The sequence below is a fragment of the Kosakonia sp. H02 genome, assembly GCA_030704225.1.
Taxonomy (GTDB): domain Bacteria; phylum Pseudomonadota; class Gammaproteobacteria; order Enterobacterales; family Enterobacteriaceae; genus Kosakonia.
In genome coordinates, this window is record CP131915.1 from 1,264,366 (window position 1) to 1,322,036 (window position 57,671).

At 52.8% G+C, this 57,671-nt stretch carries 50 protein-coding genes (2 of these 50 only partly in view); 26 read left to right on the forward strand and 24 right to left on the reverse strand.

Annotation, left to right across the window (positions count from 1 at the left end; translation table 11 throughout):
• Nucleotides 1-731, reverse strand: the 5' portion of a protein-coding gene (gene glyQ, locus Q5705_05980) for a glycine--tRNA ligase subunit alpha (protein WLI78096.1). It extends 181 nt beyond the left edge of the window; only the first 731 of its 912 coding nucleotides appear in the window; the start codon lies at nucleotides 729-731; the stop codon falls past the left edge of the window.
• 135 nt (nucleotides 732-866) lie between these two features.
• Nucleotides 867-1,163: a YsaB family lipoprotein gene (locus tag Q5705_05985; GenBank protein WLI78097.1), complete on the reverse strand. Its 297-nt coding sequence runs from the start codon at nucleotides 1,161-1,163 to the stop codon at nucleotides 867-869.
• A gap of 174 nt (nucleotides 1,164-1,337) precedes the next feature.
• Between Q5705_05985 and Q5705_05990 the strand changes: the two genes are divergently transcribed.
• Nucleotides 1,338-2,333 carry an acyltransferase gene (locus tag Q5705_05990; protein ID WLI78098.1) on the forward strand — a complete coding sequence of 332 codons (996 nt, stop codon included), beginning with the start codon at nucleotides 1,338-1,340 and terminating at the stop codon, nucleotides 2,331-2,333.
• A 36-nt stretch (nucleotides 2,334-2,369) separates the two neighbouring features.
• Here Q5705_05990 and xylB read toward each other — a convergent pair whose 3' ends face one another.
• A complete protein-coding gene (gene xylB / locus Q5705_05995; GenBank protein WLI78099.1) occupies nucleotides 2,370-3,824 on the reverse strand; it encodes a xylulokinase in 1,455 nt (484 codons plus the stop codon).
• Between the two features lie 30 nt (nucleotides 3,825-3,854).
• Nucleotides 3,855-5,177: a xylose isomerase gene (gene xylA, locus Q5705_06000; protein ID WLI78100.1), complete on the reverse strand. Its 1,323-nt coding sequence runs from the start codon at nucleotides 5,175-5,177 to the stop codon at nucleotides 3,855-3,857.
• 349 nt (nucleotides 5,178-5,526) lie between these two features.
• Here xylA and xylF point away from each other — a divergent pair, with 349 nt between their 5' ends.
• The 4 genes from xylF (at nucleotide 5,527) to xylR (ending at nucleotide 10,588) form a co-directional block, all read left to right on the forward strand.
• On the forward strand, nucleotides 5,527-6,519 hold the full coding sequence (gene xylF, locus Q5705_06005) for a D-xylose ABC transporter substrate-binding protein (GenBank protein ID WLI78101.1): 993 nt from the start codon (nucleotides 5,527-5,529) through the stop codon (nucleotides 6,517-6,519).
• An 87-nt stretch (nucleotides 6,520-6,606) separates the two neighbouring features.
• Nucleotides 6,607-8,148 (forward strand): xylose ABC transporter ATP-binding protein, encoded by a 1,542-nt coding sequence (locus tag Q5705_06010; GenBank protein ID WLI78102.1) that lies wholly within the window; start codon nucleotides 6,607-6,609, stop codon nucleotides 8,146-8,148.
• Nucleotides 8,126-9,307 carry a sugar ABC transporter permease gene (gene gguB / locus Q5705_06015; protein ID WLI78103.1) on the forward strand — a complete coding sequence of 394 codons (1,182 nt, stop codon included), beginning with the start codon at nucleotides 8,126-8,128 and terminating at the stop codon, nucleotides 9,305-9,307. The genes Q5705_06010 and gguB overlap by 23 nt, the downstream gene beginning before the upstream one ends.
• A 102-nt stretch (nucleotides 9,308-9,409) precedes the next feature.
• Complete coding sequence (xylR, locus tag Q5705_06020; GenBank protein WLI78104.1) at nucleotides 9,410-10,588, forward strand: D-xylose utilization transcriptional activator XylR; 1,179 nt, start codon at nucleotides 9,410-9,412, stop codon at nucleotides 10,586-10,588.
• 48 nt (nucleotides 10,589-10,636) lie between these two features.
• On the opposite strand, the gene Q5705_06025 is transcribed toward xylR, so the two are convergent.
• Nucleotides 10,637-11,464 carry a protein bax gene (locus Q5705_06025; GenBank protein ID WLI78105.1) on the reverse strand — a complete coding sequence of 276 codons (828 nt, stop codon included), beginning with the start codon at nucleotides 11,462-11,464 and terminating at the stop codon, nucleotides 10,637-10,639.
• 315 nt (nucleotides 11,465-11,779) lie between these two features.
• On the opposite strand from Q5705_06025, the gene Q5705_06030 reads away from it, so the two are divergent.
• The 4 genes from Q5705_06030 (at nucleotide 11,780) to Q5705_06045 (ending at nucleotide 18,585) form a co-directional block, all read left to right on the forward strand.
• Nucleotides 11,780-13,810 carry an alpha-amylase gene (locus tag Q5705_06030; GenBank protein WLI78106.1) on the forward strand — a complete coding sequence of 677 codons (2,031 nt, stop codon included), beginning with the start codon at nucleotides 11,780-11,782 and terminating at the stop codon, nucleotides 13,808-13,810.
• A gap of 100 nt (nucleotides 13,811-13,910) precedes the next feature.
• Nucleotides 13,911-15,209, forward strand: coding sequence for a valine--pyruvate transaminase (gene avtA, locus Q5705_06035; GenBank protein WLI78107.1), 1,299 nt, complete (start codon nucleotides 13,911-13,913; stop codon nucleotides 15,207-15,209).
• A gap of 385 nt (nucleotides 15,210-15,594) precedes the next feature.
• Nucleotides 15,595-16,791, forward strand: coding sequence for a collagen-like triple helix repeat-containing protein (locus tag Q5705_06040; GenBank protein ID WLI78108.1), 1,197 nt, complete (start codon nucleotides 15,595-15,597; stop codon nucleotides 16,789-16,791).
• A 75-nt stretch (nucleotides 16,792-16,866) separates the two neighbouring features.
• Entirely contained in the window at nucleotides 16,867-18,585 is a 1,719-nt protein-coding gene (locus Q5705_06045) for a POTRA domain-containing protein (GenBank protein ID WLI78109.1), read from the forward strand.
• On the opposite strand, the gene Q5705_06050 is transcribed toward Q5705_06045, so the two are convergent.
• The 4 genes from Q5705_06050 to Q5705_06065 all read right to left on the reverse strand — a co-directional run bounded on the left by Q5705_06050 (nucleotide 18,577) and on the right by Q5705_06065 (nucleotide 23,097).
• Nucleotides 18,577-19,050 carry a 4Fe-4S dicluster domain-containing protein gene (locus Q5705_06050; GenBank protein WLI78110.1) on the reverse strand — a complete coding sequence of 158 codons (474 nt, stop codon included), beginning with the start codon at nucleotides 19,048-19,050 and terminating at the stop codon, nucleotides 18,577-18,579. The two genes, Q5705_06045 and Q5705_06050, sit on opposite strands and share 9 nt — an antisense overlap.
• 121 nt (nucleotides 19,051-19,171) lie before the next feature.
• Nucleotides 19,172-21,022: a selenocysteine-specific translation elongation factor gene (selB, locus tag Q5705_06055; protein ID WLI78111.1), complete on the reverse strand. Its 1,851-nt coding sequence runs from the start codon at nucleotides 21,020-21,022 to the stop codon at nucleotides 19,172-19,174.
• Entirely contained in the window at nucleotides 21,019-22,395 is a 1,377-nt protein-coding gene (gene selA / locus Q5705_06060; GenBank protein WLI78112.1) for an L-seryl-tRNA(Sec) selenium transferase, read from the reverse strand. Before selA ends, selB begins: the two co-directional genes overlap by 4 nt.
• A 93-nt stretch (nucleotides 22,396-22,488) precedes the next feature.
• Nucleotides 22,489-23,097: a glutathione S-transferase gene (locus Q5705_06065; GenBank protein WLI78113.1), complete on the reverse strand. Its 609-nt coding sequence runs from the start codon at nucleotides 23,095-23,097 to the stop codon at nucleotides 22,489-22,491.
• A 286-nt stretch (nucleotides 23,098-23,383) separates the two neighbouring features.
• Between Q5705_06065 and Q5705_06070 the strand changes: the two genes are divergently transcribed.
• Together Q5705_06070 and Q5705_06075 are read left to right on the forward strand one after the other, a co-directional pair.
• Entirely contained in the window at nucleotides 23,384-24,658 is a 1,275-nt protein-coding gene (locus Q5705_06070) for an HlyD family secretion protein (protein WLI78114.1), read from the forward strand.
• The gene (locus Q5705_06075; GenBank protein ID WLI78115.1) at nucleotides 24,651-26,750 is read left to right on the forward strand and encodes a peptidase domain-containing ABC transporter; all 2,100 of its coding nucleotides are present in this window, start codon (nucleotides 24,651-24,653) and stop codon (nucleotides 26,748-26,750) included. The genes Q5705_06070 and Q5705_06075 overlap by 8 nt, the downstream gene beginning before the upstream one ends.
• A gap of 50 nt (nucleotides 26,751-26,800) precedes the next feature.
• Here Q5705_06075 and Q5705_06080 read toward each other — a convergent pair whose 3' ends face one another.
• Complete coding sequence (locus Q5705_06080; protein WLI78116.1) at nucleotides 26,801-27,118, reverse strand: class IIb bacteriocin, lactobin A/cerein 7B family; 318 nt, start codon at nucleotides 27,116-27,118, stop codon at nucleotides 26,801-26,803.
• A 750-nt stretch (nucleotides 27,119-27,868) separates the two neighbouring features.
• Here Q5705_06080 and Q5705_06085 point away from each other — a divergent pair.
• The 8 genes from Q5705_06085 (at nucleotide 27,869) to trmL (ending at nucleotide 36,451) form a co-directional block, all read left to right on the forward strand.
• A complete protein-coding gene (locus Q5705_06085; GenBank protein ID WLI78117.1) occupies nucleotides 27,869-29,779 on the forward strand; it encodes a PTS mannitol transporter subunit IICBA in 1,911 nt (636 codons plus the stop codon).
• 91 nt (nucleotides 29,780-29,870) lie between these two features.
• Nucleotides 29,871-31,034, forward strand: coding sequence for a mannitol-1-phosphate 5-dehydrogenase (gene mtlD, locus Q5705_06090; GenBank protein ID WLI78118.1), 1,164 nt, complete (start codon nucleotides 29,871-29,873; stop codon nucleotides 31,032-31,034).
• The gene (gene mtlR, locus Q5705_06095) at nucleotides 31,034-31,621 is read left to right on the forward strand and encodes a mannitol operon repressor MtlR (GenBank protein ID WLI78984.1); all 588 of its coding nucleotides are present in this window, start codon (nucleotides 31,034-31,036) and stop codon (nucleotides 31,619-31,621) included. The genes mtlD and mtlR overlap by 1 nt, the downstream gene beginning before the upstream one ends.
• A 54-nt stretch (nucleotides 31,622-31,675) precedes the next feature.
• Entirely contained in the window at nucleotides 31,676-32,038 is a 363-nt protein-coding gene (locus Q5705_06100; GenBank protein ID WLI78119.1) for a YibL family ribosome-associated protein, read from the forward strand.
• A 263-nt stretch (nucleotides 32,039-32,301) separates the two neighbouring features.
• Nucleotides 32,302-33,957, forward strand: coding sequence for an L-lactate permease (gene lldP, locus Q5705_06105; protein WLI78120.1), 1,656 nt, complete (start codon nucleotides 32,302-32,304; stop codon nucleotides 33,955-33,957).
• Nucleotides 33,954-34,730 carry a transcriptional regulator LldR gene (gene lldR / locus Q5705_06110; protein ID WLI78121.1) on the forward strand — a complete coding sequence of 259 codons (777 nt, stop codon included), beginning with the start codon at nucleotides 33,954-33,956 and terminating at the stop codon, nucleotides 34,728-34,730. The genes lldP and lldR overlap by 4 nt, the downstream gene beginning before the upstream one ends.
• A complete protein-coding gene (lldD, locus tag Q5705_06115; GenBank protein ID WLI78122.1) occupies nucleotides 34,727-35,914 on the forward strand; it encodes an FMN-dependent L-lactate dehydrogenase LldD in 1,188 nt (395 codons plus the stop codon). Before lldR ends, lldD begins: the two co-directional genes overlap by 4 nt.
• Before the next feature lie 63 nt (nucleotides 35,915-35,977).
• A complete protein-coding gene (trmL, locus tag Q5705_06120; protein WLI78123.1) occupies nucleotides 35,978-36,451 on the forward strand; it encodes a tRNA (uridine(34)/cytosine(34)/5-carboxymethylaminomethyluridine(34)-2'-O)-methyltransferase TrmL in 474 nt (157 codons plus the stop codon).
• Between the two features lie 110 nt (nucleotides 36,452-36,561).
• On the opposite strand, the gene cysE is transcribed toward trmL, so the two are convergent.
• From cysE to Q5705_06145, 5 genes are all read right to left on the reverse strand, one after another.
• Nucleotides 36,562-37,383 carry a serine O-acetyltransferase gene (gene cysE, locus Q5705_06125; GenBank protein ID WLI78124.1) on the reverse strand — a complete coding sequence of 274 codons (822 nt, stop codon included), beginning with the start codon at nucleotides 37,381-37,383 and terminating at the stop codon, nucleotides 36,562-36,564.
• Nucleotides 37,384-37,466: 83 nt separating this feature from the next.
• Complete coding sequence (gene gpsA, locus Q5705_06130; protein WLI78125.1) at nucleotides 37,467-38,477, reverse strand: NAD(P)H-dependent glycerol-3-phosphate dehydrogenase; 1,011 nt, start codon at nucleotides 38,475-38,477, stop codon at nucleotides 37,467-37,469.
• On the reverse strand, nucleotides 38,477-38,944 hold the full coding sequence (gene secB, locus Q5705_06135) for a protein-export chaperone SecB (protein WLI78126.1): 468 nt from the start codon (nucleotides 38,942-38,944) through the stop codon (nucleotides 38,477-38,479). The genes gpsA and secB overlap by 1 nt, the downstream gene beginning before the upstream one ends.
• Nucleotides 38,945-38,983: 39 nt before the next feature.
• Nucleotides 38,984-39,235 (reverse strand): glutaredoxin 3, encoded by a 252-nt coding sequence (gene grxC, locus Q5705_06140; protein WLI78127.1) that lies wholly within the window; start codon nucleotides 39,233-39,235, stop codon nucleotides 38,984-38,986.
• Nucleotides 39,236-39,281: 46 nt separating this feature from the next.
• Nucleotides 39,282-39,713 carry a rhodanese-like domain-containing protein gene (locus Q5705_06145; GenBank protein ID WLI78128.1) on the reverse strand — a complete coding sequence of 144 codons (432 nt, stop codon included), beginning with the start codon at nucleotides 39,711-39,713 and terminating at the stop codon, nucleotides 39,282-39,284.
• 246 nt (nucleotides 39,714-39,959) lie between these two features.
• Here Q5705_06145 and gpmM point away from each other — a divergent pair, with 246 nt between their 5' ends.
• The 3 genes from gpmM to Q5705_06160 are packed head-to-tail and all read left to right on the forward strand — an operon-like array spanning nucleotide 39,960 to nucleotide 43,708.
• Nucleotides 39,960-41,504 (forward strand): 2,3-bisphosphoglycerate-independent phosphoglycerate mutase, encoded by a 1,545-nt coding sequence (gene gpmM / locus Q5705_06150; protein WLI78129.1) that lies wholly within the window; start codon nucleotides 39,960-39,962, stop codon nucleotides 41,502-41,504.
• 9 nt (nucleotides 41,505-41,513) lie between these two features.
• Nucleotides 41,514-42,779, forward strand: a complete 1,266-nt coding sequence (gene envC, locus Q5705_06155; GenBank protein WLI78130.1) for a murein hydrolase activator EnvC — start codon at nucleotides 41,514-41,516, stop codon at nucleotides 42,777-42,779.
• 2 nt (nucleotides 42,780-42,781) lie between these two features.
• Nucleotides 42,782-43,708: a divergent polysaccharide deacetylase family protein gene (locus tag Q5705_06160; protein ID WLI78131.1), complete on the forward strand. Its 927-nt coding sequence runs from the start codon at nucleotides 42,782-42,784 to the stop codon at nucleotides 43,706-43,708.
• Between the two features lie 8 nt (nucleotides 43,709-43,716).
• On the opposite strand, the gene Q5705_06165 is transcribed toward Q5705_06160, so the two are convergent.
• The 3 genes from Q5705_06165 to kbl all read right to left on the reverse strand — a co-directional run bounded on the left by Q5705_06165 (nucleotide 43,717) and on the right by kbl (nucleotide 47,275).
• Nucleotides 43,717-44,751 (reverse strand): glycosyltransferase, encoded by a 1,035-nt coding sequence (locus tag Q5705_06165; GenBank protein ID WLI78132.1) that lies wholly within the window; start codon nucleotides 44,749-44,751, stop codon nucleotides 43,717-43,719.
• A 292-nt stretch (nucleotides 44,752-45,043) separates the two neighbouring features.
• The gene (gene tdh / locus Q5705_06170) at nucleotides 45,044-46,069 is read right to left on the reverse strand and encodes an L-threonine 3-dehydrogenase (protein ID WLI78133.1); all 1,026 of its coding nucleotides are present in this window, start codon (nucleotides 46,067-46,069) and stop codon (nucleotides 45,044-45,046) included.
• A 9-nt stretch (nucleotides 46,070-46,078) separates the two neighbouring features.
• Nucleotides 46,079-47,275 carry a glycine C-acetyltransferase gene (gene kbl / locus Q5705_06175; GenBank protein WLI78134.1) on the reverse strand — a complete coding sequence of 399 codons (1,197 nt, stop codon included), beginning with the start codon at nucleotides 47,273-47,275 and terminating at the stop codon, nucleotides 46,079-46,081.
• 214 nt (nucleotides 47,276-47,489) lie between these two features.
• Between kbl and rfaD the strand changes: the two genes are divergently transcribed.
• Genes rfaD through Q5705_06195 form a run of 4 tightly spaced genes read left to right on the forward strand, consistent with a single transcriptional unit; the run spans nucleotide 47,490 to nucleotide 51,698 of the window.
• Nucleotides 47,490-48,422, forward strand: a complete 933-nt coding sequence (gene rfaD, locus Q5705_06180) for an ADP-glyceromanno-heptose 6-epimerase (protein ID WLI78135.1) — start codon at nucleotides 47,490-47,492, stop codon at nucleotides 48,420-48,422.
• 2 nt (nucleotides 48,423-48,424) lie between these two features.
• Nucleotides 48,425-49,471, forward strand: a complete 1,047-nt coding sequence (gene rfaF / locus Q5705_06185) for an ADP-heptose--LPS heptosyltransferase RfaF (protein ID WLI78136.1) — start codon at nucleotides 48,425-48,427, stop codon at nucleotides 49,469-49,471.
• Nucleotides 49,472-49,474: 3 nt separating this feature from the next.
• The gene (gene rfaC, locus Q5705_06190; protein ID WLI78137.1) at nucleotides 49,475-50,434 is read left to right on the forward strand and encodes a lipopolysaccharide heptosyltransferase RfaC; all 960 of its coding nucleotides are present in this window, start codon (nucleotides 49,475-49,477) and stop codon (nucleotides 50,432-50,434) included.
• Between the two features lie 10 nt (nucleotides 50,435-50,444).
• Nucleotides 50,445-51,698 (forward strand): O-antigen ligase family protein, encoded by a 1,254-nt coding sequence (locus Q5705_06195; GenBank protein ID WLI78138.1) that lies wholly within the window; start codon nucleotides 50,445-50,447, stop codon nucleotides 51,696-51,698.
• 34 nt (nucleotides 51,699-51,732) lie between these two features.
• On the opposite strand, the gene Q5705_06200 is transcribed toward Q5705_06195, so the two are convergent.
• From Q5705_06200 to waaB, 6 genes are all read right to left on the reverse strand, one after another.
• Nucleotides 51,733-52,800 carry a glycosyltransferase family 9 protein gene (locus tag Q5705_06200; protein ID WLI78139.1) on the reverse strand — a complete coding sequence of 356 codons (1,068 nt, stop codon included), beginning with the start codon at nucleotides 52,798-52,800 and terminating at the stop codon, nucleotides 51,733-51,735.
• A gap of 38 nt (nucleotides 52,801-52,838) precedes the next feature.
• Nucleotides 52,839-53,696, reverse strand: coding sequence for a 3-deoxy-D-manno-oct-2-ulosonate III transferase WaaZ (gene waaZ / locus Q5705_06205; protein WLI78140.1), 858 nt, complete (start codon nucleotides 53,694-53,696; stop codon nucleotides 52,839-52,841).
• Between the two features lie 139 nt (nucleotides 53,697-53,835).
• Nucleotides 53,836-54,537, reverse strand: coding sequence for a lipopolysaccharide core heptose(II) kinase RfaY (gene rfaY, locus Q5705_06210; GenBank protein ID WLI78141.1), 702 nt, complete (start codon nucleotides 54,535-54,537; stop codon nucleotides 53,836-53,838).
• A 20-nt stretch (nucleotides 54,538-54,557) separates the two neighbouring features.
• The gene (locus Q5705_06215; protein WLI78142.1) at nucleotides 54,558-55,580 is read right to left on the reverse strand and encodes a glycosyltransferase; all 1,023 of its coding nucleotides are present in this window, start codon (nucleotides 55,578-55,580) and stop codon (nucleotides 54,558-54,560) included.
• 20 nt (nucleotides 55,581-55,600) lie between these two features.
• Nucleotides 55,601-56,617: a lipopolysaccharide 3-alpha-galactosyltransferase gene (waaO, locus tag Q5705_06220; protein WLI78143.1), complete on the reverse strand. Its 1,017-nt coding sequence runs from the start codon at nucleotides 56,615-56,617 to the stop codon at nucleotides 55,601-55,603.
• Nucleotides 56,614-57,671 carry the 3' portion of a lipopolysaccharide 1,6-galactosyltransferase gene (gene waaB / locus Q5705_06225; protein ID WLI78144.1) on the reverse strand. 31 nt of this gene lie beyond the right edge of the window, so the window shows 1,058 of its 1,089 coding nt (coding positions 32-1,089); the start codon falls outside the window, past its right edge; the stop codon is at nucleotides 56,614-56,616. Before waaB ends, waaO begins: the two co-directional genes overlap by 4 nt.

A 57,671-nucleotide genomic window follows, 5' to 3' on the forward strand; every position in this document is an offset into this window, starting at 1 on the left:
GCAGGCAGCGGCAGCGGGTTTTCCAGCGCCAGAAGCTGCTGTGCCTCTTTTTCATACTGCTCGAAGCAGGTGAAGAGGAAGTCGACATCCGCGTATTCGAAGTTGTAAGTGGACTGCTCCACTTCGTTTTGATGGAACACATCGCCGTAGGTGGTTTTACCCAGCGGGCCGTCGCTCCAGACCAGGTCGTAAACGCTGTCTACGCCCTGAATGTACATAGCCAGACGTTCCAGACCGTAAGTGATTTCACCGGTAATCGGTTTGCACTCCAGGCCGCCAACCTGCTGGAAGTAGGTGAACTGCGTCACTTCCATGCCGTTGAGCCACACTTCCCAGCCCAGACCCCAGGCACCCAGCGTCGGGTTTTCCCAGTTATCTTCCACGAAACGAATATCGTGAATGGTCGGATCCATACCCAGCTCTTTCAGTGACCCGAGATACAGTTCCTGAATGTTATCCGGAGAGGGTTTAATGACCACCTGGAACTGATAATAGTGCTGTAAGCGGTTCGGGTTTTCGCCGTAGCGACCGTCGGTCGGGCGGCGGGACGGCTGCACATACGCGGTTGCCATTGGTTCTGGCCCCAGCGCGCGCAGGCTGGTCATCGGGTGCGAGGTGCCAGCGCCCACTTCCATGTCCAGAGGTTGAACAATGGTGCAGCCCTGACGAGCCCAATAATCCTGTAAGGTCAGGATCAGACCCTGAAAGGTCCTGGTATCAAACTTTTGCATATTATTTCGTGCTGGATACGTGTGGATTTAAAGGAAGCGCTCAGTATACCCGCTGACTGCAAGATATACAGTACGAAACGGGTTTGTTTACGGAAAATTGGAAAATGCGACCGACTTTGGGCCGTAATCGGCGGGTTAACGCATCGAAAGGTGTAAAAACTCGCCTTCAGCGTCAAAAGCACAAACAAACGCTTCGCGACGCGGCGTCACACCGCGCATTTCGTAACTGCTCTGGTATTGTTCAAAGCCGGTCACAGCGATTTGCTGTACGCCGGTGTTATAGCGATGCGCTGCATTTTGTCGGCATGTTTGCTCCATATCGAGGGAGTGCGCCGGGCCAACGCGCGCGGTTTGCGCTTTCTGCGCGGGCATATTGTGGGCGGCGCTACAGCCCGCTAATAGCAGCATCAGCGCCGGAAAGATACACTTCATCAATTTTCACTCTGGCCCGGTCGCAGGCTGTCATTTTTGTGGCGGAAATAGCAATTGTGCAAATCAGTGGAAAAGTAACAAGCAATAGCGGGAAAACTCAGAATTATCCAAAGAGATACGCGGATACATTACCAGTCTGAGAATATTTGTCGGCAACGTGACACAGAGGAACTGATGCAGTCGAAAATTCACTGGATAGATAACCTGCGAGGAATAGCCTGTTTAATGGTGGTGATGATCCACACCACCACCTGGTACCTTACCAACCCGGCGAGCGTCACCACGTACGACTGGGATGTTGCCAACCTGCTTAATTCCGCCTCCCGCGTGAGCGTCCCGCTTTTTTTTATGATTTCTGGTTACCTCTTTTTCGGCGAACGCAGCGCCCAGCCGCGCCACTTTTTACGTATCGCGCTGTGTCTGGCGTTTTATAGCCTGGTCGCACTGCTCTATATCGTGCTGTTTACCTCAATTAACAGTGAGTTATCACTGAAAAATCTGCTGCAAAAACCGGTGTTCTATCACCTGTGGTTTTTCTTCGCGATTATCGTTATCTACCTGGTGTCGCCGTTAATTCAGGTCAAGGCTCTGAGCGGCAAAATGCTGCTGGCGCTGGTGGTGGTCATAGGCGTTATCGCCAACCCCAATACGGTGTCGCAAAAAGTGGGCGGTTTCGAATGGCTGCCGGTCAATCTCTATATCAGCGGTGACACGGTTTACTACATTCTGTACGCCATGCTCGGGCGCGCTATTGGCATGATGGAAACGCAGAAACGGGCGCTCACCTGGCTGAGTGTCGCCGTGTTTGTCCTGGCGGTGCTGGCGATTTCGCGTGGCACGCTGCATGAACTGAAATGGCGGGGCAATTTTGCCGATACCTGGTATCTCTATTGCGGCCCGCTGGTTTTCCTCTGCGCTATCGCTTTGTTTACGCTGGTGAAAAACACGCTAAATAGTCGCACCCTGCCGGGATTAGCGCTGATTTCGCGCCATTCGCTGGGTATTTACGGTTTTCACGCGCTCATTATTCACGCCCTGCGTACACGCGGCGTTGAGCTACAAGCCTGGCCGTTGCTCGATGTGCTGTGGATTTTCACCGCCACGCTGGCGGCCAGTCTCGCGCTGTCAATGCTGGTACAGCGCATCGATAAACGACGTTTTGTCAGTTAAGCGTTCTGGCCCACCGTGATGGGCGGGCCGAAAAGGTTATGACATCAGCGGTAATAGCTGCTGGTAAATCTGGCGGAAGGTCTCGCGCCGCGACGCATAGTGCGCATGGCGCTGCGCATCCGGCAGATGCTGCTGCTCAATCGGCAGTTGCGGCAGCAGTGTTGCCAGCGGCGTTTGCGGGTTGACGGCAATTTGCGCCAGACGCGCCGCGCCGAGCGCCGGGCCAACATCGCCACCGGTGCGGTAGTCCAGTTGCAGGCCACTGATATCCGCCAGCATCTGACGCCACCAGGCACTGCGCGCCCCGCCGCCGATAAGGGTAATACTTTGCGGCGTCACGCCACAGGCGTGCACCACGTCCATGCCGTCCGCCAGCGCGTAACCGACACCTTCCAGCACCGCGCGGGCCAGTTCCCCTTGCCCGTGCTGATGGGTCAGACCAAAGAAGACGCCTTTCGCCTGCGGGTTGTTATGCGGCGTGCGCTCACCAGAAAGATAAGGCAAAAACCACACATCCCCGGCGTTATCGTCCGCCTGCTGCGCGGCGCTAATCAGCGCCTGCACCGAGCCTAAACCGGTCAGTTTTGCTGCCCAGTCCAGGCAGGATGCCGCGCTGAGCATCACTGACATCAAATGCCAGCGCCCCGGCAGCGCGTGGCAAAAGCTGTGTACCGCGCTTTCCGGCTTGCTGAGAAACCCTTCACTGACAGCGAAATAAACACCTGAAGTACCAAGCGATAGCATCGCCTGGCCTGCATCCGCCATGCCGACACCCACCGCGCCCGCGGCGTTATCGCCACCGCCCGCCACCACCGGAACCACCGGCATCGACCAGCGCCGGGCAATCTCTGGCAGTAGCTCACCCGTGATTTCACTGCCTTCAAACAGCGCGGGCATATGGCTGCGCGAGAGCGAGCAAGCGGAGAGCATCTCGTCGCTCCAGTCGCGTTTTGCCACATCCAGCCACATGGTGCCCGCTGCATCTGACATATCGCTGGCAAATACCCCGGACATTTTCAGGCGCAGGAAGTCTTTCGGCAGCAGCACTTTCGCCACTTTCGCGAAAACCTCAGGTTCGTGGCGCTGCACCCACAGCAGCTTGGGCGCGGTAAAGCCGGGCATCATCAGGTTACCGGTGATGGCGCGGGAATTTTTGACTTGTGCTTCCAGTAGCTGGCACTCTTCGCCGCAGCGTCCGTCATTCCATAAGATGGCCGGGCGCAACACGCGATTTTCACTATCGAGCAAGGTTGCGCCGTGCATCTGCCCGGCAAGGCCAATCGCTTTCACCTGCGAAAGTGAATGCGCCGCGCCGAGCGCCTGAATGGCGCGATCCGTTGCCTGCCACCAGCTTTCGGGATCTTGCTCCGACCACAGCGGGTGCGGGCGGGATACGCTGAGTTTTTCCGTATGGGAGGCCAACACATCGCCCTGCTCACCGAGCAGGATTGCCTTCACGCCAGAGGTGCCGAGATCGATCCCGATATACATAGTGACCACTCCTTTTGTGGCTTTGGCCGGTTACTTATCGAAGAGATAAGCGTTAACCAGGTTTTCCAGTTGCTCCTGGTGGCCGCTCTGATGACGCGGGGCCAGGTTCTGCTGCTCAGCGTACTTCGCCAACTCCGCCAGGCTAAGCTGTCCCTGCAAAATTTGCTGGCCCAGCTCACCATTCCAGCCTGCATAACGCTTCGCCACACGTTTATCCAGCTCACCCTCTTCCACCATGCGGGCCGCAATTTTCAGCGCCAGCGCCATAGTATCCATCGCGCCAATGTGGCCGTAGAAAAGGTCGTATTTATCGGTACTCTGGCGACGCACTTTGGCATCGAAGTTCAGGCCGCCGGTGGTGAAACCGCCTGCTTTGAGAATTTCATACATCACCAGCGCATTCTCTTCGACGCTGTTCGGGAACTGGTCGGTATCCCAGCCGAGCTGCGGATCGCCACGGTTGGCATCTACGGATCCGAACAGCCCCAGCGCGATAGCGGTGGCGATTTCATGGTGGAACGAGTGACCCGCGAGCGTGGCGTGGTTCGCTTCGATATTCAGTTTGATCTCTTTTTCCAGACCGAACTGTTTCAGGAAGCCATACACGGTAGCCGCGTCGTAATCGTACTGGTGCTTGGTCGGCTCCTGCGGTTTTGGCTCGATAAGCAACGTGCCGCGAAAACCAATTTTGTGTTTGTGCTCAACCACCATATGCATAAAGCGGCCAATCTGCTCGCGCTCCTGGCGCAGGTCGGTATTCAGTAGGGTTTCATACCCTTCGCGACCGCCCCACAGCACATAGTTTTCACCGCCGAGTTTATGGGTGGCGTTCATGGCGCTCACCACCTGGGTGGCCGCCCAGCTAAACACTTCCGGATCCGGGTTGGTGGCTGCGCCTGCGCCGTAGCGCGGGTTAGTAAAGCAGTTTGCCGTGCCCCATAGCAGCTTCACGCCGCTCTGCTGCTGTTTTTCTCCTAATACATCAACCATCTGCGCAAAGTTGTTGAGATACTCTTTCAGCGACGCGCCTTCCGGGGAGACGTCCACATCATGGAAGCAGTAAAACGGCACATTCAGTTTATGGAAAAACTCGAAGGCGACATCGGCTTTACGTTTCGCCAGCGCCATCGCCTCGCCGGGCTGCTGCCACGGGCGATCAAAAGCGCCAACACCGAACATATCCGCGCCATTCCAGCAGAACGTATGCCAGTAGCAGGCGGCAAAACGCAGGTGATCTTCCATGCGTTTACCGAGCACCAGCTCATCCGGATTGTAATGACGAAACGCTAAAGGATTCGTGGTTTTCGGGCCTTCAAAACGAACCCTTTCCAGCTGGTCGAAATAAGCTTGCATAATGAGCTCCATTGGCGAGTGTACATATCTGAGCTAATACTGGATTCTCCGCAGGCCTTGCTCAATTACGTTATTTCACACTGCCATTAAGAGAATACGCAAACGTGCGCTGGCTCGCAAAATAACAGCAACATTTGCTGCGACGTGCTTTCCTGCTTTTTATGCAACGCTGGTTTAGTTTTTTTTAAAATAAGATCGAGGTCATAAATCAGCAAATAAACCAAAAAACGTAACGCCCGGATTAAAATCTGTAATTGCCAGCGCTTGATTCTGCGTTAAGAATTTGCTCGTCCAAAGCAGTGCATGTTTCTTTTATCTCGCTCACCACCCTACGAAAGGTATTACTATTATGAAGATAAAGAACCTTTGCCTTACACTCTGCGCTTCCCTGCTGCTTGCCAGCGTGGCCAGTCATGCCAAAGAGGTGAAAATCGGCATGGCGATTGACGACCTGCGCCTTGAACGCTGGCAAAAAGACCGCGACATTTTTGTTAAAAAAGCCGAATCGCTCGGTGCCAATGTGTTTGTTCAGTCCGCTAACGGGAATGAAGAGACACAGATGTCGCAGATTGAAAATATGATTAACCGCGGCGTCGATGTGCTGGTTATTATTCCCTACAACGGCCAGGTATTAAGTAATGTTGTAAAAGAAGCTAAGCAAGAAGGAATTAAAGTGCTGGCTTATGATCGCATGATTAATAATGCAGATATTGATTTCTATATTTCGTTCGACAATGAAAAAGTCGGGGAATTACAGGCGCAAAGCCTCGTCAACAAAGTCCCTCAGGGTAATTATTTCTTAATGGGTGGCTCGCCGGTGGATAATAACGCCAAGCTGTTCCGCGCCGGGCAAATGAAAGTGTTAAAACCCTATGTTGATAGCGGAAAAATAAAAATCGTCGGCGATCAGTGGGTCGATGGTTGGCTGCCGGAAAATGCGCTGAAAATAATGGAGAACGCGCTGACCGCTAACAATAACAAAATCGACGCCGTCGTGGCCTCAAACGACGCGACGGCCGGGGGCGCAATTCAGGCATTAAGCGCGCAGGGGCTAGCCGGGAAAGTGGCTATCTCCGGGCAGGATGCGGATCTCGCGGGGGTCAAACGGCTGATTAACGGCAGCCAGACGATGACCGTCTACAAACCAATCACTCAACTTGCCAACACGGCGGCGGAAATTGCCGTTGAACTCGGTAACGGGCAGCAGCCAAAAGCGGATGCTTCGCTGAACAACGGCTTAAAAGATGTTCCAGCCCGTTTGCTGACGCCGATTGAGGTCACGAAAGACAACATTGACGCAACGGTGATTAAAGACGGCTTCCACCAGAAGAACCAGCTCTGAAACCAGCGACGCGTCTGGGGTTAACCCGGGCGCGTCGCTGTCCTCTCTTTCAGGCGCTGTAATACCTGCGAACCACGTGGAGCGGCCATGCCTTATTTACTCGAAATGAAGAACATCACCAAAGCCTTTGGTGTCGTCAAGGCGGTGGATAATGTCAGCCTGCGCCTTAACGCGGGCGAAGTGTTATCGCTGTGCGGCGAGAATGGCTCTGGTAAATCCACACTCATGAAGGTGCTGTGTGGGATCTATCCGGCGGGCAGCTATGAAGGTGAAATTGTCTTCGCCGGGGAAACCTTGCAGGCCAGCCATATCCGCGACACCGAGCGCAAAGGTATCGCCATCATTCATCAGGAGCTGGCGCTGGTGAAGCACCTTACGGTGCTGGAAAACATCTTTCTCGGCACGGAAATTACCCGCCACGGCGTAATGGATTACGACCTGATGACTCTGCGCTGTGAAAAGCTGCTAGAGCAGGTAAGCCTGAATATTTCACCGGATACCCGCGTCGGTGATTTAGGGCTGGGCCAGCAGCAACTGGTAGAGATTGCCAAAGCGCTGAACAAACAGGTGCGGTTATTGATTCTTGATGAACCCACCGCTTCGCTGACCGAGCAGGAAACTGCCGTTCTGCTGGATATCATCCGCGATCTGCGTAACCACGATATTGCCTGCATCTACATCTCCCACAAGCTTAATGAAGTCAAAGCGATATCCGATGTGATTAGCGTTATCCGCGACGGCAAGCATATTGGCACCCGCGACGCCGCCGGGATGAGCGAAGACGACATTATTACCATGATGGTGGGGCGCGAGCTGACCGCACTTTACCCCAGTGAACCCCATACCACAGGCGCGGAGATCCTGCGCGTCGAGCATCTGACCGCCTGGCATCCGGTCAATCGCCATATCAAACGTGTCAACGACATCTCCTTTAGCCTGAAACGCGGCGAGATCCTCGGCATTGCCGGGCTGGTCGGCGCCGGGCGTACCGAAGCCGTACAGTGCCTGTTTGGCGTGTGGCCGGGGCGCTGGGAAGGGCAAATTTTTCTGGATGGCAAACCGGTGCAGATCCGCCACTGCCAGCAGGCCATCGAACACGGCATTGCGATGGTGCCGGAAGACCGCAAAAAAGACGGCATTGTGCCGGTGATGGCGGTGGGCAAAAACATTACGCTGGCGGCGCTGAATCAGTTTACCGGCGCGCTCAGCAGCCTGGATGACGCCGCCGAACAGGCGTGTATTTTACAGTCGCTTCAGCGCCTTAAGGTCAAAACCTCCTCCCCGGAGCTGGCGATTGGTCGGCTGAGCGGCGGCAATCAGCAAAAAGCGATTCTCGCCCGCTGCCTGTTACTCAACCCGCGCATCCTGATCCTGGATGAGCCGACGCGCGGCATTGATATCGGCGCGAAATATGAAATCTACAAACTGATTAACCAACTGGTGCAGCAGGGGATTGCCGTCATTGTTATCTCATCTGAGCTGCCCGAAGTGCTGGGCTTAAGCGATCGGGTGCTGGTAATGCATGAAGGCAAGCTAAAAGCCGACCTAATCAATCGTAATCTGACCCAGGAGCAGGTCATGGAAGCGGCGCTGAGGAGCGAACATCATGTCGAAAAGCAACCCGTCTGAAATTAAGTTATCCACCGCGTCGCCGGGGGCCTTCTCCGGTCTGAAATCCCTGAACCTGCAAGTATTCGTGATGCTTGCCGCCATTGTGGTGATCATGCTGTTTTTCACCGGTATGACCGATGGCGCTTACCTGAGCGCGCGTAATATCTCTAACCTGCTGCGCCAGACGGCCATTACCGGCATCCTGGCGGTGGGGATGGTGTTTGTGATTATCTCCGCCGAAATCGACCTCTCTGTCGGTTCAATGATGGGCCTGCTGGGCGGCGCGGCGGCAATTTTTGATGTCTGGTTCGGCTGGCCGCTGCCGCTTACCGTGGCGGTGACGCTGGTACTCGGCCTGCTGCTCGGCGCGTGGAACGGCTGGTGGGTGGCGTATCGCAAAGTGCCGTCATTTATTGTCACCCTCGCCGGGATGCTGGCCTTTCGCGGCGTGTTGATCGGCATCACCAACGGCACCACGGTTTCTCCCACCAGTGCGGCGATGTCGCAAATCGGGCAGAGCTATTTGCCGGACGGCGTTGGTTTTGGCGTCGGCGCGCTGGGGCTGGTTGCCTTTGTGCTCTGGCAGTGGCGCGGGCGGATGCGCCGCCAGTCGCTCGGCTTAGCCACGTCATCTTCCGGCAATGCAGTTGGTCGCCAGGCGATTATCGCGGTGATCGTGCTCGGCGCAATCTGGCTGCTCAATGATTACCGTGGTGTGCCAACGCCGGTGCTGCTGCTTGCTTTCCTGCTGCTGGCCGGGTTGTTTATGGCAACGCGTACCGCGTTTGGCCGCCGAATCTACGCGATTGGCGGCAATCTGGATGCCGCGCGGCTGTCCGGGATTAACGTCGAGCGCACCAAACTGGCGGTGTTTGCCATCAACGGATTAATGGTGGCGATTGCCGGGCTTATCCTCAGTTCACGTCTCGGCGCAGGTTCGCCGTCGGCAGGGAACATTGCCGAACTGGATGCCATTGCCGCCTGCGTCATTGGCGGCACCAGTCTGGCGGGCGGTATCGGTAGTGTCGCCGGTGCGGTGATGGGCGCATTTATTATGGCCTCGCTGGATAACGGCATGAGCATGATGGATGTGCCCACATTCTGGCAGTACATCGTTAAAGGGGCGATTTTGCTGCTGGCGGTCTGGATGGATTCGGCAACGAAACGTCGTGCCTGATGGGAGCGAATACGGGTGCTGTCACACTGCCGGATCTTTTTTATCCGGCAGTGTGTTGAATATGGTAATCAGAACTGATGGAAAGTCAGGAAGCGAACCAACATGTTTGAAAAGCGCCATCGCATCACGTTGTTATTTAACGCAAACAAAGCCTACGACCGCCAGGTCGTCGAAGGAGTAGGAGAATATTTGCAGGCGTCGCAATCCGAATGGGACATCTTCATTGAGGAGGATTTTCGCGCCCGCATAGAAAACATCAAAGAGTGGCTTGGCGACGGCGTAATTGCCGATTACGACGACCGGGAAATTGAGCGGCTGCTGGCCGATGTTGATGTGCCGATTGTCGGCGTCGGCGGCTCTTACCACACACCGGAACACTACCCGCCGGTGCACTACATTGCGACCGATAACTACGCGCTGGTGGAAAGCGCGTTTTTGCATCTGAAAGAGAAAGGGGTGCACCGCTTCGCCTTTTACGGCCTGCCGGCCTCCAGCGGGAAACGCTGGGCTGCCGAGCGCGAATACGCGTTTTGCCAGTTGGTCGCGCAGGAGAAATACCGCGGCGTGGTCTACCAGGGGCTGACCACCGCGCCTGAAAACTGGCAGCATGCGCAAAATCGCCTTGCGGACTGGCTACAAACCCTGCCGCCGCAAACCGGGATTATCGCCGTCACCGACGCCCGCGCCCGCCATGTTCTGCAAGTCTGCGACCATCTGCATATTCCGGTGCCAGAAAAACTGTGCGTGATTGGCATTGATAACGAAGAACTCACGCGCTATCTCTCGCGCGTTGCACTCTCTTCAGTGGCGCAGGGCACGCGGCAAATGGGCTACCAGGCGGCAAAACTGCTGCATCGCCTGCTGGATAACGAAGCTATGCCGCTACAACGTTTACTGGTGCCACCGGTGCGGGTGGTGGCGCGGCGCTCAACAGATTACCGTTCGCTTAACGATCCGGCGGTGATTCAGGCGATGCACTACATTCGCAATCACGCCTGTAAAGGTATCAAAGTCGATCAGGTGCTGGATGCGGTGGGAATTTCCCGTTCGAACCTGGAAAAACGCTTTAAAGAAGAGGTGGGGGAAACCATTCACGCCGTTATCCATGCGGAGAAGCTGGAAAAAGCGCGCAGCCTGCTGATCTCGACCTCGCTCTCTATCAACGAAATTTCGCAAATGTGCGGCTATCCCTCGCTGCAATATTTCTACTCGGTGTTTCGCAAGGAGTACGACAGTACGCCAAAAGATTATCGCGACCGCTATAGCGAAGTGCTTATTTAAGGCAAATAAAAACGCCTTCCGGATGGAAGGCGTTTCAGCTAAAGAAGCTTACATATGGGCAGCAATTAACTGCTGGTTGTCCTGATACATGGCAAACAGGTAGTTGTTGTAGCTCTTGCCACGGGTCGAATAACCCTTCAGCTTATGAATCATGTTGGTCGCCGTCACTTCCTGATCCGCTTTGCGCAACTGAGCGCGGGACTTACGGAACGAGTTATAAGCCCCGTGCGTATTCAGGTTGGTCACGTAAGCGTCTACAGATTCCTGAACGGAACCGAAGTGGGAGTAACCTTTCACTTTGCCAGGCCCGTTCTTACATGCCCCTTTCGCGCATTTCATGCCGAAAAGGTTGTTATTGCTACGCGCCAGTTTCGACGTTCCCCAGCCGCTTTCCGCTGCCGCCATCGTGGCGACCATGCTGTCCGGAATAATGTCTACGCGCTCCAGCAGCGTGTTCCACGGAATACGGCGCGTATTCCCGGACCAGCTCACTTTGTAGCGTTTGGCAATATCCTTCATGCGCGTACGCTCGGCTGGCGACCACTGACTGTCATACTGCTTTCTGAGCAGCCAGTTACGCTCGGCGGTGATCGCAGAGTTTTTGCTGGTGATATAAGGCATTACTGTCCGGAGAAACGCTTTTTTTCTTGGTGTTCCGGAAGGGTATTTTCGCAAGTCAGGAAGTGAACTGCTATTTACACTATTGCGAGAATACTCTTGTTTACTGCTTGCCTGTTTCTTTACGCTTGCCTTTGTGACGTGGGCTTTGTGACTCGCTGTTTCTGTGTGCGTCTTTGCCAGCACTCCACCCGAAAATATGAGGGTGAAAAACATGAGTATCGTCGCCCCAGGTCGTCGCATGGGTATCGATATCATTAGGTCTCCTGGTCGGATATGAACATTCCAACACCTTCTCTTATGTATGATTTGCAGACTGAACCGCAAATCATACCAAAAGTACCCCGTAAGAGCACGTACAGAAATAATCCAATTCTGAAACCATGTCACGGGTAAACTGCGCATTAATTATACAATCTCTTATAAATGTGGTGGTTATCACAACGCCAAAACCGCACTTTATGCGCGTACACTCACCCTTTCCTCTCCTCCCTGGCGATAACACAAAGAGGAGGAGTTACCCGTTTCGCCGGGTGGGCAAAATAAGGAAAATCGCAATCACAGGGCTCTCCGATGAAACACGCCGCGTTTTTACTTCTGTTGCTGCCCGGCATTGCCAGTGCCGACTGGTCTGCCACCGGCTTTCCTCCTTTGACCGACGACGGCAGCGGCGTCTGGCGCAGCCAGGCGGCACTCAAAAAAGGTGCGCGGCCTGTAACTCTGCAACAGGATGAACAGTGCTGGCAGCCCGCCAGCAGTATTAAGCTCAATCAAATGCTTTCGCTGACACCCTGCACAGGCAGCGCACCGCAGTGGCGAGTTTTCCGCGATGGCGATTACCAGGTGCAGGTCGACACCCGCTCCGGCACACCAACGTTATTACTCAGCGTGAAAGCACCGGTAGAGCGCGCAGCCGCCGTTGCGCGCCAGTGTCCGGTGCGTGACGGGAAATCATTGACCATTCCAGTCGGAAAAACCTTCACGGAAGGCAGCTTCGTACGGGACTTTTACAGCCAGCAAACCGCGACGGTGCGCGACGGGAAAATCACCCTGCAACCGGCGGCAGAAAGCAATGGGCTTTTACTGCTGGAACAGGCACAAACCCACGGCACAGCACCCTTTCAGTGGCATAACGCCACGGTCTATTTTGTGCTTACCGACCGTTATGTGAATGGCGACCCGTCGAACGACAACAGTTACGGGCGGCACAAAGACGGTATGCAGGAGGTAGGCACCTTTCACGGCGGCGACCTGCAAGGCCTGACCAGCAAGCTCGATTATTTGCAGCAGTTGGGCGTCAATGCGTTGTGGATAAGCTCGCCGCTGGAGCAGATCCACGGCTGGGTCGGCGGCGGCACCAAAGGCGATTTCCCCCATTACGCCTATCACGGCTATTACACCCAGGACTGGACGCGCCTCGACGCCAATATGGGTAACGAAAACGACTTGCGCACGCTGGTCGATGAAGCGCACCGGCGCGGCATCCGCGTGCTGTTTGATGTGGTGATGAATCACGCGGGCTACGCGACGCTGGCCGATATGCAAACCTACCAGTTTGGCGCGCTCTATTTACAGGGTGAGGAACGCACAAAAATCCTCGGCGAGCACTGGACAGACTGGAAACCCGCGCCTGGACAGAGCTGGCACAGCTTTAATGATTACATCAACTTCAGCGATAAAACCGCCTGGCAAAACTGGTGGGGCAAAGCGTGGATCCGCACCGATATCGGCGATTACGACAACCCCGGTTTTGACGATCTGACGATGTCGCTGGCCTTTTTACCGGATCTGAAAACCGAATCCGCGACGCCATCCGGCTTGCCAGTCTTTTATCGCCATAAACCCGATACTGCCGCGCGGGAAATTGCCGGGTATACGCCGCGCGATTACCTGACCCATTGGCTGAGCCAGTGGGTGCGCGAATACGGCATTGACGGTTTTCGCGTGGATACCGCCAAACATGTTGAACTGGACGCCTGGCAACAGCTCAAAACGCAGGCGTCACAGGCGCTGGCAGAGTGGAAACAGGCCAATCCGCAGAAAAAAATCGATGATGCGCCGTTCTGGATGGCCGGAGAATCCTGGGGCCACGGCGTGATGCAAAGCACTTACTACCAGCACGGTTTCGACGCGATGATCAACTTTGATTATCAGGAGCAGGCCGCCAGTGCCGCGGCTTGCCTGGCAAATATGGACAGCGTCTGGCAGCAAATGGCGGAAAAACTGCAACGCTTTAACGTCCTGAGCTATCTGTCATCCCACGATACTCGCCTGTTCCGTGAAGGTGGCCAGCAGTCGGCTGAACTGCTGTTACTGGCTCCCGGTGCCGTGCAGATCTTTTATGGTGATGAATCCGCGCGCCCGTTTGGCCCCACGGGATCGGATCCGCTCCAGGGTACGCGATCGGATATGAACTGGCAGGATCTTAATGGCAAGGCGGCGGCGAGCCTGCACCACTGGCAGCGGCTTGGGCAATTTCGCGCCCGCCATCCGGCGTTGGGCGGCGGAAAGCAAACCACGCTGACGCTGCCACACGGTTACGGCTTTGTGCGTGAGCAGGCTGATGACAAAGTGATGGTAGTCTGGGCCGGGCTGGCGCAATAAGGCAAATCTTAGGTGATTATGCTGACAATCAACCGACATTAAGCATTAACGTCGATAAACGCCGTCGGAAGGCGATTTGCACCGCGCCGTTGGGAGCGCTATGGTTAGCCACTTTGACCAGAAGCCCGACAGAGCAGTAGCGATGACATTTTCACTTTTCGGCGACAAATTTACCCGCCACTCAGGCATTACGCGCCTGATGGAGGATCTTAACGACGGTTTACGCACACCTGGCGCAATCATGCTTGGCGGTGGAAACCCGGCGCAAATTCCGGCGATGACCGACTACTTCCACAATCTGCTCGCAGAGATGCTGGAAAGCGGCAAAGCGACTGATGCGCTGTGCAATTATGACGGTCCGCAGGGCAAAACCGAGCTATTAACCGCGCTGGCCGCGATGCTGCGCGAAGAATTAGGTTGGGATATTGAGCCGCAGAATATTGCACTGACAAATGGCAGCCAGAGCGCGTTTTTCTACTTGTTCAATCTGTTTGCCGGCCGTCGCGCCGATGGAAGCACCCGAAAAGTGTTGTTCCCGCTGGCCCCGGAATACATAGGCTACGCGGATTCCGGGCTGGAAGAGGATCTGTTCGTCTCCGCGCGCCCGAACATTGAGCTGTTACCCGACGGTCAGTTTAAGTATCACGTCGATTTTGAACATCTGCATATTGGCGAAGAGACGGGGATGATTTGCGTCTCGCGCCCGACCAACCCGACCGGCAATGTCATCACCGATGAAGAGTTGATGAAGCTGGACGTGCTGGCAAATCAACACGCTATTCCGTTGGTTATCGACAATGCCTACGGCGTGCCTTTCCCCGGCATTATCTTTAGCGAAGCGCGCCCGCTGTGGAACCCGAATATCATTTTGTGCATGAGCCTGTCGAAGCTGGGCCTGCCGGGCAGCCGCTGCGGCATCATCATTGCCAATGATAAAGTTATCTCCGCCATCCGTAATATGAATGGCATTATCAGCCTGGCGCCGGGCGGTATCGGCCCGGCGATGATGTGCGAGATGATCCAGCGTAAAGATCTGCTGCGCCTGTCTGAAGAGGTGATTAAGCCGTTTTATTACCAGCGGGTGCAGGAAACCATCGCCACTCTGCGCCGCTATTTACCGCCTGAGCGATGCCTGATCCACAAACCGGAAGGGGCGATTTTTCTCTGGCTGTGGTTTAAAGACCTGCCGATCAGCACCGAGCTGCTCTATCAGCGCCTGAAAAAGCGCGGCGTGCTGATGGTGCCGGGCGATTACTTCTTCCCTGGGCTGGATAAACCCTGGCCGCACACCCACCAGTGCATGCGCATGAACTATGTGCCGGAACCGGCGATGATCGAAGCCGGGGTTAAAATCCTGGCCGAAGAGATAGAAAAAGCCTGGCAAGAACACAGCGCCTGAAAATAACCCCAGGCCATCTTCAGGATGGCTTTTTTATTGCCCCCAAATTAACTTCACAAATTTTGTGGTTAATAGAATAGCCCGCTGTTTTTTCATGGATATATTGAAAAAGACAAAGATAAAACAGGTATTTTTATTAATGGCGTGGGTGAAAATATATTTCATTTGTTAACAAAAACAGACCAAATATCCACAACACACAAAAACACAAATACATATCACACTGAAAATAAAGAAATATATTATTTCATCGCGTTTCACCTTTAGGAATAATCATAATTTTGCAAGTTTTTGCCAAATATTAACAGGTCAATATTGCCGGTCTGGAAATACGATTTACACTGTTTATTACGCCGTCCGGCGTTTTATTCTGTGGAGTATCAGTATGGCTACTAATAAAAAAAACCACCTCAGCGTAATTGCGGTGGCGGTACTTCTTGCATGCTCATTATCAGCCTGTAGCGGAAGTGGCGGTGGGTCACATTCGTCGGCCAAAAATAACCCCACAACCGGCACGGACTCCTCCGGCTCTACCGGAAGCGGTTCTGATGGTAATACTGCCGGGAATGGCAGCACCGGCAACAATAGCGGCACGGACGGCACAGGTGGAACCGGCGGAACAGGCGGGACCGGTGGGACGGATGGAAATGGCGGGACAGACGGCGGAAATGGCGGTTCAACCACCGCGTCCACAACCGCCGTGCGCACCCTGCTCAGCGACACCGGTTCTACCGTCACCACCGTCGGGGGCACGCTTTCCAGCCTTGGCAGCCAGCTTCCGAACGACAACCCGGTTACCTCAACGGTTTCCACTACCGTCAGCGGCCTGGGTGGCGCAGTTGAAACGGCCGGCGACGGCGTAGCAACCGGCATTGGCGACCCGAATAACCCGAACGGCGTCGGCACCACTCTGCAAGGCACCACCAACACCCTCGCCGTGGTCGGGGATACCGTTTCCGGGGTGGGTACTCATTTAGCCAGCACCACGGCGAATTCTCGCCTCAGCCCGGTTACCGCCGCAGCGGGTGCGATCGTCGATAGCACCGGCCAGGTAGTGAGCACCACCGGCAACTCCCTCACCAGTGTGATCGCCAGCCCCGATGTGGCGCGCGTCACCACCGGAACAACCACGCTGGTAAATAACACCGTGGGCGGCGTAGAGCGCGTGACGCAAGGCGTTGGCACAAAAACCGGGCTTGGCACGCCAGTCAATAACCTGCTGACCACGGTAGGCAATGGCGTCAGCGGCGTTGGCACCAATATCAGCGGCAGTAATACCGCCCTGAATGGCGTTGGGCAGGTGGTGAAAAATGTCGGTCAAACGGTGACCGATGTTGGCGGGCTGGTGAAACCAGCAACCACCTCGTCGGGCACCACCAGCGGCGGTATCTCGGCTGATGCATCGGTAGGCGCGAATAAAACCGGTCTTCTGGCCAATGTGAACACCACCGTGAATAGCCTGACGGCGGGATTAACCGCAGGCGTCACCACCAATAACACCACCAGCACCAGTGGAACCACCACCAGCCCGACGGGCGGATTAACCGGCCTGGTTGGCGGCATTCTAAAACCGGCTCAGTAGTCAGCGCTTTTGTGCCCCCGTTTGGGGGCACGTTTTTACCGCAACACTTTTGCGTGATCTCTAAGGGACGACGTGATGAAACGCCCACTTTGCGCCGCAGTGCTGTGCACTGCCCTGCTGGCTATTGCCCGCGCCGATACGCTGCCATCGATTGTCGATACAGCCAACCCAGCAAAACCCTCGAGGAATATTCCTGAACCGAACACGAACCCTGCGCCCGCCCCGGCCGTGACGGTCGCTAAACCTGAAAGCCAATTGACCCCGGAGACGCCGGTATTGGTGAAACATATTCAGTTTATCGGCGGCACGGTTTACCCGCTGGAGTCGCTGCTGACTCCCTTTGCGCCCTATGCCAACAAAACCGTACCGCTGAAAACCATTATCGATCTTGCCAATGACATCACCGCGCGCTACCGCCAGGACGGTTACCCGCTCTCTTACGCCTGGTTACCGGATAACAATTTTCACGACGGCACGATAAAAATCGTGCTGGTGGAAGGCTATATCGCGCGCAGTAATATCCAAAGCGACAACGCCAACAGCGCAGAACGCCTGAAAAGGCTGGCGAAAAAGGTGATGGCGGAAAAGCCGCTCGCACAGGACAGCTTTGACCGTTACAGCCAGTTGATGACGCGCACGCCCGGCAGCAAAGTCGATGTCAGCGCGCAGTTACCGAAAAATATTTACGGCGCGGCCGTGATGCAAGCCACCGCCACGCAGCCGCATCTCTGGGATCTCTCGTCGACGCTGGATGCGCGCAAAGGGCAGAACCTGGCGCTGGTAAACGGCTCGTTAAGCAATCTTACGAGCTATGGCGATCAGCTTGGCGTCGCCACTTTTCTGCCGCTAGATAACAGCAACGAGAAGCGCTATCTCGGCCTCAACTACCAACAGTTTCTTAACGACGAAGGGCTGACCATGCAGGTGAAAGGCAGCTTTTATCGCGATGATCCGCACGATTACGATCCCCTGCTCGTTTTACCTGGCGGCATTGCGGTCGATGCCCGGCAAAAAGCCACGCAATACACCGGCGGTGTGACTTTTGGCTACCCGTTGCTGCTGACCCGGCAGAAGCAGATCAACCTGTCAGGCGGCGTGGATTACACCGACCGGCGTAATGACTACCGCCTGCGTGCGCGCGGCTTCGGGCAAACCCTCAGCCTGGGCGAGCAGAATCAGCACACCCGCTATCCGGCGGTTGAACTGGGGGTAAATGGCTTTCGCGGTTTTGAGAATGCAAGCGTGGCGGGCAGCCTGACGCTGCGCAAAGGCATTGAGGGAGCCGGAGCCGATACCACGGCCGGCAGCGGCACCGATGTCAATTTTACCCGCTGGAAAGGCACCGTTGACGCCGCATGGTTGCCCGCAGAAACATGGCGTTTATCGACGTCTCTGGAAGGCAACTGGTCTGCCAGCAATTTGCCGGAAGCAGAACGCGCCAGCTTTGGCGCGCAGCGTTTCGGGCGCGGTTACCAGGATGGCGAAGCCAGTGGAGATTATGGCTACGGCGGCCAGGTGGAACTGCGCTATCTGCACCAACGCAAAGAGAGCCAATGGCTGGCAACGGTGCAGCCTTACCTGCTGGCTGACAGCGCCCGCACCCGGTACAACCAGCCGGGTTACCGGCAACAACGGTTAAGCTCTGTCGCCGCCGGGGTGATGTTTGGTGATGATCGCCACTATTCGTTGACGCTCGAGGCCGCGCGGCCCACCGGCGATAAGCCGTTCGACAGCGACAAACGTAGCTGGCGTTACAGCCTGACGGTGACATGGAATTTTAACGATTTACACTAACTGGCTGCGCAGGCGTGTCTCGCGCAGTTGCCCCGGGTTTACGCAGCGAAGGGCACTGGTCGGGCAAGCTTCCACACAGGCCGGGCCGCTGTCGCGGTGCTGGCACAGATCGCACTTCAGCGCCTGCGCCCGGTCATTCACCACCGTGACATCCATTGCGCCGAACGGGCAGACAATCATGCAGCTTTTACAGCCAATACAGCGGGATTGTTCAACGATCACCGCGCCTTGCGCCCGGTGAATGGCCCCGACCGGGCAGACATTGGCACAGGGCGCGTCTTCACAGTGATGGCAGGTGACCGCCGTGGAGAATGCGCCGGTTTTCACCACGCGAATACGGGCAGAAAAGGTAGCGGGTTTTATGCCTGAGCAGTCCTGATTCGCTTCGTGCGATACCACGCAGGCCACTTCGCAGGTACGACAGCCTATGCACTTTGCCGGATCGGCAATGATAAATCGGTTCATTCTCTGCTCCGCCTGACGACCAAAAAAGCGAGAGTGCCAGAAAAAACCGTTATCGCGCTTTGATCACGGCAGGGGAAATCGCCAGATTGGTCATTCGCCTGACCCTTTCTGGCGAAATGCCTTATCCCTTTTCGTTAATGAATAGGGCTTTGTCGCGCAGGATATGGTCGTTGCCACGGCGGCGGGTAAAACCAATGCGATCAAAATATTCGAGGATCTGGATTGCCAGTTTACGCCCGACATTTAACGTATCGCGGAAATCTGCCGCGCTGGTGGAGCCGCGCGCCTGATCCAGATCGCGGATCATGCTGGCAAAAGTAATAATGCGATCGTTACGGTAATAGCGGTCTTTGACGATCGCCGTGATCAGCCCCTGCTGCGCCGCCTGGCGCAATACACCGCGCATGACCTGCTCATCGACACCGGTTTCCCGCGCCAGATCGCGCACCCACCAGGGTTCATCACCGAATAACGCAGCCACTTTTTGCCACAACTGCACCTGCTCATCACTAAAGCCCGCTTTATGTTCCGGCAGATGCAGCCAGCCGTGGTGGCTGTGGATATCGCCGTTTTCACGCATGCGCTCAATCAGCGTTAACACCAGCGCGTCGTCTTCCATCGGCAAGGCCATACGCCGTAAGCGCTCGCGCCCCGGCCCCGGCTCATCGCGATGCTGCTCATGATACGTTGCCAGAGTTTCCAGCAATTTGCGCTGCCAGCGTGCCGCGACGGGCGCATCCAGCAGGTTGTTACCGGCGCGAATAAAGTGCGGGTTCGCCAGCAACGCCTCCAGCCCGATGGCGCCCAACTGGCGCGCCCAGCCAAACTCCGTGAGAGAGACCGCGCCGCGCGATAAATGCACCGACAGCGCCTGCGCATCGTCTGCGGCCTGCGCCAGGTCCGCAATCCACTGCAAATAATCGACTTTGCGTTTGCCGCGACGCGGTGAGTTCAGCGTTACCACGCGCGCGCCGGCAAGCGTTATGCGCGCAGAGATATCGCGCAGCACCAGCCGGTCGTTATCGGCCAACCACAGCGGCGTATCCAGCACCAGCTCCGCCAGATTGTTTTCCAGCAGCGACACGCGCCCGGTCACATGGCTGGCGGCATGGTGAATATGCAAAGGCTGCCACTGGGTCAGCGGTGTATGGCTTTGCACCGCGACAATCACGCGCTCGCTCGGCTCCGGCGGCTGTTGTGCTAACAGCCAGTCGCCACGGTTGAGCTGTTCTTTCTCGGCATCCCCGGCAATATTCAGCGCAATACGCTGCCCGGCATGAGCATGGTCCACGGGCTGGTTTTGCGCGTGCAAACCACGCACGCGCATCGGCTTGTTCACGCCGGTGAGCCACAACGTATCACCCACACGCACATCACCGGAAAGCGCGGTGCCAGTAACCACCAGCCCCGCGCCTTTCACCGTAAACGCGCGATCCAGCGCCAGGCGAAAACGCTGATGCTCCGGGTGCGCGCGCTCCGGCAGGTGCAACAGATGCTCACGCAGTTCGTCGATACCGCGCATTTCGCTGGCGGCCGTGACAAACAGCGTCGCCTGCGGGTAACCAAAGGTCTGCAAGGTGCTTTGCACCTCTTCACGCACCTGCGCGATGCGCGCCTCATCCACGCGATCGGCTTTGGTCAGCGCTACGGTCAGCGCCGGGTTACCGGTTAACTGCAAAATCGCCAGATGCTCGCGGGTCTGCGCCATTACGCCATCGTCACAGGCCACCACCAGCAGCGCGTGATCGATGCCGCCAACACCCGCCAGCATATTGGAAAGGAATTTTTCGTGCCCCGGCACATCAATAAAGCCCGGCACGCGGCCGTCCGGCTGCGGCCAATAGGCATAGCCGAGATCGATGGTCATGCCGCGGCGTTTCTCTTCCGGCAAACGATCGGCATTTACGCCAGTTATGGCTTCAATCAGGGTCGTTTTGCCGTGGTCCACATGCCCGGCAGTGGCGATAATCATTTCAGCAACATCTCCAGCAAGCGGGATTCATCATCAAGACAGCGGCAGTCCAGCCACAGGCGACCATCATAAATACGGCCAATAACCGGCTGCGACAGCGCCCGCCACTGTGTCGCCAGCGCCTCCAGCCGACGGCCACTGCCGTCATGGGGGGTGAAGGTTAACGCAGCGCCAGGCAGACGTTCAACCGGCAACGAACCGCTACCGATTTGCGATAAGCACGGCTCCACACGCAGCGCAAATTCGGGATAACGCGCCGCCAGTGCGCTGCATAAGCGCTGCGCCTGCGTGTGGATCTCCGCTTCTGGTCGCGTGAGATAACGCAGCGTCGGCAGGTTTTCAGCCAGTTTTTCCGGGTGCAGATAGAGTCGCAAGGTGGCTTCCAGCGCCGCCAGCGTCATTTTATCTGCCCGCAACGCGCGTTTTAGCGGGTGCTGCTGCAACTGTGCAATCAGCGCTTTGTTGCCGACAATAATCCCGGCCTGCGGGCCACCGAGCAGCTTATCGCCGGAGAAGCTTACCAGGCTGACACCGGCGGCAATCAGCGCCTGCGGCATCGGCTCTTTCGGCAACCCGTAGAGGCTTAAATCCACCAGCGAACCGCTGCCGAGATCGACAATCACTGGCAGGTCCGCTTCCTGCGCCAGCGCCACCAGCTCCGCTTCATCCACCGCTTTGGTGAAACCGTCAATATGGTAATTGCTGGTGTGGACTTTCATCAGCAGCGCGGTGTTGTCGTTGATAGCCTGACGGTAATCTTTGGCGTGCGTGCGGTTGGTTGTGCCAACTTCGTGCAGCACACAACCGGCCTGACGCATGACATCCGGGATGCGAAACGCACCACCAATTTCCACCAGCTCGCCGCGAGAAACCACCACTTCGCGCCCCGCCGCCGTTGCCGCCAGCATCAATAACACCGCCGCCGCGTTGTTGTTGACGATGCAAGCATCTTCCGCGCCGGTTAACTGGCAGAGTAAATCCGCCAGCGCGCGATCGCGATGCCCGCGCCCGGCACCGTCGAGATCGTATTCGAGCGTTACTGCCGAGCCCATCACCTGCGTGACCGCCTCGATAGCCGCCTGCGACTGTACCGCCCGACCTAAATTAGTGTGCAGCACCGTGCCACTGAGGTTAAATACCGGGCGCAGCGCGCGGCTGTTGTCCTGCTCCAGACGCGCGAGTACCGCCTGCGCCCAGTTTTCGCACCAGTCGGGCAAGGTCTGGGCGTGGCGAATCTGCTCACGCGCCTCGTCCTGCAACTGGCGCAGGGTTTGCGTTACGCGGCTGTGGCCGTAAGTGGTTAATAACGTGGCGAACGCCTCGTCACGTAACAGGCGATCGGTCGATGGGATCTGGCTATAAAGAGTTGTCATGAAAAGGCCCGGCTGTGGGTTTATCCCCTCCCGTCAGGGGATTTGACATGAGGGGATTGTACAGCGACTTTCCTCAAGCGGACATATGGCTTATCACGCCTTTGGCGGTTCCGTGCGAGCGAAGCTCTCGCGCTGGAACAGGTTTTCCACCAGTTTCACCAGCAGCGGGCGGTCAACGCACCAGCCCGGCGAAACATGGCGGAAGTTGATATAGCTAATGGCGCAGGCAATGGCAATGGTCGCCAGATTGAGGGCGTCGACGCTGAGCGTGCCGTCTTTCAGGTAGCTTTCCAGCGCATCCAGCCCGCGCGTCACTTTTTCGCGCTGGCGCAGTAGCTCCGTTTGCGATTGTTGCTCAACCGGGCGCGCCAGTTCACGCACGGAGACCAGCGCGGCATCCATAATGCCGTCGGCCAGGGCTTCAAGCTGGCGAATTTTCAGCGCCGCTTTGGGATCAGAGGGCAGCATGGCCGGTTCAATGCCCAGCAAATCAATGTATTCGGCGATAATCGGCGAGTCGTACCAGACGTCGCCGTCATCGGTCACCAGCGCCGGGACTTTGCCAAGCGGATTGTACTGCCCGACGCTGTTAACGGCGTTATAAGGCTGTTCGTTAATAAATTCGAAGGTGATGCCTTTTTCCAGCAGTATCACGGAGATTTTACGTACAAAAGGGCTGGTGTAGCTGCCGATCAGTTTCATTGCCTTGTCCTTTCAGGTTTCACCGCAGAGATAAAAAAGAGTGTACGTGAAGCGTGATGTTTGTACAGGCCGTTGCTGTTGCACATGCCTGGTAATAATGGTCGAAGAATTAAAAATATTTTCAGAATTAGAGGGCAGTTCAGTATTATCAGGCCGGCTAAATAATCTTATTTATACATATATTCATTAGAGAAATAAGAACCCCATTTCAGCACCATTAATTAATAAAAAACTTATCCTGTAATGCCAGGAGAAAGGATCGTTTTGTCACTAAGGAAAGGTTGAGATGTTTCGACAGCAAGCATTAGAAAATAGAAAAATGCGATGGCGCGGGCGCGCAATTTTGCTTCCCGGTATTCCGGCCTGGCTAACAATAACCGGCTGCACGCTTTTTATGGTGGCCTTTTTGTTATTTGTCACCACCGGAACCTATACACGGCGAGTCAATGTGACCGGGGAAATAACTACCTGGCCTCGCGCCATTAATATTTCATCTGGCGTTCAGGGCTTTGTCGTGAAGCAATTTGTTTCCGGTGGGCAAGACATTAAAAAAGGCGACCCGGTTTATCTGATTGATGTCAGCAAAAGTACCCGCAACGGTATTGTCAATGAGAATCAGCGAAACGAGATAGCCAGCCAGTTAACGCGTCTGGATGAGATGATTGCCCTTTTGCAAGCGAATAAAAAAACCACGCTTACGGCGCTGGGTCAGCAAAAGAACCAATATTCCGATGCGCTGGCACGCTCGACAGAAATTATCAAACGCGCCGAAGAGGGAATAAAAATCCTCAAAGAGAATATGGATAACTATCGCCATTACCACGCACGGGGATTAATTAATAAAGATCAATTAACCAACCAGGTCGCTCTTTATTATCAACAACAAAATAATTTTCTTAACCTCAGCGGGCAGAATGAGCAGAACGCATTACAGGTTAATTCCCTTACCAGCCAGATCCAGACTCAGGCGACCGAGTTTGATAACCGAATTAATGAACTGGAATTGCAGCGTTATGAATTGCGCAAAGAGTTGGTGAATACGGATGCCAATGGCGAGGTGATCGTGCGGGCGCTGTCCGCCGGGAAAATTGATTCGCTCAGCGTGACCGTGGGTCAGATGGTCAATCCAGGCGATAGCCTGGCGCAGATCTTGCCAGAGAAAATTACGGAACATTATTTGGTGGTTTGGGTACCCAATGACGCGCTGCCGTATATTTCCCGCGGCGATAGAGTGAATGTCCGCTACGAGGCGTTTCCCGCCGAAAAATTTGGCCAATTTCCCGCCACTATTACCTCTCTTGCGAAAACGCCCGCCTCTCATCAGGAAATGGCGAGCTACCACGGCGCGCCGCAGAACACGCAAGGAATGGCCGTGCCTTATTACAAAGTGCTGGTCAAACTCGATAAACAACGCATTGATTACGCAGGAAAAAGCATGGCGCTGGAAAACGGCATGAAAGCGCAGATCACCCTGTTTCTGGAGAAAAGGAAAATATACCAATGGATGCTTTCGCCGTTCTACGACATGAAACACAGCATAACGGGGCCAATCAATGCTTAAGAAAATGACGTTTCGGGCCATTATTAGCAAACTGGATTTGGGGCTGCGCCAGAAAATACCCGTTGTACATCAAACGGAATCCTCAGAGTGCGGGCTGGCCTGCCTGGCAATGATTTGTGGCTACTACGGCAAAAATATCGACCTGATTTCACTGCGCCAACAGTTCAACCTCTCTGCGCGGGGAGCCACCCTCGGTGGACTCACGGGCGTCACATCGCAATTGGGGATGATGAGCCGGGCGCTAACGCTCGAATTGCATGAGATTAGCGCACTGAAAACGCCCTGTATTTTGCACTGGGACTTTAACCATTTTGTGGTGCTGGTGAGCGTGCGCGGCAACCGCTTTGTGATCCATGACCCTGCCCGCGGGCGCAGAACCGTGGCGCTGGCTGAGATGTCGCAATATTTTACCGGCGTCGCGCTTGAAGTCTGGCCGGGGAGCGAATTCAAAGCCGAAACGGTGAAAAACAAACTGAGCCTGAAAACGCTGATCGGCAGCGTGCATGGTTTGAAAGCCACGCTGATTAAAGTGTTCTGCCTGTCGGTGGTGATTGAGAGCATCAACCTTGTGATGCCCATCGGCACCCAACTGGTGATGGACCACGCTATTCCCGCAGGCGATCGCGGACTGTTAACACTTATCTGCGCAGGATTAATGTTCTTTATTCTGCTGCGCTCTGCCATTGGGATGCTGCGCGCCTGGACATCATTAGTGATGGGCACACTTATTGATGTGCAGTGGCAATCGGGATTGTTTCGTCATTTATTGCAGTTACCGCTGGGCTATTTTGAACGGCGCAGAATGGGCGATATCCATTCCCGTTTTGCTTCGCTCGATTCGCTACGCACGACGTTTACCACAAGCGTGGTGGGCGCCATTATCGACGGCGTAATGGTGATTGGCGTGCTGATTATGCTGGTTCTTTATGGCAACTGGCTGACGTGGATAGTGCTCGGCTTTACCTCTGTGTATGTCCTGATTCGCCTGCTGACCTACCGCTACTATCGCCAGCTTTCGGAAGAGACGCTGATCAAAAATGCCCGCGCGACCTCCTACTTTATGGAGACGCTGTACGGCATTGCGACGGTGAAGATGCAAGGGATGGCCGAACGCCGCGGCGCACACTGGCTGAATCTGAAAATCGATGCCATCAACACCGGCATTAAAGTTAATAAAATGGAACTGCTGTTTGGCGGGATCAACACCTTTATTACCGCCTGCGATCAGGTGGTGATCCTGTGGCTGGGCGCCAGCCTTGTGGTTGGCAACCAGATGACTATCGGCATGTTTGTGGCGTTCGGCGTATTCCGCGGGCAATTCTCCGATCGCGTATCGTCCCTGACGAACTTTTTACTCCAGCTTCGGATGATGAGCCTGCATAACGAACGTATCGCTGATATTGCGTTGAATGAGCAGGAAGCCAGCAAGCCGGATATGGCGATTAACGAAGAAAACGGAGCAATAGCGCTGGAAACGCGCGGCCTGAGCTACCGGTATGATAGCCAGTCAGCACCGGTATTTCACAATCTGACCATGAGCATCAGTGCGGGCGAAAGTGTGGCGATAACCGGGCCATCGGGGATCGGGAAAACCACCTTGATGAAAGTGCTCTGCGGCTTATCGACGCCGGATGCCGGTGTGGTGATGGCCAATGGTACCGACATTCAGCAAATCGGGGTTAATAACTACCATAAGATGATTGCCACCGTGATGCAGGAGGACCGGCTTTTTTCAGGCTCCATCCGCGAGAATATCTGCGGTTTTATGGAGCAGATGGACGATAGCTGGATGGTCGAGTGTGCGAAAGCGGGCTACATCCATGATGTGATTATGCAAATGCCGATGGGTTATGAAACGCTGATTGGTGAACTGGGTGAAGGGTTATCGGGCGGGCAAAAGCAGCGTTTATTTATTGCTCGCGCACTTTACCGCAGGCCTAAAATTATTTTTATGGATGAAGCCACCAGCGCGCTGGATAGTGTCAGCGAAGAGTATGTTAATCAGGCAATTAAGCGTTTGAACATTACACGAATTATTATTGCTCACCGGGAATCAACCATAAAACTCGCCGACCGGATCATCGCGTTATAAAAAATAAAAGCACCGCTTAAAAAAGCGGTGCTTTTAATTAAAGAGGTAACTTATTTAGACGGGTTGAAAAGACCCAGAATTGCATTGCCAATATCGGAAATACCTTTACCCACGGTGCTGGCGATATAACCACCCAGACCTACACCCCATTCAGCAACAGACGTCGCACCCGCAATGCTTGCATCAACGATAGCGCCGATGCCCGCACCCAGCGCGCCGCCAGCGATAGCAGCACCTGTGTTTTTACCATTGGCCCAGTCAACAATCGCGCCGATGCCACCGCCCAGCATACCGCCTGCTTCCTGTCCGAAACCGAGGCCAATACCGCCATTGACTTCTTCCAGTTCAACTTTATTCAATTCACGCATTATTACAGCTCCTTTTTTAGTGTGATTACGACTAAACGCGTTAATTATTACCAAGTGTATCAACTGGTTTCAATTAATATTTCTTTTGCCTCGCAAGCATAATTACATTTAATTATTCATATAAGATTTGCACTCACCTTTAATATATTTACCGAAAGGATAATTCATGTATCTTTATTTTTTATAAACCAGGAACTAATTATTACTTTTACTTAATGGATTGAAATAGAACAAAAAAAACACAAACGCGTATAAACATAGAGCCGATAAGGGCTGCGCATTTTTTCCAGGCCGATTCATCAGAATGCAAAGTTCTTTACCCAGGATGATTACCTTTGCAAACAGTGAAAGAGAATTACAAGCATGCTGATTGCAAAATGTACAATTTGCTGCGGATCACATTCAGAATTTTCTCGAAAAAATAACTTGTGACTTAGATCACAAATAAATAACAAAGTAACAGCCGTTAAATGTGAATAACATCACACTTATGGGCCTGTAACGCTTAGGTTTTGCGCTTTGTACTTTTTTTACACGGACTTTTTGTGATCAATATCACGCTAAGTGACAGGCTACCCCCTGTTCTGGCGTGATCTAAATCACACTTATGTGCACCATCTGGACAGGTGAACGATATGGTGCGAGATTTCGCGTCACAGATAACCCAGGTCCGGCTACCTCTGCCGCCTCGTTAACAACAAACCTCGGGCTTCCGGCCTGTGCGATAGCAAACATAAGAAGGGGTGTTTTATGTCATCCGATATCAAGATCAAAGTGCAAAGCTTTGGTCGTTTTCTCAGCAATATGGTGATGCCTAATATCGGCGCGTTTATCGCGTGGGGGATCATCACCGCATTGTTTATTCCTACAGGGTGGTTACCAAGCGAGACGCTGGCGAAACTCGTTGGTCCAATGATTACTTATCTGCTGCCGTTGCTCATCGGTTTTACCGGTGGTCGTCTGGTTGGCGGCGATCGCGGCGGTGTCGTCGGCGCGATCACCACAATGGGTGTTATCGTCGGTGCGGATATGCCGATGTTCCTCGGCGCAATGATTGCAGGCCCGCTGGGCGGCTACTGCATCAAGAAATTTGACGCGCTGGTGGACGGTAAGATCAAATCCGGTTTCGAAATGCTGGTGAACAACTTCTCCGCTGGCATCATCGGTATGATCCTCGCCATTCTGGCGTTCCTCGGCATTGGCCCGGCGGTTGAAGTCCTGTCCAAAATCCTGGCAGCCGGCGTTAACTTCATGGTTGTCCATGACATGCTACCGCTGGCGTCTATCTTTGTTGAACCGGCGAAAATCCTGTTCCTCAACAACGCCATCAACCACGGTATCTTCTCGCCGCTGGGTATTCAGCAGTCTCATGATATCGGCAAGTCCATCTTCTTCCTGATTGAAGCGAACCCGGGTCCGGGTATGGGCGTTCTGCTGGCGTACATGTTCTTTGGTCGCGGCAGCGCTAAACAGTCTGCTGGCGGCGCGGCTATCATCCACTTCCTGGGTGGTATCCATGAAATTTACTTCCCGTACGTGCTGATGAACCCGCGTCTGCTGCTCGCCGTGATCCTCGGCGGTATGACTGGCGTGTTCACGCTGAGCGTGCTGAATGGCGGCCTGGTTTCTCCGGCTTCTCCGGGTTCTATCCTGGCAGTGCTGGCAATGACGCCGAAAGGCGCGTACTTCGCTAACCTGACGGCTATCTTTGCCGCGCTGATTGTCTCCTTTGTGATTGCTTCTATCCTGCTGAAAACCAGCAAAGTGAAAGAAGAAGAGGATGATATCGAAGCTGCAACCCGTCGTGTGCAGGACATGAAAGCCCAGTCTAAAGGCGCAACCCCGCTGGCAGCGGGCGACGTGACCAACGATCTGAGCCACGTACGTAAAATCATCGTTGCCTGTGATGCCGGTATGGGTTCCAGCGCCATGGGTGCAGGCGTACTGCGCAAAAAAGTCCAGGATGCGGGTCTGACCAACATCTCCGTGACCAACAGCGCGATTAACAGCCTGCCGTCGGACGTTGATCTGGTGATTACCCACCGCGATCTGACCGAACGCGCCATGCGCCAGGCACCGCAAGCACAGCATATTTCCCTGACCAACTTCCTCGACAGCGGCCTGTACACCGGCCTGACTGAACGTCTGGTTGCCGCACAGCGCCACACGGACAACGAAACAAAGGTCAACAGCAGCCTGCAAGACAGCTTTGATGCATCCAACAGCCATCTGTTTAAACTGGGTGCAGAAAACATCTTCCTGGGCTGCGCAGCGAGCCACAAAGAAGAAGCCATCCGTTTTGCCGGTGAGCAACTGGTTAAAGGCGGCTACGTTCAACCGGAATATGTTGACGCCATGCTGGAACGTGAAAAATTGACCCCGACTTATCTGGGTGAGTCTATCGCCGTACCGCACGGCACCGTTGAAGCGAAAGATCGCGTGCTGAAAACCGGCGTTGTGTTCTGCCAGTACCCGCAAGGTGTTCGTTTTGGCGAAGACGAAGATGACATCGCCCGTCTGGTGATCGGCATCGCGGCGCGCAATAATGAGCACATTCAGGTGATTACCAGCCTGACCAACGCGCTGGATGATGAGACGATTATCGAACGTCTCTCCCAGACAACCAGCGTTGATGAAGTGCTGGCGCTGCTGAACAAGTAAGCCCCACGCTCTCTCCTCTTCGGAGGAGAGGGCTCGGGTGAGGGGAAATGCAAGCGGTTCCTCACCCCAGCCCTCTCGGGTAAAAACATTAATGAAGGTTAATACTATGAAAGCATTACATTTTGGCGCAGGTAATATCGGACGTGGCTTTATCGGCAAGCTGTTGGCCGACGCGGGGATTAAACTGACGTTCGCCGATGTGAATCAGGTGGTTCTCGATGCCCTGAATGCCCGTCATAGCTATCAGGTTCATGTTGTTGGTGAAAAAGAGCAGGTCGATACCGTATCCGGTGTCAATGCTGTCAGCAGCATCGGCGACGAAGTTGTCGACCTGATTGCGCAAGTTGATTTGATTACCACCGCCGTTGGCCCGGTGGTACTGGAACGCATCGCTCCGGCGATTGCCAAAGGTCTGGCAAAACGTAAAGCGCAGGGCGTAAACACCCCGCTGAACATTATCGCCTGTGAAAATATGGTGCGCGGCACAACGCAACTGAAAGGCCACGTGATTGCCGCGCTGGCAGACGCCGACAAAGCCTGGGTTGAAGAGCACGTTGGCTTTGTCGATTCTGCCGTTGACCGCATCGTTCCGCCGTCTGAATCCGCCACGAACGATCCGCTGGAAGTGACCGTTGAAACCTTCAGCGAGTGGATTGTTGATAAAACCCAGTTCAAAGGCACACTGCCGAACATTCCGGGTATGGAATTAACCGATAACCTGATGGCATTTGTTGAACGCAAGCTCTTTACTCTGAATACCGGCCATGCGATTACCGCCTACCTTGGCAAACAGACCGGTCATCAAACCATTCGCGACGCTATCCTGGATGAATCCATCCGCGCGGTAGTAAAAGGCGCAATGGAAGAGAGCGGTGCGGTGCTGATCAAGCGTTATGGCTTTGATGCCGACAAACATGCTGCGTACATTCAGAAAATCCTCGGCCGTTTTGAGAACCCCTATCTGAAAGATGATGTTGAGCGCGTAGGTCGCCAGCCGCTGCGTAAACTGAGCGCAGGCGATCGCCTGATTAAACCGCTGCTCGGCACGCTGGAATACAACCTGCCCCACGCCAACCTGGTAAAAGGGATTGCCGCCGCGATGCATTATCGCAGCGAGCAGGATCCGCAGGCTCAGGAACTGGCTCAGCTTATCGAAGAGAAAGGCCCGCAAGCGGCGCTGGCGCAGGTCTCTGGCCTGGATGCAAATAGCCCGGTCGTAAACGAAGCCGTCAACGCTTATAACACCAAGGCATGATGCCGACGTTGGCGCGGGACACCCCGCGCCAGCTAACGAAATTGTCAGATATGCAGGCAATAATGGAACAAACGCAGGCTTTCGAAAACCGCGTACTCGAGCGTCTGAATGCGGGCAAAACCGTGCGAAGTTTTTTGATTGCTGCCGTTGAATTGCTCAACGAAGCTATCAATATTCTGGTGCTACAGGTGTTTCGCAAAGATGACTACGCGGTGAAATATGCTGTAGAGCCGCTGCTTGACGGAGATGGGCCGCTGGGCAACTTGTCCGTGCGTTTAAAGCTGATTTACGGCCTTGGGGTCATTTCCCGTCACGAGTACGAAGACGCGGAGTTGCTGATGGCGCTGCGTGAAGAGCTGAATCACGACGGTACGGAATACGCGTTTACCGATGATGAGATCCTCGGGCCGTTTGGCGAGCTACACTGCGTTGCTGCCCTGCCGCCGATGCCGGTGTTTGATACCAGCGATGCCGATCTTTACGCGATGCAAAAACAGCGCTACCAGCAGGTGGTGCGCTCAACCATGGTCCTGTCGCTGACCGAACTGATTTCCCGAATCAGCTTAAAAAAAGCATTCCAGAAGTAATCCTTTCCTGAAGTGTTGTATCCTTGCACTTTCCCCTGAAAAAAACTGAGCACCATGAAAGAAGTCGAAAAAAACGAAATCAAACGTCTGAGCGACCGTCTCGACGCCATCCGCCACCAGCAGGCGGACCTCTCTTTAGTTGAAGCCGCGGACAAATACGCCGAGCTGGAAAAAGAGAAAACCACGCTGGAAACTGAAATTGCCCGCCTGCGCGAACAGTACGGCCAGAAGCTGAGCAAAGAAGCGCAGAAGTTAACGCAAATGCGCTTTCGCCGTGCGATCACCAAGAAAGAGCAGGCTGATCTTGGCAAGCTGAAGAAAAGCGTGCGTGGCCTGGTGGTGGTTCACCCGATGACGGCGCTGGGTCGCGAAATGGGTCTTGATGCCATGACCGGCTTCGCCAACAGCGAGTTCTAATCCCGCTTTTACAGCCCTTGGCGTTTATCGCGCCGGGGCTGCCTTAATTGGCCCTACCAATTGCGCCTGCTTTTTCTCCGCGCTTCACAGATTCATTAAATCTCGTCACACCTCCATTGCCACTCCGCAACATTTAGATAACCATTCGTTATCACAAACCCTACACAACTGTACTGGCAGGGCCACTTTTACAAAACTTGTGAGGCAGAGCTAAGCGCAGACTTATCGCTCACCGGTTTTGCGGTGGTTCTCAGGAGACCTGCATGAATCTCTGGCAACAGAATTATGACCCGGCTGGCAACCTCTGGCTTTCCAGCCTGATCGCATCGCTGCCGATCCTGTTTTTCTTTTTCGCGCTGATAAAGCTCAAGCTGAAAGGCTATGTTGCGGCCAGCTGGACCGTCGCCATCGCCCTTGCCGTGGCGCTGCTGTTTTACGATATGCCGGTGGATAACGCGCTGGCCTCGGTGGTGTATGGCTTTTTCTATGGCCTGTGGCCAATAGCCTGGATAATCATTGCCGCCGTATTTGTGTATAAGATTTCCGTCAAAACCGGTCAGTTCGACATCATTCGTTCTTCCATCCTCTCTATTACGCCGGACCAGCGCCTGCAAATGCTGATTGTCGGCTTCTCTTTTGGCGCATTTCTGGAAGGGGCCGCAGGGTTTGGCGCGCCGGTGGCGATCACCGCAGCGTTGCTGGTTGGACTCGGTTTTAACCCGCTGTATGCCGCTGGCCTGTGTCTGATCGTCAATACCGCGCCGGTGGCATTTGGCGCGATGGGCATCCCGATTCTGGTTGCCGGCCAGGTGACCGGGCTGGACAGCTTTGAAATCGGTCAGATGGTTGGCCGCCAGTTACCGTTCCTGACCATTATCGTGCTGTTCTGGATCATGGCGATTATGGACGGCTGGCGCGGGGTGAAAGAGACCTGGCCTGCGGTGCTGGTAGCGGGCGGTTCGTTCGCCATTGCCCAGTATCTGAGTTCTAACTTTATTGGCCCGGAACTGCCGGACATTATCTCGTCACTGGTTTCGCTGGTGTGCCTGACGCTATTCCTTAAACGCTGGAAGCCGGTGCGTATTTTCCGCTTTGGTGATATGGGTGCCTCGCAGGTTGACCTTGATTTGCAGCGCACGAAATACAGCGGCGGGCAGATCCTGCGAGCCTGGTCGCCGTTCCTGTTTCTTACCGCCACCGTGACGCTGTGGAGCGTGCCGCCGTTCAAAGCAATGTTTGTACCGGGCGGTGCCCTGTACGACTGGGTGTTTAATCTCTCTGTGCCGCACCTCGATAAGCTGGTTGCACGCATGCCGCCGGTGGTCAGTGCCGCCACGCCTTACGCAGCGGTGTATAAATTCGACTGGTTCTCCGCCACCGGCACCGCCATTTTGTTTGCGGCGATCCTGTCGATTATCTGGCTGAAGATGAAACCCAGAGAGGCGGTTAGTACTTTTGCCAGCACGCTGAAAGAACTGGCGCTGCCGATTTACTCTATCGGTATGGTGCTGGCGTTCGCCTTTATCTCCAACTATTCGGGGCTGTCGTCGACGCTGGCCTTAGCGCTGGCGCACACCGGCAGCGCGTTCACCTTCTTCTCGCCCTTCCTCGGCTGGCTGGGTGTGTTTCTTACCGGTTCAGATACATCGTCGAATGCACTGTTCGCCGCCCTGCAAGCCACGGCAGCCCAACAGATTGGCGTTTCGGACGTACTGATGGTGGCGGCCAATACCACCGGCGGCGTGACCGGGAAGATGATTTCGCCGCAGTCGATCGCCATTGCCTGTGCGGCGGTGGGCCTGGTCGGTAAAGAGTCGGATCTGTTCCGCTTTACGGTAAAACACAGCCTGATTTTCACCTGCATGGTGGGGGTAATTACTACACTTCAGGCATATGTCCTTACGTGGATGATCCCATGAAAGTGTTACCCAGACGCCTGACAGACGAGGTCGCTGACCGCGTGCGGGCGCTGATTGCAGAGCAACAACTGGAAGCGGGCATGAAGTTGCCCGCCGAGCGCCAGCTCGCCGTGCAGCTTGGCGTATCGCGCAATTCATTACGCGAAGCGCTGGCGAAGCTGGTCAGTGAAGGTCTGCTGTTAAGCCGCCGCGGTGGCGGCACGTTTGTGCGCTGGCAACATGAAGACTGGTCGGAGCAAAACATTGTCCAGCCGCTGAAAACGCTGCTTAATGACGACCCGGATTACAGCTTCGATATTCTGGAAGCGCGCCACGCCATTGAAGCCAGCACCGCGTGGCATGCGGCAATGCGGGCAACAGAAGCCGATAAAGAGAAGATTGCGCTGTGCTTTGAAGCCTCGCAGTCGGACGACCCGGACCTGGCGTCGCAGGCGGATGTGCGTTTCCATCTGGCGATCGCCGAAGCCTCGCATAACGTAGTACTGCTGCAAACGATGCGCGGTTTCTTCGATCTGCTGCAATCGTCGGTAAAACAGAGCCGCCAGCGCATGTATCTTGTGCCCCCCGTTTTCGCGCAGCTTACGGAGCAACACCGCGCCGTGATGAATGCCATTCTTGAGGGCGATGCCGACGGTGCGCGCCAGGCGATGATGGCGCACCTCGCTTTCGTCCATACCACGATTCGCCAGTTCGACGAAGAAAGAGCCCGCCAGGCGCGAATTACCCGCCTGCCCGGCGAGCAGCACACTCATTCGAGGGAGAAAAAAGCATGATTATTTCCGCAGCCAGCGACTACCGCGCGGCGGCAAAACGCGTACTGCCGCCATTCCTGTTCCACTATATCGACGGCGGTGCCTATGCCGAATATACGCTGCGCCGCAATGTCGAGGATTTATCACAGGTCGCGCTGCGCCAGCGGGTGCTGAAAAATATGTCCGACCTCAGTCTCGAAACCACGCTGTTTAATGAAAAATTGTCGATGCCCGTCGCGCTTGCGCCGGTAGGGCTGTGCGGCATGTATGCCCGACGCGGCGAAGTGCAGGCCGCTGGCGCGGCGGATGCGAAAGGCATTCCGTTTACGCTATCGACGGTTTCCGTCTGTCCGATTGAAGAAGTGGCCCCGACGATCAAGCGCCCGATGTGGTTCCAGCTGTATGTACTGCGCGATCGCGGGTTTATGCGTAACGCGCTGGAGCGCGCAAAAGCGGCGGGCTGTTCAACGCTGGTATTTACTGTCGATATGCCCACTCCCGGCGCGCGTTATCGCGACGCCCATTCCGGCATGAGCGGGCAAAACGCCGCCCTGCGCCGTTACTGGCAGGCAGTTACCCATCCGCAATGGGCATGGGATGTCGGCGTTAACGGGCGACCGCACGACCTGGGTAATATTTCGGCCTATCTCGGTAAGCCAACCGGGCTTGAAGACTATATTGGCTGGCTGGCGAATAACTTCGATCCATCCATCTCCTGGAAAGACCTCGAGTGGATCCGCGAGTTCTGGGACGGCCCGATGGTGATCAAAGGGATCCTCGATCCTGAAGACGCTCGCGACGCGGTGCGTTTTGGCGCGGACGGCATTGTGGTTTCTAACCACGGTGGCCGCCAGCTTGATGGCGTGCTCTCTTCGGCGCGGGCGCTGCCAGCAATTGCTGATGCGGTGAAGGGCGATATTACGATTCTGGCGGACAGCGGGATCCGTAACGGTCTTGATGTGGTGCGTATGATTGCCCTCGGCGCGGATTCGGTTCTGCTCGGTCGCGCGTATCTGTATGCGCTGGCGACCCACGGCCGCCAGGGCGTGGCGAATCTGCTGGATCTGATTGAGAAAGAGATGAAAGTGGCGATGACGCTGACCGGCGCGAAATCTATCCGTGAAATCAGTAAAGCGTCCCTGGTACAAGCGCAGAGCGAGATCCCTGCCGCGCTGGCACCGCTGACGCACGGCGACGCGGCGTAAGAAAAAATCCTCTCGCCGCCCTGGGCGAGAGTGCTATTCTGCCCCCGCTATTAAGGGGGCTGCATGCTTAACATTGTTTTATTTGAACCAGAGATCCCACCCAATACCGGGAATATTATTCGCCTGTGCGCTAACACCGGCTTTCGCCTGCATATTATCGAACCGATGGGTTTTACCTGGGATGATAAGCGCCTGCGCCGGGCCGGGCTGGATTACCACGAATTTGCGGCTGTGCAGCGCCATGCTGATTACGCAGCGTTTATTGCCGCCGCACAGCCGCAACGCCTGTTTGCGCTCACCACCAAAGGCACGCCTGCGCACAGCGCTGTCAGTTTTCAGGATGGGGATTATTTGATGTTTGGCCCGGAAACCCGCGGCCTGCCCGCGACCATTCTTGATGCGCTGCCGCCGGAGCAGAAGATCCGTATTCCGATGATGCCGGACAGCCGCAGCATGAATCTGTCAAATGCGGTGTCAGTGGTGGTGTATGAAGCCTGGCGCCAGCTCGGTTATTCCGGCGCGGTGTTGCGCAGCTGATGAGGTAGTTGGTGTGGAATTGCCGGATGGCGCTGCGCTTATCCGGCCTACGGGTAGTATGGCAAATGCATCAACCTACCGCGCTTTCTGGCGAGTAAAATAGCCAGAAATTAGATGCCGTCGCCGTATTCAAACCCGTTATTAACACCATTAAAGTGCTGATCCATATCCATCGCCGGTTTATCGCTTTCGGGTTTACCGACGATACGCGCCGGAACGCCTGCGGCGGTGGTATGCGGCGGCACCGGTTGTAACACCACGGAGCCCGCGCCGATTTTCGCGCCGCGACCCACTTCAATATTGCCGAGGATCTTCGCCCCGGCGCCAATCATCACACCTTCGCGGATTTTCGGATGGCGATCGCCGCTGGTTTTGCCGGTCCCGCCAAGGGTGACCGACTGGAGAATCGACACGTCATCTTCAATAACAGCGGTTTCACCCACCACAATGCCGGTGGCGTGGTCGAGCATGATGCCGCGACCGATTGTCGCCGCCGGGTGAATATCCACCTGGAAGCTGACCGACACCTGGTTTTGCAGAAAAATCGCCAGCGCCTGGCGGCCTTGATACCACAGCCAATGACCAATGCGGTAAGCCTGCAATGCGTGGAAGCCTTTCAGATAGAGCAGTGGCGTCGAGTATTTATCTACCGCCGGGTCACGCGTGCGCACGGCCTGGATATCACAAGCGGCAGACGCAATCATCTCCGGATCGGCCGCGTAGGCCTCTTCCACCACTTCACGAATGGCAATTGCGGGCATGATGGGCGAGGCCAGTTTGTTGGCCAGCATATAGCTCAGCGCGCTGCCAAGGTTTTCATGCTTGAGTAAGGTTGCGTGATAAAAACTGGCCAGCATGGGTTCACAGTCCGCCAACGCGCGGGCTTCGGCTTTGATATTGTTCCAGACCAGATCCAGTTCTTCACACGGCATTACATACTCCAGACGAAATAACAGGAAGGCTGGTCTTTGCCAGCCTCAACGTGATGTTTAAGAAATCCCCAGCGAACCGCCGGTTATTGCTCTTCCTTACGCGCACGGCCCAACAGGGTCAATGCTGCCTCGCGCGCATTTTTTCCGCAATACAATACCTGATAAATTTCCTCGGTTATTGGCATTTCGACACCAAACCGCTGCGCCAGGGCGCGCACTTCTTTGGTATTGCGGTAGCCTTCAACCACCTGACCAATCTTGTCCTGGGCACCTTGCACATCCATACCCTGACCCAGCATCATGCCGAAACGGCGATTGCGCGACTGGTTGTCGGTACAGGTCAGCACCAGATCGCCCAGGCCTGCCATGCCCATAAAGGTGGCAGGATCTGCACCGAGCGCCGCGCCAAGACGCGACATTTCCGTCAGGCCACGAGTGATTAACGCCGTGCGGGCATTTGCGCCAAAGCCGATACCGTCAGACATCCCCGCGCCAATCGCAATCACGTTTTTCACCGCGCCACCAAGCTGCACGCCGATGAAATCCGGGTTGCTATAGACACGGAAACTTTTGCCGCAGTGGAGAAGCTGCTGAAGATCTTCCGCAAATTGCGGATCGGTGGAAGCCAGCGAAATTGCCGTCGGCAGTCCCGCCGCCAGCTCTTTTGCGAATGTCGGGCCGGAAATCACCGCCAGCGGGATCGTCGGGCCTAAAATTTCACGCGCCACGTCCTGTAACAGACGCCCGGTTTCCGCCTCCAGCCCTTTTGTCGCCCAGACAATGCGCGCGTCATCACGCATCAGCGGTTTGATTTGCGACAGCACATCGCCAAAGACATGGCTGGGTACGACAACCAGAATGTTACGGCTGGCAGCCAGCGCACGGGCGAGATCGCTCTCAAGCTGGAGCGTGTCGGGAAAAGGCACATCGGGGAGAAACGCCACGTTGCAACGATCGTGTTGCAGCGTCGCGATATGTTTTGGGTCATGGCCCCACAGCACAACCGGGTGGCCATTTCTTGCCAGGGTGATGGCAAGAGCGGTGCCGTAAGAGCCGGCACCGATCACAGTCATTGCAGCATTAAGTGCGTTCATCAGGCATCCTGATGTTCTTCGGCACCTTCGCCAGTCTGCTGTTGCAGGTAGTTCATGAACAGCGCATCAAAGTTGACCGGTGCAAGGTTCAGTTGTGGGAAAGTACCGCGGGAAACCAGGCTGGTGATGCACTCGCGGGCATACGGGAACAGAATGTTCGGGCAGTATGCACCCAGGCAGTGCGCCATCTGCGTTCCTTCGATACCGTCGATGGAGAAGATACCGCCTTGCTGAACTTCGCACAGGAAGCCGGTTTCTTCGCCCAGAGAAGCGGTCACGGTAACGCGCAGAACCACTTCATAAACGCCTTCTGCCAGCTGTGTGGAGGCAGTATCCAGATCCAGTTTTACTTCTGGCTGCCACTCTTTCTGGAAAATATGTGGCGCATTCGGCGCTTCGAAAGAAATGTCTTTCGTATAGATACGCTGAATCTGAAAAGTCATTTCGGTGTTGTTTTGTTCGGACATAAGTGCATAACCCCTAAGTGTTGTAGTGCTTTAAAAGCATTAACGTAACAGCGGATCCAATCCGCCACGCGCATCCAGCGCATATAAATCGTCACAGCCACCAATGTGCTGCGCATCAATAAAAATCTGCGGAACCGTGGTACGGCCACTACGTTGAATCATCTCTTCACGTTTTACCATGTCGCCATCGATTGGCAGCTCAGCAAAATCAACGCCTTTGCTGGTGAGCAGCGCTTTTGCGCGATGGCAAAACGGACAGGTTGCTTTAGTGTAGATTTCGATATTGGCCATAACTCTTCTCCCATTTCACCCTGTGGGCCGCAGCCCACCGGGAAAATTATTTACCGCGAACTAACGGCAGATTTTCGCCGACCCAGCCAGAGATACCCTCTTTGAGCACGAAGACTTTCTCAAAACCCGCTTTCACCAGCTCATTTGCCGGGGTCTGCGCCTGCATGCCGGTACCATCAACAACGATAATCGGCGCGCTTTTACGTTTTTCAAGCTCACCTACATTATTGGCTTTGATCTCGCCTGGCAGCAAATTCACAGAGCCTGCGATATGACCTTTACGGAAATCATCACGCTGACGTAAGTCCACAACCACCGCATCTTCTTTGTTGATAAGGTGAGTGGCCTGGCCGCGAGAAATCACTTTCACTTTCGACGCCATGCCTTTGAAAGTAGTGAATAATACCGCGCCGAACAACGCAATCCAGCCGATACAGAGTATCGGGTTGCGTCCAATAAATTGCATAATTTCTTGCATCTGGGGTAACAACTCCCGACTAAGTGATTAAAAACCAGCAAGGAGTATACCTGCGCAGGGTGGCAAATACAGCCAGCGAGCACGACGGAATGCATTTTCTGCGGCGCGTTACGAAAAAAATGGATAAACCTGTGCAAAACACTCCCCTGCCTGGCCGCTTTCTTTGATCTTCTGCGGCTATTTGATCGATTCAGCTGTAGTAAAGTTACGCAAAATTTTTTGTCTTCAGAGCATGAGGTTGTCGCAATGTCGGTTTCTAAAAAACCTATGGTACTGGTGATTCTGGATGGCTATGGCTACCGTGAAGACCAGCAGGATAACGCAATTTTCAACGCAAAAACCCCGGTCATGGACCAACTGTGGGCCAACCGCCTGCATACCTTAATTGACGCATCTGGCCTTGAAGTCGGTCTGCCGGATCGCCAGATGGGTAACTCCGAAGTGGGGCACGTCAACCTGGGCGCAGGCCGTATTGTTTATCAGGATTTGACCCGCCTGGACGTTGAAATCAAAGAACGTACCTTCTTTACCAACCCGGTGCTGAGCGGCGCGGTTGATAAAGCCGTTGCCGCAGGCAAAGCCGTGCATATTATGGGCCTGCTCTCCGCAGGCGGCGTGCACAGCCATGAAGACCATATTATGGCAATGGTTGAACTGGCCGCCGATCGTGGTGCGGACAAAATCTATCTGCACGCGTTCCTCGACGGTCGCGATACACCGCCGCGCAGTGCAGAAGCCTCCCTGAAAAAATTTGAAGAGAAGTTTGCCGCATTAGGGAAAGGCCGCGTCGCGACTATTGTTGGTCGTTACTACGCTATGGATCGCGACAACCGTTGGGATCGCGTTGAGCAAGCGTATGATCTGATGACCCAGGCCAAAGGTGAGTTCACTTTTGATAGCGCAGTGGCGGGGTTGCAGGCGGCTTACGCGCGCGATGAAAATGACGAGTTCGTTAAAGCGACCGTGATCCGCGCGGCGGGCCAGGCCGATGCGGCAATGCAGGATGGCGACGCGCTGATTTTCATGAACTTCCGCGCCGACCGCGCTCGCGAAATCACCCGTGCATTTGTTAATGCCGATTTTGACGGTTTTGCACGTAAGAAAGTGGTTAATCTTGATTTCGTGATGCTGACTGAATACGCCGCCGATATCAAAACCGCCGTTGCCTACCCGCCGACATCTCTGGCGAACACGCTTGGTGAGTGGATGGCGAAGAAAAACCGCACCCAGTTGCGCATTTCCGAAACGGAAAAATATGCCCACGTGACGTTCTTCTTTAACGGCGGCGTTGAAGAGCCGTTCCCGGGCGAAGATCGCATTCTGATTAACTCACCGAAGGTCGCAACCTATGATTTGCAGCCGGAAATGAGCTCTGCCGAGCTAACTGAAAAACTGGTTGCAGCCATCACCAGCGGTAAATACGACACTATTATTTGTAACTACCCGAATGGTGATATGGTCGGCCACACCGGCGTATTTGATGCCGCCGTTGCCGCCGTTGAAGCGCTGGATAACTGCATTGCGCAAGTCACCAACGCTGTGGAATCCGTTGGCGGCCAGATGCTGATCACTGCCGACCACGGTAACGCAGAACAGATGCGCGACCCGGCGACCGGCCAGGCGCACACCGCGCACACCAACCTGCCGGTGCCGCTGATCTACGTGGGTGGCAAAGCAGTGAAAGCCGTTGCAGGCGGTAAACTTTCCGACATCGCGCCGACCATGCTGTCGCTGATGGGCGAGGAAATCCCGCAAGAGATGACTGGTAAGCCGCTGTTCATCGTGGAATAATCGCTCCCCATGAGGGGAAAGGCGATTTTTTCAATTACATGGGTCGGGCTCCGACCTCTACTTTGCGCCAGCGCACTCAGCGCTGGCGCATTGCTGTGCGCCATTCCCGCCCATGCGGATGACCGCGACCAGCTCAAATCTATTCAGGCCGATATCGCCGCCAAAGAGCGCGCGGTACGCCAGCAACAGCAGCAACGCGCGGGTCTGCTCGCTCAACTAAAAGCGCAGGAACAGGCCATCTCTGCCGCTGCCCGCCAACTGCATGAAACGCAAAAGACCCTCACTCAGCTCAATAAACAAATTGATGAGATGAACGCCTCGATAGCCAAACTGGAACGCCAGCGCGCAGCGCAGGAGCGCAACCTTGCCGCCCAGCTTGATGCTGCGTTTCGCCAGGGTGAGCACACCGGCATTCAGCTAATTTTAAGCGGTGAAGAGAGCCAACGCGGCCAGCGCTTACAGGCCTATTTCGGCTATCTCAACCAGGCACGACAGGAAACGATCGCCCAGTTGAAACAGACGCGCGAAGAGGTTGCCACGCAGAAAAGCGAGCTGGAAGAGAAGCAGAGCCAGCAACAAACGCTGCTGTATGAGCAAAAAGCGCAGCAGGCGAAGCTGGAACAGGCGCGCAGCGAGCGGCAAAAAACCCTTGCCGGGCTGGAGTCCTCCATTCAGCAGGGGCAGCAGCAGCTCAGTGAACTGCGCGCGAACGAATCCCGTTTGCGTGACCGCCTTGCGCGTGCGGAAGCCGCTGCAAAAGCCCGTGCCGAGCGCGAGGCTCGTGAAGCGCAGGCGGTGCGCGACCGCCAGAACGAAGCCAGCCGCAAAGGCACCACATATAAACCCACCGAAAGTGAACGCTCGCTAATGTCCCGCACCGGCGGGCTCGGTTCGCCATCGGGCAAAGCTTTCTGGCCGGTTCGCGGCCCGTTGCTGCATCGCTATGGCGAACAGTTGCAGGGTGAGCTACGTTGGAAAGGGATTGTTATCGGTGCGTCTGAAGGCAGCGAAGTCAAAGCTATCGCTGATGGGCGCGTCATTCTGGCCGACTGGCTGCAAGGTTATGGCCTGGTGGTGGTCGTTGAGCACGGCAAAGGCGATATGAGCCTGTATGGTTACAACCAAAGTGCCCTGGTCAGCGTCGGTGCGCAGGTGCGCGCGGGCCAACCGATAGCGCTCGTCGGGAGCAGTGGCGGTCAGGGCCGGCCTTCACTCTATTTCGAAATTCGCCGTCAGGGTCAGGCGGTCAATCCACAACCGTGGTTGGGAAGATAGGTTTGCTTCAATTTCGTCGTATCGTGTTCACCTTTGCCAGCCTGCTGGCGTTCTCCTTCCCGGTGTTTGCCGGCAAACTGGCCATCGTAATCGACGATTTTGGCTATCGTCCACAGACTGAAAACCAGGTGCTGGCCATGCCACAGGCGGTTTCCGTCGCGGTGCTGCCCAATGCCACACATGCACACGAAATGGCGACCAAAGCCCATAACAGCGGCCATGAAGTGCTGATCCATTTGCCGATGGCTCCCCTCAGCAAACAACCGCTGGAAAAAGATACTCTGCGCCCGGAGATGAGCAGTGCAGAGATCGAGCGCATTATTAGCGAAGCTGTTAACAAAGTGCCGTACGCCGTAGGGCTGAATAACCATATGGGCAGCGCCATGACCTCAAGCCTGTTCGGTATGCAAAAAGTGATGCAGGCGCTGGAGCGCTATAACCTTTATTTCCTCGACAGCATGACCATTGGCAACAGCCAGGCGATGCGGGCTTCGTCAGGAACCGGTGTTAAAGTCATCAAACGCAAAGTGTTCCTCGACGATACGCAAAACGAAGGTGATATTCGCCGCCAGTTCAACCGCGCCGTAGCGCTGGCTCGCCGTAACGGTTCCGCCATTGCTATTGGTCATCCACATCCGGCAACCGTGCGCGTTCTCCAGCAAGCGCTCTCTGGCCTGCCGGAGGATATTACGCTGGTGCGCCCGAGCGAACTGCTTAATGAGCCGCAGGTAGATACTTCAACGCCAGCCCAACCGCAGCCACCTCAGCCACCGCGCAACCCGTTCCGTGGTGTGAAAGTGTGTAAAGCGAAGCAGAAGCCAGAGCCGGTTAACGCCAGCCGCTTCTTTAGTGTGGTCGGTGAAAGTATCAGTGAAAGTACGCTGATTCAGTACTTCCAGCACCAGTGGCAAGGCTGGGGCCGGAAGTAAGCCTGAGATTAATAGATTTTCAGCGCCTTGCGGGCTAGCCGGTGATGCGAAACGGTTTTGTCCCGCCATTTATACAGACGAATGGACCACAGTAGCGCCTGGTAAGCGAGTTTCACACTGCGCACGTTGCTGACCATTCTTTTAAACATCCCTGAGGTATAAATCTCCGCAATCATGCGCTTGCGAATTGCCTGATCGGATTCTTTTCTCACGGCATGGCATACACGTAAGGCTTCATAAGTAATCTGCTGATGAAACTCCGGATATATCGTTATTTTGTCAGCATAATCGCAATTAAGTTTTTCAAGCAGGCGGGTAATTTTCATGTAATGGCGTTGATAAGCCAGATTTTTCTGCCCACTGCGTTTTAATCGGCTGACGGAACAATCGTGCAGGAAATATTTATATAACGATTGTTCGGTATATCGCACACGTTTGGCGTTATACATAAATTCAGTGGTCCAGATAATATCCTGATGATGCAGTCCTGGAATAAATTCAATGCGATTTTGCTTAATTACATCGTGACGATAAACGCCCATCCAGACAACATGCGTCCAGCGGCGGCTTGCCAGCGCCATTCGTAACCAGTCTGGTCCGTTTAGCACACCGGTAGAACGAACGCGATCTACCGGTATGGATTGCCAGGTGCTGCCTGTCTGCCGATCGCACCAATCTGAGTTACATTGCGCGACATCCAGATCATCTTCCAGCGCCATTTTCATCAGCGTTTCATACATTTGCGGATAGACAATATCATCGGCATCGACAAAGGCAATGTAGTCACCCGTGGCATGCTCCAGCCCGCGATTTCGCGCCACTGACGCGCCGGCGTTGCATTGGTGGATAAGGTGAATGTGAGGGTACTTCTTTGCGTAACCCTCTGCTATTTCAGCAGAATGATCGGTAGAACCATCGTTTACGATGATGATTTCAAGCGCAGTCCAGGTTTGCGATAACAACGATTCCATGCATGGAATAAATTCATCACCTGCGTTGTAGAGAGGAATAATAACGCTAAGTTTCCCAGGGCTATTCATCATTAATTACCTGATTCATTGTCATTACGGTGACTATTATTGGCCTGCTTAAGTTAAGAAAGAATTAAGACGGACCTTTTAATTGTGTAATGTTTCTGACACGCCTTCTCCCGGTTAGTTTCATCTGATCGGAATATTAATAATTAAAGAGTAGCGGGCATGGCAGACACAGGTAATAAGACTATTGCGTAATTACGAAGGAATTATGTCAATGACAAAACTTTACAGTCAGAGGTGGGAATTAAGATTTATCGTAGGTAAAAATAAGGGCCGAATAACGACCCTTATTTATATTTTAGTTCCAACTGAGGATAACTTTACCGGACTGGCCCGAACGCATTGCATCGAAGCCTTGTTGGAAATCATCAATAGCGAAACGGTGCGTGATAATCGGTGAGAGATCCAGACCGGACTGGATCAACGCCGCCATCTTGTACCAGGTTTCGAACATCTCACGGCCATAAATGCCTTTGATAAACAATCCCTTAAAGATAACTTTATTCCAGTCGATAGACATATCCGACGGCGGAATACCTAACATGGCAATGCGACCGCCGTGGTTCATGGTATCGAGCATGGTACGAAACGCTGGCGGCGCGCCGGACATCTCCAGGCCAACGTCAAACCCTTCCGTCATGCCCAGCTCGGCCATCACATCACCGAGGCTCTCGTTAGCCACGTTCACCGCGCGAGTCACGCCCATTTTGCGCGCCAGCTCGAGGCGGTATTCATTCACATCGGTGATCACCACATGGCGCGCGCCAACGTGTTTCGCCACTGCCGCGGCCATAATACCAATCGGGCCTGCGCCAGAAACCAGCACATCTTCACCCACCAAATCGAAAGAAAGCGCGGTGTGTACTGCGTTACCAAACGGGTCAAAAATCGACGCCAGGTCGTCAGAGATATTGTCCGGGATTTTAAACGCGTTAAACGCCGGGATAACCAGGTACTCGGCAAAGCAACCCGGACGATTCACGCCCACGCCAACGGTGTTGCGACACAGGTGCGTACGGCCCGCGCGGCAATTGCGGCAGTGACCGCAGGTGATATGACCTTCGCCAGAGACGCGATCGCCAATCTTGAAGCCTTTTACTTCCTGGCCGATACCGACCACTTCGCCCACATATTCGTGCCCAACAACCATCGGCACCGGAATGGTTTTCTTTGACCAGTCATCCCAGTTGTAAATGTGCACATCGGTTCCGCAGATAGCGGTTTTACGGATCTTAATCAGCAGATCGTTATGTCCGACTTCCGGCTCCGGCACGTCGGTCATCCAGATACCTTCTTCCGCTTTCAGTTTGGATAACGCTTTCATTGCACGTCCTCAGGCGATCACACCCAGTTGCTTACCAATGCGGGTAAAGGCTTCTACCGCGCGTTCAATTTGTTCAGCGCTATGCGCCGCAGACATCTGCGTGCGAATACGCGCCTGGCCTTTCGGCACCACCGGGAAGAAGAATCCGGTGACGTAAATCCCCTCTTTTTGCAGCTCGCGGGCAAAGTTTTGTGCGATTACCGCATCGCCCAGCATCACCGGGATGATGGCGTGATCGGCACCCGCCAATGTGAAGCCTGCGGCACTCATTTTTTCGCGGAACAGGCGGGCGTTGGCCCACAAGCGATCGCGCAGTTCAGCCCCGGACTCCAGCATCTCCAGCACTTTGATGGATGCAGCGACAATCGCCGGAGCCAGCGAGTTAGAGAACAAATACGGACGCGAGCGCTGACGCAGCCACTCCACGACCTCTTTGCGCGCAGCAGTGTAACCGCCCGACGCGCCGCCTAGCGCCTTACCCAACGTGCCGGTAATAATGTCGACACGGCCCATCACGTCGCAATATTCATGCGTACCGCGACCGTTCGCGCCAACAAAACCGACCGCGTGGGAATCATCCACCATCACCAGCGCATCGTATTTATCCGCCAGGTCGCAAACGCCCTTCAGGTTGGCAATCACGCCATCCATTGAGAACACGCCGTCGGTGGCAATCAGCACATGACGCGCACCGGCTTCGCGCGCTTCTTTCAGGCGCGCTTCCAGCTCTTGCATGTCGTTATTGGCATAGCGATAACGTTTCGCTTTACACAGACGCACGCCGTCAATGATAGAAGCGTGGTTCAGGGCATCGGAAATAATGGCGTCTTCGGCACCGAGCAGGGTTTCAAACAACCCGCCGTTGGCGTCGAAGCAGGAGGAGTAAAGAATAGAATCTTCCATGCCGAGGAACCCGGCCAGCTTCTGTTCCAGTGCTTTATGGCTGTCTTGCGTGCCGCAGATAAAGCGCACCGAGGCCATGCCGAAACCGTGGCTGTCCATGCCGGCTTTCGCTGCGGCTATCAGATCCGGGTGATTCGCCAGGCCAAGATAGTTATTGGCACAGAAGTTAATGACGTGGCTACCATCCGCCACGGTGATGTCAGCCTGCTGCGCCGACGTGATAATGCGTTCTTCTTTGAACAACCCTTCCGCACGTGCGGTTTGCAGATCGTTCGTTAACTGTTGATAAAAGTCCCCACGCATCGCAATTCTCCAGACTGGGCAAATTTCGGCACATATTACCCAAAGCTATACGTTGATACGAGATGACGCGTCACTCCTTATCCATTTTGCAGCATAAATCACGCATAGCCATGCCGTTCGCCGGGGAATGGCTGAAGGGTTGGCAATGTAATGGTATGATAAAGTTATGCGTGTCTGAGATTGTCTCAACGCTCCATTTTTCAAAGGTACAGTTATGATCATCGTCACTGGCGGCGCAGGTTTTATCGGTAGCAACATCGTTAAGGCCCTGAATGATAAAGGCATCACCGATATTCTGGTGGTGGACAACCTGAAAGACGGCACCAAGTTTGTCAATCTTGTCGACCTGCACATCGCCGACTACATGGATAAAGAAGATTTCCTGATCCAGATAATGTCCGGAGAAGAGTTCGGCGATATTGAAGCGGTATTCCACGAAGGTGCGTGTTCTTCCACCACCGAATGGGACGGCAAGTACATGATGGATAACAACTATCAGTACTCCAAAGAACTGCTGCACTACTGCCTGGAGCGTGAAATTCCCTTCCTGTACGCCTCGTCCGCAGCGACGTATGGTGGCCGCACGTCTGACTTTATTGAATCCCGCGAATATGAAAAACCGCTCAACGTCTACGGCTACTCCAAAATGCTGTTTGATGAGTACGTGCGCGGCATTCTGCCGGAAGCGAATTCACCCATTGTTGGCTTCCGCTACTTCAACGTTTATGGCCCACGTGAAGGGCACAAAGGCAGCATGGCGAGCGTGGCTTTCCACCTCAACACCCAGTTGAACAACGGGGAAAGCCCGAAACTGTTCGAAGGCAGCGATAACTTCAAGCGCGATTTCGTCTACGTTGGCGATGTGGCAGCGGTAAACCTGTGGTTCTGGGAAAACGGCGTATCCGGCATCTTTAACCTGGGTACTGGTCGCGCGGAATCTTTCCAGGCCGTGGCCGATGCGACCCTCGCCTTCCACAAAAAAGGCAGCATCGAATACATTCCGTTCCCGGATAAACTGAAAGGCCGCTACCAGGCATTTACCCAGGCGGATCTGACGAATCTGCGTGCCGCAGGCTACGACAAGCCGTTTAAAACTGTTGCCGAAGGCGTAACCGAATATATGGCCTGGCTGAATCGCGACGCGTAAGTATGAAAATTTTGGTCATTGGCCCGTCCTGGGTAGGCGACATGATGATGTCGCAAAGCCTTTACCGCACGCTTAAAGCGCGCTTTCCCCAGGCGATAATTGATGTGATGGCACCTGCGTGGTGCCGTCCGCTTTTATCCCGTATGCCGGAAGTCAACGAAGCGATTCCGATGCCGCTCGGTCACGGCGCGCTTGAGATTGGCGCACGCCGTAAGTTGGGCCATAGCCTGCGCGAGCGGCGTTACGACCGTGCGTATATCCTGCCTAACTCGTTTAAATCCGCACTGGTGCCGTTTTTTGCCGGCATTCCACACCGAACCGGCTGGCGTGGCGAAATGCGCTACGGCTTGCTTAATGATGCGCGCGTACTAGATAAGCAAGCCTGGCCGCTGATGGTGGAACGTTATGTTGCGCTGGCTTATGACAAAGGTGTGATGCACTCGGCGAAGGATCTGCCGCAGCCGCTGTTGTGGCCGCAATTGCAGGTTCATGACAGTGAGAAATTACAGGTTTGCGCCACGTTTGATATCTCTGATGAGCGGCCAATGATTGGCTTTTGCCCCGGCGCAGAGTTTGGCCCGGCCAAGCGCTGGCCGCACTATCACTATGCTGAGCTGGCAAAACAACTCATTGATGAAGGTTATCAGGTACTGCTGTTTGGCTCGGCCAAAGATCACGAAGCGGGCAACCAGATTCTGGCCTCGCTGAATACTGAACAGCAGGCGTGGTGCCGCAATCTGGCTGGCGAAACGCAGCTGGAGCAAGCCGTGGTGCTGATAGCCGCATGCAAAGCTGTTGTCAGCAATGATTCTGGCCTGATGCACGTTGCCGCCGCACTCGACCGCCCGCTGGTTGCGCTGTATGGCCCAAGCAGCCCGGATTTCACCCCGCCGCTGTCGCACAAAGCGCGCGTTATTCGTCTTATCTCCGGCTATCACAAAGTGCGCAAAGGCGACGCCGCCGAAGGGTATCACCAGAGCCTGATCGACATTACGCCGCAGCGCGTGCTGGAAGAGCTGAACGGCTTGTTGCTGGACGCGGAAGGGTAATCGATGCGGGTACTGATCGTTAAAACATCCTCAATGGGTGATGTGCTTCACACGCTCCCCGCATTGACCGATGCCGCACAGGTTATTCCCGGTATCCGTTTTGACTGGGTGGTGGAAGAGGGTTTTGCCCAAATCCCGTCCTGGCATGCTGCGGTTGATCGCGTGATCCCGGTCGCGATTCGACGCTGGCGCAAAGCGTGGTTTTCCGCGCCGATCGCTGCCGAGCGCAAAGCTTTTCGCAAAGCTGTGCAAGCAGAGCATTATGATGCCGTTATCGACGCGCAAGGTCTGGTGAAAAGCGCCGCGCTGGTCACCCGGCTGGCGCATGGCGTTAAACATGGGATGGACTGGCGCACCGCGCGCGAACCGCTGGCAAGCCTGTTTTATAACCGTCGCCACCACATTGCAAAGCAGCAACATGCCGTGGAACGAACCCGCGAACTGTTCGCCAAAAGCCTTGGTTATGTGAAACCGCAGATCCAGGGTGATTACGCCATTTCTGACCATTTTGCCGTGGCAGAAACCGCGCATGCGCCGTACGCCGTTTTCTTACATGCAACGACTCGCGACGATAAACACTGGCCGGAGAGCCACTGGCGACAGTTGATAGCGCTGTTGGCGAAGAGCGGTTTGCAGATAAAACTGCCCTGGGGTGCTCCCCATGAAGAAGCACGCGCTAAACGGCTGGCTGAAGGGTTTGATTACGTTGAAGTATTACCGAAGTTGAGTCTTGGAGAGGTCGCGCAGGTGCTTGCGGGTGCGCAGTTTGTGGTATCCGTGGATACGGGCTTGAGTCATTTGACTGCGGCGCTGGATCGACCAAATATCACGTTATATGGCCCGACCGACCCAGGGCTAATTGGCGGGTATGGGAAAAATCAGCATGTATGTCGCGCAATCGACCGGGATTTAGCCCATTTAAATGCGGATACCGTATTAAGTGAAATTGAAAAATTAATTTAAAGGAAATTCAATGTTAGTTTCTTTAACGCAGCAAAACTGGAAGGGATATTGCGCTAAAGTCTCTTCCGTTCTGGAAAAAGCGACATTTTTCTTTAGCGCAGCCGCGTTACTGGTTGCGATGGTTGATAATAATTTCAGTATGAAGCTGTTCAATATCTGCGGCATTATGGCAGTGTTGACACTGATATTAAAAGCAAAATCAAACAGTATTAATTGGAAAGTGGCTGCCTTACCGGGATCCATTCTTTTTATCGGCATTATTAATTTGATTTGGTACGAAGTATTCAAAGCCGATAATTCACCATTCAAGGCAACATACCATAACTATATTAATACGGCGCGAGTGTTTATTTTTGGCGCGTTTATTGTCTTTTTGGCTGCCACGTCAAAATTGAAATACAAAAACACCGCCATTCTTTATCTGCTTTATCTTATTTCTTTCGTTATTTTAGGCTATGCGGCATATCAGAAATTTGCCGTTGGAATGGAAAGAATCGATTTTGGCATAGGCTCTTCAACGGGCGCAGCCTACTCTATCATGCTCATTGGGCTTATCAGCGCCATATCCATACTTAATACGCCTAAAAGTCATCCGTTTTTATTTATAATAAATGTGGCCGTGGTTTTTGCTGCGTTGATGTTAACGCAAACGCGCTCATCGCTCCTTATTTTCCCAGTGATTTGCTGCATTACCATCGTCACCTATTACCTTGAAAATCCGAAGAGACTGTTTCTGGCAATATGTGGATTTCTGGTTCTGCTGATTGTTCTCGGATTGGTTTTCAGCCAGCCGATAGCGAAACGCTATAATGCTGCGGTCAATGATATTGACTTATATCAGCAAGGCTCAGGCAATACCTCCCTCGGAGCCCGTCTTGCTATGTATGAGGCCGGCATTAACTTATTCGAGGATTCGCCATTAAAATGGCGATCGGCTGAAGAACGCTCGAAAAATGTTTCGCAAATGATAACTCAGGATAAAACGTTAAGCCCTGTGCGCTTATTTACAAATATCCATTTACACAACGAGATCATTGAAAGTGCGTCGCTAAAAGGAATCTTTGGTGCGCTTTCTATTGTGGCTTTTTACGTTGCGCTGCTGTTTTCGGTCTATTATTTCAAATCGTTAGGATTGTTTGCTTATTCACTGGCGATTATTGGCACTGGCTTAAGTGATGTGATTATTTGGGCGAGAAGTATACCGATTATTATAATTTGTGGAATAGCGCTTTTACTATTATTCAATAAACAACGCAGTGAATAATAAAATAAATATTGGCCACTCGCTGTGGCCAATATTATCTCTGCATAAATACTTTTTCCAAAGCTTCCAGTAAAGTGCGATTGTCAATATCGCTGACAAAGCATGTCGGCGAAATAATTTGCAGAGCATTGGGGCTATTTGGCGACCAAATTAATGGCGAAGGGTATTCCGGGTTACGTGCTTCTGGATAGAGAGCAAGCATAGGGCGGTTGTAAGCGGCTGCGATATGCACCAGAGCAGTATCAACGGATACAACGTACTCACAGAATTTGGTGAGTGCGACGGTATAAATAAAATCCTTATGCGGCAGCGTTTCTTTATCGTGCACAGGTATTAACGGTAAATCGTCTGGATGCCCCGTATAAATAATTCTCAGCTCAGGGTAGTGCTCGCTTATCCAACTATGCACAAGGGTTATTTGCTCTGGCGTGAGCCTGCAAATCTTTTTCGCACCTAATGGATTGATCATCACGACTTTCGAGTCACCGATGAACGCTTTTACTGACGATTCAATATCCGCAGGAACCGACAGGTCATAACTATAATCAAAGCCTGTATCGCTCCCAAAAAGCTGCTTCGCAATCACCTGTGTGCGTGTCGACATATGTTCTTTCAGGTTTTCATCGTGCGGGTGATAACGGGAATAATAACGTTTATACCATTTATCAAATCCGAGAACGTAAGTGTTATGAAAACCCGAAAGGAGTAGCGAATGATTAAAACAAGGAAAAGTCTCGAAGGGATCTAATACGACATCAAACTGAAACTTCTTCAGCTCGTTACGAAGTTTCAATGTATCAGCGACACTGTTTGATTTTTTGATAATAAAGTGAGTGATATGCGGATGCGATTTGAGAAACGCATGCCCAGCCCCACAGGATACGATAGATAATTTAATATTTTTATTTGCTAATATCCGATAGAGTGCGCTGAGAACGATGAGATCACCAATTTTGCTATTGTCATGAATTAGCAAACAGTTTTTTACGGTTGCACCATCGATAAACGGATCATGTTTATTTTTAAAAAGAAAAGAAAGAATATTTATTTTTATGAGATTAATTAGATACTTTTTTTTCTTGTGGAATGTTCCAAGGCGCATTTTTCGTACCGATAAAAGAAGTTATAGATTCGAAGAGACTAGTTAGCAAAAGTATTCGCGTTACGATCGAAATTTATACCTTCATTAAATTTATTATCGTTCCGATAAGATAACTTGTCCATCTCGTCAGATTTAATAAAGGGAATAATATCGCGGCTGATAGCTGTATCATCCGACAAATTATAAATATTAATATCAGTAACTTTGTCTCGCATAAATTTAAAGAAAGGAACTATTTTATGTAAATCATTGCTAAGCTCAGATGGCATTGGGTTAGTAATTTCATCATAAAAACGACGGCAGGTATTAGTCAGATCCAGACCTGAACATACAATCGCAGTGTACTGAAGTGAGTACGCAATTTGAATTGCTGTATAAGCAACCGTATGGCAAGAACAATATCCCAACGCAATATCTTTACTGAAGCCAACCAAACGCGCTTTTTTGGACCATGGAACATCGATTAGTAAGCTTTTGTGTAATCGAGACTTCAATGAAAGTCGCAATTTTTTGAAAAAACCACCTTTTTCACGTTTATAGAATGCCTGTAAAATCAGGCAATTCTCACGCAAATATTTCTTATCTTCTTCTGATGCCTCTGCATAAACATCCGTATTTATAATCGTAAAACGACTATTACGGCTGAATCTGTAAAAGTCATCGCGCCTTTGCAACAAAAAGCGTGCATCAGTCAACGTATAGATAAATGGCGTAACACCATTATCGATAAGATAGGCTGCCGATCCGTTAACAGCGATGATGTCTCTATTTCGTAAAAGAGAGAGCGGAGTCTTCTTTGATGTCGGTCCCGACAGGAAAATCACCACATCGTCTGATGTTCTGTGTTTTATCAGGCGTTCAACACAGGCGTGTGTAATATATTTTATATTGTTCATAAGGAACCTATTGGGATTAATGCATATTAATAAACAAAGTTATTAATATGGTTACTTCATATACTGGGTAGAATTGTAAGATACTATTAGCCTAAACAACAATTAGCGGCTTGCTATATCTAAACGATATAAATACTTGCTAACGAATTTGTTTCCCTTTGATCTTACGAATAAAGTTTCTAAATTTTTTCTTATAGATAAATTGATAGTAACCAACATCTTTGGTGGTATTGACAATGCCATAGTGCCGTTCTAAATCGATTCGATCTTTTGCTTTTCTGAGTGAGGAGGGGGACTTTCCTGATAAATCGATAATACGAACCTCGCCGTTCTGTATTATAAAGTTTCCTTTGTGTGGATCACCGGAAACCATACCATTCTGATGTAACGCTGATATCGAAGCCTTTATTTTTTGTTTTAATTCATCGTCTATAGCTTCGTAATCAGCAAGTTCAACGCCTTCAATATACTCGATCAACATAATATATGAATGCGTGAAACGAAAGGTTTTCTTTGCCGCTAACAGATAAAAATCATTAATGATATTTACACCATTTTTCCGCATACGATCCGTTTGGTGAAATAACGCTTCATAATAATCGCCTTTAAAAATAGACTTGAGGAAGCGTTCAGTCCTCTTCTCTTTTGGAACGAATATTTTTAATATGAATTTTCCATACTGTGTATCAATCAGCAACACTTTCGTATCATCAATACTACGAAAGACTTTTAAGATATTTATATTATACGAAAGGAAATCATTAAATATTTTTAGATAGTTTTCACCACCATTTTTTTTGGTAAAAACTTCATAATCTCCAACTGTGTATTTGTCATTCATAAAATAAACCAACGCTTGTTTTAATTTTGATAAAGAGAATATTTTCTTAATAGATATTGAAAACCAGCGATAAGCCCTGCGTAGTATTTATGCTGGATTAACAGGTGCTTATATCTTTTTTTGAATTCAATAAACGTTCTTGCATCACGAGGAGGCTGATCCTTCCATGGTGAAGCAGCCAAAGCCTGTTGATAATAGACAGTTGATGGATAAGTTGCCCATTTATGCCAGGGTTTAGTGGCGCCGGTATAATGTATCAGCACGGTGTCATCGTGAATAAGCTGTTTATATTGCTGGTGAGTACGATCTTTCAGTTCACTTTTTATAGTGTAAATCGTATTAAACCTACTCGGCAGGTAAAGTACTTTATCTTTTAATAGTACATTCAGTACATCCTGATCTGGGTACTTATATTTAATTCCTTTACTGTCATCGTTCAGGAGAATTGAGAACGTGCGGTTAGTCAAATCGTTACGAACCCACTCCTTGAGATTCGCTAATACAACACCTGAGTTGAAGTAATTATCTTTTATACCAGGATCTTTAAGCCTTTCTGCCGCTTTATTTTGCATCGAATCAACATCTCTGACAACTGCGGCAGCAACATCTTTCAAATTACAGGCAGCCAACTCATCCAGTCGGCCTTTGCAAAAGACGTCAGCATCCAGATACAGTAATTTATCAAGTTTATTACTGAAATATTCAAAGGCAAATAATCTGAAGTACATTGCCCGTGACCATACTTTGGTACTGGGAAGATCCGCAAGACATTCTGAATTTATCAAATAGAGGCTGATTTTAATTTGATATTTTTTCGCGAGACTGGCAATTCGTTCAAGAAAGCATGCATCGTACTCATCACAAATGATATGGTACTCAATATTGATATTGTTATTTATCACAATTGAAGTTATTGAGACACCGACCCAATCAAGGTAGTTTCGGTCAATACCATAGGCGATGTCTAACGCGTTTGTTATATTTCTATCGCTATAATCATAACGTTCAAATTCTGTAATTTTGATTGCGGGAAATGAGTCCACTGCATCACCTATGTGTTTTTTTAGTTTGTGATTTTCTTTTGAAAATAGAAAAGATAACTAACCATCCCTTTAATAAACTTCTTTTGATGCAGCATGTGCTTCGCACAGTATCGATATTGGTTAGCATTAGTCGGCTTTAACAATTTGTCATTCTTCCATGGCGAATGGCTTTTTGCCTTGAGAAAACTCTGAGAAACCTCATAATCAGCCCAGTCATGCCACGGTTTTGTTGGCCCAATATAATGAATAAATACGGTATTCTCCGTGACAGGATTTATTGCACTCATTTTCAGTTCATAATTAATGCTATATTGCGTATTAAATTTCTTATCGATAAATTTAGCCTTGCCCACCAGCAACATGTTCAATACATCTTGATCAAGATGGGTGATTTTGCTTACTACTATAGGATCACGTAGCATTTCGATGGCATTATGTGAAATATTATTTTCCATCCAGCACGGAATATTAATCAATAAAAATCCGGCATTGAAATATCCATTCACTAAACCTGGCTTGTCGAGGCTTACGGAGCGTTTTTTCCACCATTCTGCTTCGCCTTCTGCCACAACAGCAGCAATTTGTTGTTCGGCAAATTCAAGATCTATCAGTTCCTGTATATTTCCTTGACAGGCAATATCGGCATCGAGATACAAGACCCGATCCGTTTTACCCGAAAAGTAATCCGCAATAATAAAGCGGAAATAGGTTGCGTAAGTCCAGTTCTTGGTGCTGGGCAGGCTTTTTAGCTTATCGCAATTAACCAGATAGATAATGATTCTGGATTGGTACTGTTCTGCTAAAGCCGAAAACTTCGCATTGTCACTTTCGGTTATAAAGTCGGTAAAGACATGAAACGTTATTTCTTTGTTTTTATTACTTAACAAAATCGAAGCAATTGAAATACCACAACCATAGAGGAAATTCTTATCGATGCCATAAGAAATATTAAAGGAGCTGATATCTGAATCAGGAAAATAATTATAATCTTTAATTGAAAGAATCACTTCTTTCTCATCAAAATAAGTTTGGCTCATTTATCACTCTGCTTCATGACGGAGAGGATTGCCTCTCGCATAGTCCGATTATACGTATCACTGTAAAATTGCGTTATAGAGTGCTTAACGCTCTCGGGTTCAAATACGCTGCGATGATCAGTTATCTGTTGCAATAATCCAACGAAATGTTCTATATCTCCTGCCGGGTAAAGATAACCATTTATCCCTTCATGAATAATATCTTCCGGCCCAGCAACACAACGTGAACTAATACAAGGGATCCCCCAGGCCATCGCTTCGAGTAACACCATTCCGAAGCCTTCAAATGCAGAGGTGAGCAGTAAGGCAGATACCTTTTTTATATCATTCCTGACCACTTCCCAGGGATTTGCCTGCCAGCCATGCCACGTTATGCGATCATCGATGTCCAATTGGTGCGCATAAGCCTGACACTGTTCAAAATCAGACCCGTCTCCGATGGCATGTAAATGCCAGCGGCCTTTTACCTTTGAAAGGCCATCCAGCAGATCTTTAACCCTTTTCTGCCCTTCAAATTTCATACGCCCGACATATAAAAATGTCGCTTCTTCATCCCTATTCGGCGCAAGTATCGTGCCTATTTGAGGCGAAACGGGATTGTAAATCACACTGATTGTGTCTGCTGGCACACCGCGATCGAGCATCTGTTTTTTAATCCCGGTGCTAATCGCAAGGTGATAATCAGCATAAGTGATGCACTCGGCATGCTTTTTATGATCCAACGAAAAATGCGGCCATGAAAAAAGCGGGAACTGTTGTCCACTTTTTATGCGCGCTTTATTCGCCAGAAGACAAGAAAGCACATCGACACAAATCACGGCATCCGGCTTTTTCTCTTTTAACCAGCGCGCGAAATTTCGTATATGAATCGCCCGGCGTACAAAACTTATTTTGAAATTTGAGAAGGAATAAGCAGCAGTGATTCCTTTCAGCCAGGACTTATCCATTCTGTCGTTACGACAGAAAAAGAACATTTCGCATTCGGCGAAATTGTCAGCGTCCTGAAATGAATGAATGACCGCCTTGATCACGGTTTCCATACCACCGAAACCTG

Coding starts and splice junctions, on each gene's coding strand:
- envC (WLI78130.1), top strand. CDS start 41,514: ATGAGGGGAAAGGCGATTTTTTCAATTACATGGGTCGGGCTCCGACCT.
- Q5705_06075 (WLI78115.1), top strand. CDS start 24,651: ATGCTTAAGAAAATGACGTTTCGGGCCATTATTAGCAAACTGGATTTG.
- Q5705_06070 (WLI78114.1), top strand. CDS start 23,384: ATGTTTCGACAGCAAGCATTAGAAAATAGAAAAATGCGATGGCGCGGG.
- waaZ (WLI78140.1), bottom strand. CDS start 53,696: ATGAACAATATAAAATATATTACACACGCCTGTGTTGAACGCCTGATA.
- selB (WLI78111.1), bottom strand. CDS start 21,022: ATGATTATCGCCACTGCCGGGCATGTGGACCACGGCAAAACGACCCTG.
- rfaY (WLI78141.1), bottom strand. CDS start 54,537: ATGAATGACAAATACACAGTTGGAGATTATGAAGTTTTTACCAAAAAA.
- gpmM (WLI78129.1), top strand. CDS start 39,960: ATGTCGGTTTCTAAAAAACCTATGGTACTGGTGATTCTGGATGGCTAT.
- Q5705_06165 (WLI78132.1), bottom strand. CDS start 44,751: ATGATGAATAGCCCTGGGAAACTTAGCGTTATTATTCCTCTCTACAAC.
- rfaF (WLI78136.1), top strand. CDS start 48,425: ATGAAAATTTTGGTCATTGGCCCGTCCTGGGTAGGCGACATGATGATG.
- kbl (WLI78134.1), bottom strand. CDS start 47,275: ATGCGTGGGGACTTTTATCAACAGTTAACGAACGATCTGCAAACCGCA.
- mtlR (WLI78984.1), top strand. CDS start 31,034: ATGCCGACGTTGGCGCGGGACACCCCGCGCCAGCTAACGAAATTGTCA.
- rfaC (WLI78137.1), top strand. CDS start 49,475: ATGCGGGTACTGATCGTTAAAACATCCTCAATGGGTGATGTGCTTCAC.
- Q5705_06040 (WLI78108.1), top strand. CDS start 15,595: ATGGCTACTAATAAAAAAAACCACCTCAGCGTAATTGCGGTGGCGGTA.
- waaO (WLI78143.1), bottom strand. CDS start 56,617: ATGAGCCAAACTTATTTTGATGAGAAAGAAGTGATTCTTTCAATTAAA.
- xylR (WLI78104.1), top strand. CDS start 9,410: ATGTTTGAAAAGCGCCATCGCATCACGTTGTTATTTAACGCAAACAAA.
- lldD (WLI78122.1), top strand. CDS start 34,727: ATGATTATTTCCGCAGCCAGCGACTACCGCGCGGCGGCAAAACGCGTA.
- Q5705_06065 (WLI78113.1), bottom strand. CDS start 23,097: ATGAAACTGATCGGCAGCTACACCAGCCCTTTTGTACGTAAAATCTCC.
- Q5705_06080 (WLI78116.1), bottom strand. CDS start 27,118: ATGCGTGAATTGAATAAAGTTGAACTGGAAGAAGTCAATGGCGGTATT.
- secB (WLI78126.1), bottom strand. CDS start 38,944: ATGTCCGAACAAAACAACACCGAAATGACTTTTCAGATTCAGCGTATC.
- tdh (WLI78133.1), bottom strand. CDS start 46,069: ATGAAAGCGTTATCCAAACTGAAAGCGGAAGAAGGTATCTGGATGACC.
- Q5705_06100 (WLI78119.1), top strand. CDS start 31,676: ATGAAAGAAGTCGAAAAAAACGAAATCAAACGTCTGAGCGACCGTCTC.
- Q5705_06010 (WLI78102.1), top strand. CDS start 6,607: ATGCCTTATTTACTCGAAATGAAGAACATCACCAAAGCCTTTGGTGTC.
- avtA (WLI78107.1), top strand. CDS start 13,911: ATGGTTAGCCACTTTGACCAGAAGCCCGACAGAGCAGTAGCGATGACA.
- lldR (WLI78121.1), top strand. CDS start 33,954: ATGAAAGTGTTACCCAGACGCCTGACAGACGAGGTCGCTGACCGCGTG.
- Q5705_06195 (WLI78138.1), top strand. CDS start 50,445: ATGTTAGTTTCTTTAACGCAGCAAAACTGGAAGGGATATTGCGCTAAA.
- xylB (WLI78099.1), bottom strand. CDS start 3,824: ATGTATATCGGGATCGATCTCGGCACCTCTGGCGTGAAGGCAATCCTG.
- mtlD (WLI78118.1), top strand. CDS start 29,871: ATGAAGGTTAATACTATGAAAGCATTACATTTTGGCGCAGGTAATATC.
- Q5705_05985 (WLI78097.1), bottom strand. CDS start 1,163: ATGAAGTGTATCTTTCCGGCGCTGATGCTGCTATTAGCGGGCTGTAGC.
- xylF (WLI78101.1), top strand. CDS start 5,527: ATGAAGATAAAGAACCTTTGCCTTACACTCTGCGCTTCCCTGCTGCTT.
- Q5705_06045 (WLI78109.1), top strand. CDS start 16,867: ATGAAACGCCCACTTTGCGCCGCAGTGCTGTGCACTGCCCTGCTGGCT.
- Q5705_06030 (WLI78106.1), top strand. CDS start 11,780: ATGAAACACGCCGCGTTTTTACTTCTGTTGCTGCCCGGCATTGCCAGT.
- Q5705_06085 (WLI78117.1), top strand. CDS start 27,869: ATGTCATCCGATATCAAGATCAAAGTGCAAAGCTTTGGTCGTTTTCTC.
- Q5705_06200 (WLI78139.1), bottom strand. CDS start 52,800: ATGCGCCTTGGAACATTCCACAAGAAAAAAAAGTATCTAATTAATCTC.
- grxC (WLI78127.1), bottom strand. CDS start 39,235: ATGGCCAATATCGAAATCTACACTAAAGCAACCTGTCCGTTTTGCCAT.
- Q5705_06025 (WLI78105.1), bottom strand. CDS start 11,464: ATGATATCGATACCCATGCGACGACCTGGGGCGACGATACTCATGTTT.
- selA (WLI78112.1), bottom strand. CDS start 22,395: ATGACAACTCTTTATAGCCAGATCCCATCGACCGATCGCCTGTTACGT.
- gpsA (WLI78125.1), bottom strand. CDS start 38,477: ATGAACGCACTTAATGCTGCAATGACTGTGATCGGTGCCGGCTCTTAC.
- cysE (WLI78124.1), bottom strand. CDS start 37,383: ATGCCGTGTGAAGAACTGGATCTGGTCTGGAACAATATCAAAGCCGAA.
- Q5705_05990 (WLI78098.1), top strand. CDS start 1,338: ATGCAGTCGAAAATTCACTGGATAGATAACCTGCGAGGAATAGCCTGT.
- Q5705_06145 (WLI78128.1), bottom strand. CDS start 39,713: ATGCAAGAAATTATGCAATTTATTGGACGCAACCCGATACTCTGTATC.
- trmL (WLI78123.1), top strand. CDS start 35,978: ATGCTTAACATTGTTTTATTTGAACCAGAGATCCCACCCAATACCGGG.
- rfaD (WLI78135.1), top strand. CDS start 47,490: ATGATCATCGTCACTGGCGGCGCAGGTTTTATCGGTAGCAACATCGTT.
- gguB (WLI78103.1), top strand. CDS start 8,126: ATGTCGAAAAGCAACCCGTCTGAAATTAAGTTATCCACCGCGTCGCCG.
- Q5705_06050 (WLI78110.1), bottom strand. CDS start 19,050: ATGAACCGATTTATCATTGCCGATCCGGCAAAGTGCATAGGCTGTCGT.
- lldP (WLI78120.1), top strand. CDS start 32,302: ATGAATCTCTGGCAACAGAATTATGACCCGGCTGGCAACCTCTGGCTT.
- xylA (WLI78100.1), bottom strand. CDS start 5,177: ATGCAAGCTTATTTCGACCAGCTGGAAAGGGTTCGTTTTGAAGGCCCG.